The sequence below is a fragment of the Streptomyces sp. NPDC056347 genome (assembly GCF_042262625.1).
GTDB lineage: Bacteria > Actinomycetota > Actinomycetes > Streptomycetales > Streptomycetaceae > Streptomyces.
The window spans coordinates 1-41,715 of the sequence record NZ_JBHJQP010000059.1; the positions used below are offsets into that span (position 1 = coordinate 1).

The window sequence follows — 41,715 nt, forward strand, 5'->3', positions numbered from 1 at the left end:
GGGATCTCCGGACCGGGCCCACAGCCGTTTCCTGCGCGGTTACCTACGGGCGCCCGCGCTCCACATGGGGGCCCCGTACTGGTAGGCCCCCAGACTCGGCGTCGCGTCCGTGGAGCCGTCGTTGATCCCCGGCAGCGGTATCGCCTGGTTGCGCGCGGGGGACTGCGCGCTCAGCCGGAAGTCGTGCTTCGCCGCGTCGACGAACAGCGGATCGGTTCCCGTGGGCAGGTTGTTGGAGAGCACCAGCCCGCCGTCGGTCGCGCCGGCCAGTCCCCGGATCTCGCCGACGTTGTTGTAGATCTTGGTGCCGGTCGACGCGTTCGGCTCCTTCACGTAGAACAACGTCATCCCGCCGGTGTTGTTGTACACACCGTTGTTGTGCGAGCCGGTGCCCAGGCCGTTGAGCATCACCGTGCCCTCGCGGTTGCCCCAGCCCACGTTGTTCGCGATCACCAGGTCGCTCTGGCCGTTGTCCGCGTAGACCCCCGAGATCCCGAAGGTGGTGAGGGTGGTGGCGGGCTTCGGGTCGTGCAGCACGTTGTGGTCGATGGAGGTGCCCATCATCCACGCGCTGCAGCAGGTGTAGATCGCGGCGACGTCGAGGCTGAGGCGGGCGTACCCCGAGATGTCGTTGTACGCGATCACGTCCTTGCCGGGAGTGAGCCCCTCCACCTCGTTCCACTGGAGGTTGATGCCGCTGCGGCCGACGTCGGCGATGGTGTTGTGGGTGACCGTCTGGCTGTTGCCCTGGACGGCGATGCCCGCCGCGTAGGTGCCCATGTAGTCGACGTCACGGATCACGTTGTCCGTCGCGGTGTTGTTCTGCCCGCGCAGCGCGATGCCGTTCCCGGCGCTCAGCGCCAGATCGCTGTTGACGATCTTGTTGAAGGTGCCGTCGAGGACGATGCCGGTGTCGCCGACGCCCCGGGTGACCGTGGAGCCGCAGTCCGTCGCGCCCCGGGTGATGTCCGTGTAGTGCGACAGGTAGCGGCCGGTGATGCCGTCCAGGGTGACGCCGGTGCTGGTGGCGCCGGTGCGCACGGTGGTGGCGAACAGGCCGACGCCCTGGACCGTGGTGTGGCCGACGCTCGCCAGGTCGAAGCCGTACGTGCGGCGCTTGGCCTCGACCGTGTGGCCGTTGGGGTCGTCGGTGGAGTACACGAACAGACGCTTGGCGGCCGGGTCGTAGAACCACTCACCGGGGCGGGCGAGTTCGCCGATCTTGCCGGAGAGTGCGTAGCGGGTCTCCTTGGGCACGACCTTGTGGACGCAGGGCGGTGCCTCGTTCAGCGTCACCGAGCCCACGGCGGAGCTCTTCACCGTGGTGGTGGCCGAGATGTACCAGTAGCCGGTGAGGGCGCGGGCGCCGTTCCAGTATCCCGCCGGGCGGGTCAGGGCCGGGTCGGTGACGGTGGCTTCCGCGCTGCCCGCACCGGCGTACTGGAGAGTGGGGGAGAGCAGGTCGAGACCCGGGTAGGGCCATTGGGCCTCGATGCCCATCTTCTTGTCGGTGAACACCTGCACGGTGGTTACGTCCTGGCCGAGGTCGACGTCGGTGCTGTACACGTTCCCGGCCGCCACCGCCTCGCTGAACGGTGAGTCCGCCGCGAACGGGTCGGACTCGGCGATCTTCGTGACGTCGGCGGCGGTGACCGGCCGGAAGCCGCCGACCTTCGACGCGCCGCTCACCGTCACCTCGGCCCCCGGAGCGGCGCGGTAGGTGATCGGCTGCGCGGCGGTGCCGGAGCGGGCCGGGACGACGGTCTCCTCGTACGTACCGGTCATGATCAGGCAGGTGTCGCCCGGGACCATCACGTCGGCGCACTGCTGGATGTGCTCGAACGCGGAGGTCCGGGTCTTGCCCCCGGCCTGGTCGCGGCCCGAGGGCGAGACGTAGTACGTCTGCCCCGACCGGGCCCGGTCCGGCTGCGCGACGGCCGGGCTGCCGGCCGCCACCACCATCAGGGATGTGAGCAGGGCGGCTGCGGACCAGGCCCCGCTGCGGGGCCGTGGCCTCCAACTCCTCATCACGCTGTGGTCCTTTCTCTTCTCTCGGCTCTTTCTCGGACGGGGAGGTCGAACCCGGTCGTCCCTTCCCGGTTCATCCCTTCACGGCGCCGACGGTGAGACCGCTGATGATGTGGCGCTGCATGTAGATGAAGAAGATGACGACGGGCGCGACGGCGAGCAGAAGGTTGGGAAACACCTTCGTCAGGTCGGTCGAGTACTGACTGATGCCGGCGTAGATCGCCGTCGTGACCGTGTAGTGCCCGGATGACGGGCTGAGCAGGATCTGGGGGGAGACGAAGTCGTTCCAGATCCCGATCGAGTTGAGGATGAGCACCGTGACGACCGCGGGACGCATCAGCGGGAAGATGATGGACCAGAACGTCCGGTACCGGCCCGCTCCGTCGATCGTCGCCGCGTGGTCGATGTCCACGGGGATGGTGCGGATGAAGCCGACGAACAGGAAGATGCTCACCGGCAGCGTGGACGCCACGTCGTGCGCGACCAGACCGGTCACGGTGTTCGCCAGACCGATCTCGCGCAGCACGTAGATCACCGGAATGATCACCGCTGCGCCCGGGATGAACGTACCGGCCAGGAAGTACAGCAGCACCAGCTGCGTACGCCGCTTCAGACTGCGCGCGATCGCGTACGCGGCAGGACCCGCGAGCAGGATGCACAGCACGTCCACGATCACGACGAGGAACAGGGTGAAGCCGTATCCGCCGATCACGTTGAACTGCGGGCTGTTGATCGCGGCCGACATGTGCTCGAAGGTCAGCCCGTCCAGCGGAATCGAGAACGGGTTGTCGAGGATGTCCTGCTGGGACTTGAACGCGTTGACCACCAGCAGGTAGATCGGCACGATCATGACGACGAAGAGCACGCCGAGCAGGACCCGCCGCACCGGTGAGCGCGGCTCCTTGTCCTCCGTGTCCCGGGTGTCGTCACCCTTGGCCGGGCGGGCCTTGGCCCTCTCGCGGACCTCTGCCTCTAGTACCACCACCACCGGCTCCTTACTGACCTGTCGCGGCCTGGTCTTGACGGTTGCGCAGCGCCGTCACGAGGAGGGCGAGCGCGGCGGACACCACCATCAGGAACACCGCCTGCGCGGTCGCGTACCCGACCTTGGTGCCCTCGAAGGAACGGGCGAGAATGAGGTACGTGAACGTCTGCGTCGAGCCGGCCGGCCCACCGCCGGTGAGGCTGACCACGATGTCGTACGCCCGGATGAGGCCCACCAGGTTCAGCACCGTCGCCACGGTGACCACGGGCGCGATCATGGGGATCACGATCCGTGTGTTGATCTGCCGCCTGGACGCCCCGTCGAGCGCGGCGGCCTCCAGCAGTTCGGCGGGGACCGTCTGGAGGGCGGCCACGAACAGCACCACGTTGAAGCCGAACCCGGCCCACACGATCACCGCGATCAGCGAGACCAGGGCGAACGTCTCGTCGAAGAGGAAGCCGACGGGCTCGATCCCGAACTTGGCCAGCGTGTTGTTGATGGCGCCGTTGGTGCCGAGGATCGCCGCCCACAGGTAGCCGAGGATCAGCGCGCTGATGACGTGCGGGAAGTACGCGACGGCCCGGAAGAACGAGTTCGAGCGGGAGCGGCCCTTGAGGGCCAGTGCGTACACCAGCCCCAGGCCGACCATGAGCACGGTGCCCGCCACCGCGATCAGTCCGGTCACGTACCAGGCGTCCGAGGAGCTCGGGTCGTCGAACAGGTGCTTGTAGTTGTCGAACCCGATGAACGCCGCGGTGGAGAAGCCGTCCCAGTCGGTGAGGCTGAGGTAGATCGCGACGCCCACCGGGACCACGGTCATCACGGTGTAGAGCAGGACGGCCGGGCCGATCATCCCGAGGGACACGGCCGACTCGCGCAGCCTCACCCGTCGCTGCTGCGTCCGTCCCTGGTTCAGCCCTGCGAGTTCCACCACTTGTCCAATCCATCGGCGGCGTCCGCGGGGGACGAGCCCGTGTACAGGGACTGGACCTGCTTGTTGAGCTCGTCGCTGAACCCGGCGATCGGCTGGCGGTCACCGGACTTCACGAGCACCGAGGGCGCCTTGTCCAGGATCTGCTGCACGGCGGTGCCGAGGCTGGACGTCTCGTAGGTGAAGCCGCTGCGCAGGTTGCCGTCCGAGGCGAGCTGGCTCTTGATGGCCTCCGGGTCGGTGGTTGCCCACTTCACGAACTTGATCGCCTCGGCCTTGTGCCGGGACTTGTTCACCACGACGTACGGGTTGGAGAGGTTGCCGAACTGTCCGGACGGGTAGGCCCCGTCGGTGGGCATGGTGAACACGCCGACCTCGTCGCTCTTCTTCGCCGCGTCCGCGGCGGGCACGAAGAACGACCCCATCATGTACATCGCGGACTTGCCGTTGAGGAAGTTCGTCTGGCCGTCCGCGTAGGTGAGGCCGAGCGCGCTCTTCTCCAGGTAGCCCTTGTCGATCCAGCTCTTGTAGGCCTGGAAGTAGGACAGGTAGTCGCTCTTGGCGAAGGAGTTCTTGCCGGCCTTGCGCTTGGCGGTCCAGTCCGGGTCGGCGGTGAGCACCCCGGCGTCGGCCATCATGGAGAACTGCCCGCCGGTGACCCACTGGCCGGAGGTCTGGAGCGGCTTGTAGCCCGCCTTCTTCAGATCCCCCATGGCCGTGGTGAACTGGGCCATGGTCCGGATCTTGGTGGCGTCGACGCCCGCCTTCTCGAAGGCGGCCTTGTTGTAGAAGACGAGGGACTGGATCTGCTCGCCCACACCGGCGACGTAGCGCTTGCCGTCCAGGGTGTACTGGTCGGCCAGCGGGGTCTTCGCGGCCCAGTCCTGGTCGGACAGGTCGGCGAAGAGCTGGGCGGTCTCGGCGCTCGGAATGATCTGCTGGGCGACGTCCGGCGGGTCGCCCGCGGCCAGGTCCTGCCGGAGCTTCGCGTCGGCGGATATCGTGCCGGTGAGTTCGAGCTTGATGTTCACACCGGGGTTGGCCTTCTCGTACTTGGCGAAGAGGTCGTTCCAGTACTTCTCCGTCAGGTTCGGCGTGATGTTCACGATGACGCGGAGGGTCGTGCCCTCCGAGGCCTGGTCGGATCCGCCGCCGCAGGCGACGGCGGAGACCATCACCAAAGGAGCCAAGGCGAGTCCGCAGGTACGGCGCCACACTGTTTTCATGGGACACGCTCCGTTGCGTAGTCGTGAATAATCGATAGGTGATGCTCAGCCGCGGAGCCCCTGGTGGAGCGGCGGCGGGGGTCCGCGGGCGTACCTGGAGGAGGAACGCCCGGCGGGGATGGTGCGATGCGATGAGATGGAGACGGGTGAGGTTCTCGCCCCTGTTCCTATCGTCTATCGATTGCTGATGCTAGGGGTGGCACTCCGCATCTTCAAGAGTGCTGCCGCAAACCTCTGCGGTCGGTTTCTGATGCTCCGGTCGGACGGGGCGGTGCGGCAACCACCGCACGGTGAAGAGCCCTTGGGGCGCCGGGGAGTGCACCATGAGCGTCAGTCGGCTCAGATGATCGCCCCAACTCCGCTTCAGTACCGGGTCGTCGAGTTCCCGGCGTACGACATCGACGTCCGCGGCGCGCGGATCCCAGCGCATCATCAGGCCGCTGCCTCCGGGGGCGGTGACCGTGGCCCAGCCGTCCCCGTACGTGACCTGACCGGCCAGCACATGATGGAGCGCCACGCCGGCGCCGGCGCCCTCCCACCGGTCCTCGACGCTCACCCGCGCGTCCGCCTCCCCGTCGGCCCGCAGCAGGCGGACCGTGCGGTGCCAGCGGGTGAGCGTGCCGGACGGGTAGGCCCCGCTGATCTCGGCGGTCATCCCGGCGGCGTCGGGGCCGAGTTCGACGCGTACGTCCCGGGCCCGGTGGTCGGGGCCCGGCCGCTGCGGGGCGCCCGGCTCGGGGACGTTGTGCCAGTCGCTGCGGAACGGCCACTTGTCGTAGCGGTCCGGCCCGAAGGTCCGCGCGGTGTACGTGGGACGGCCGACGTCCACCACCAGGGGCCGCCCGTCCGCCGCCACCCAGTAGGTGCCGACGTCCAGATGGTTGTGGTGCTCGCCGTTGTGCCCGGCCTTCACGGCGACCGCGAGCCCCTGCGTGCTGGACGCCCGCTCGCGGGCCAGCAGGATCTGGAGCCGGGGGAGCCAGGTGTGCGCGGTCAGCCACGGAGCGGAGGGGGCCGGTGGTGTGGCGGGCCCCTCCGCCGCGGGCCCCGGGGGGTCGGCGACGACCGCGCGGCACCAGCGTTCGTCGGCCAGCGCGGTCAGGGCCCGGCCGAGCCCGGCGCGCGGCGGCGCGGGGTCGTGCTGCCGTCGGGCCCCGGCCAGGGCGTGGGCGGCCGTGCCGGGCTGTCCGAGCCGCAGGCCCCAGCGGAAGGGGACCTGCCAGGGCTGTCCGGCGGAGAGCCGGGCCGGGGCGTCGCCCACGTTCACGTACCAGTCGTCGCCGAGATGCATGCGCTGCGGGTACTTCAGCAGCTCGCCCAGGACCGGCAGCCGTCGGGCGTCCAGGGCGGGCCCGCCCACCCCGGCCAGCAGATCGAGGATCTCCAGCAGCCGGCAGGCGCCCACCCACCAGTAGGCGATCCCCTCGTCGATGCCCCCGTCGTCGGGGAGCGTGACGACGTAGTGGTCCAGCCCCGCCACGACCAGGCGCACCAGCCGGGCCCGTCGGGCGTCGTCCTCGCAGAGCAGCAGCGCGGCGGCGAGCACGGCGCCGTGAATCCACGGGTTCCAGTTGTTGGCGCCGCCCTCGGCACCGATCCACCGCCAGTCCCGGCGGCGCTCGAAGGGCCGCAGTACCCGGTGCTCCACCTCCCGGCGCAGCCGGCGGCGCAGTCCCGGCATCCGGCGGTCGAGGCGCGGGCCCAGGGCGTGATCCGCCCAGGCGAAGAGTGAGGCGACCTCGGCGGCCCCCAGGTCGAGAAAGGGGGCGTCCGGATCGGGCACCAGCTCACCGCGTTCTGCCGCGAAGCGGTCGTGCGGCGCCCAGCACCACGTACTGGCCTCGGCGAACGCCACCAGCCCGTCGATCGCGGCGTCCAGGAAGGGGCAGGCCCCGGGAGCCCCGGCGGCGTCGGCCGGCTCGTCGGCCAGCACCGCCGCCAGGGCCAGCAGCGACACCCGCTCCTGCAGTGCCCACGCGGCGTCCTCGTACGCCCCGCGGTCCCCGTCGCGGAAGGCGCGGGCCCAGGCCCCGGCGGAGAGCCGCGGTTCCGGCCGTCCGAGCTCCGCCCCGGCCTCGGCCAGTACCCGCTCCCGTGCCGCCACCGGGATCGCGTCCCACACCTCGCGGCAGTCGATGTCCGGCACCCCGGTCCGGGCGGCCGGGGCGCCGAGCAGCCGTGCCAGTCCGGCATCGTCCGCGGCGCCGAGCACCGCCGCGAGGCAGGTTCCCAGGGGCCCCGTCACGGAGCTCATTCCTCCCCGTCCAGCTCCAGCTCGATCACCGGCAGCAGCACATCGGGGCGCGTGATCGGCAGGGTCAGGGTGAGCGTCCCGGCCGGCTGGTCCGGCGGCGCGAGGTTGTTGTGCTCGTGCCGCGCGCCGTCCAGCTCCTGGAAGCGGATCTCCGAGCCGTCGTGCAGCAGCTGGGCGTACCGCACCCGCCCGGCCAGTCCCGGCAGATGGAGATGCTTGAGCGGCCAGGCCAGCAGGTGCAGGTACAGCCGGTTGCCGGACTGCGTGTACAGGGCGTTCGCGGGCGGGCGGTGCGCGCTCGGCCCCGCGCCGTGCACGGACCGCGCGTGCAGCGCGGTCCACTCGCCGATGGCCCCGAGCGTGGCACGGGCCCGGGGCTCCAGGGCGCCGCGGCCGGTGGGGCCGACGTTCAGGATCAGATTGCCGCCGCAGGCGACGGACTCCACCAGCATCCGGACCAGCAGTGCGGGGTCCTTGTAGTCGTGGTTGTCCCGGTCGTACCCCCAGGAGCCGTTCAGCGTGTGGCAGGCCTCCCACCGCACCCGCTCGCCGCCCCGCTCCAGCGGCCGGTCGGGCTGGTACTGCTCGGGCGTCACATAGTCACCGGGGATACCGAGCCGGTCGTTGACGAGGATGCCGGGCCGCAACTCCTTCGCCAGCGCCATCAGCCGCTCGGCGCCCCACTCCCCAGGGCCCTTCTCCGGATAGCTGAAATCGAAGAAGAGGAGATCGATCTCGCCGTACCCGGTGAGGAGTTCACGGATCTGTCCCTCCATGTAGGCCCGGTAGCGCGCCATGTCACGGGGTTCGTCGTGGGCCCCGGTGCCACGCAGCGGATGGTGCTCGTCCACCGGGAATTCGGGGTGGTGCCAGTCGAGCAGCGAGTAGTACAGGCCGACCCGCAGCCCCTCCGCGCGCATCGCCTCGACGAACTCGCGCACCAGGTCGCGGCCGGTCGCCCGGACCGAGGTGTAGTCGGTGAGCGCCGAGTCGAACAGGCAGAATCCGTCGTGGTGCTTGGCGGTCAGCACCGCGTACCGCATGCCCGACTCCCGTGCCGTACGTGCCAGTTGCCGGGCATCGAAGAGATCGGGGTCGAAGCGGCGCAGATAACGGTCGTACTCCTGCTGGGGCATGGCCTCCCGGCTGCGCACCCATTCGTGCCGGGCGGCGAGGCTGTACAGGCCGAAGTGGACGAACAGCCCGAAGCGTGCCGCCTCGAACCAGTCGCCGCAGTCAGGGATTCGGGGAGAAGCACCGGTCACGGAAGGCTCCTGACGCATTGACATCACTAATCGATTGGCTGTTATCTACCATCGATAGGCGATGATGTCACTGGCGTTGCGTGCGGCGAGCACGCGGAAGGGCACGGGCATGCACCCGATTCGGGACCAGGAAGCGCCGTCGACGGGGGAGTCCCCCAGCAACGGGAAGGAGCGGACCCGCAGTTACGAGTCGATGCGAGCGCCGGTCCACACCTCGGACTACGTACGGCCCACCGCGCAGATGGTGGACGCGCTGAAGAACGTGAGCGCCGCGACGGCCTGCGCGAAGCTGCACCAGGTGGGGATCACCCGGACTTTCATCGACGGCCCGGTGCCACTGCACCGCGACCCGGACGTCAAGGTCACCGGCGGTGCCGTGACCCTGCAGTTCCTGCCACAGCGCGAGGACGTCTTCAACGGTGCGGAGCAGGAGGACATCGAGCGCAAGACCGCGTTGTGGGGCGTCCTGGAATCCATCCGGCCCGGTGACGTGCTGGTCGTCTCCGCCTTCGGCAGCCACTTCACCGGCTGTCTCGGCGACATGCTGGTGCGGTACTTCAAGCTGCGCGGCGGCGCCGGGATCGTGGTGGACGGCAGGGTGCGTGACGCCGCCCGGATCCGCGCCCTGGGCGTGCCCGTCTGGTGCACCGGAGTCACCCCGCACTATGCCTCGCAGACCGACCTGTTCCCGTCCGCCTTCAATGTGCCGGTCGGGGTCGGCGGCTCCCTGGTGACGCCCGGCGACCTGATCGTCGCGGACGAGGACGGTGCCGTGGTCGTCCCGCAGCAGAACGCGATCCCGCTCGCCGAGGACTCCCTGCTGCATCAGGACCGCGAGGAGTTCGCCCGCCGCCGCCTCGACGAGGGCGGCCGCCTGTCCGACTACTACCCGCTCACCGGCGAGGGCCTGACCGAGTACCTGGCGAGCCGCCCCACCACCTGATCCCGGGCCGGAGCGGGCGCGACACTGTCGGGTGAGCCCGGGTCGCGCCGGCTTCCCCGGTGCCCCGTCGTGGTTGATGCCGCTGCTTCACACGCTCGGCCGGTACGCCGTTGCCGCGAGAGCGCCGAGATGTGCCCCGGCCCGATGAGCCGAGGTCCTCGGGCAGCCCTCAGGGATTCCCGCGACTCCCGTCGTGGATCCAGCGCGCCATCTCGGTGAAGGCGTCCAGCGTGCGTGGATGTGCCCGGCCGTACCACTCCGCGCAGTCACGGCCCAGCCGGTCGTACAGGGTGGCGGCCCCGCGGGGATCTCCGCTGTCCCCGGTCAGCTCGGCCAGCTCCATCCGTGCCGCGATGACGAGGTGGTGGTCCCGCCCGTGTTCTCTCGTGAGCCTGCGCACGGCCAGCTCCGCGGCGCTCAGCCGGTCGCCGAACCCGCTGTCGGGAGCCGGCCGGAGGGACGGTTGGGCGTACGAGAGGGGCGTGGGGCCGAACCGATGCGGCCCCGCCTTGCCGGAGCGTCGGTCGAGCAGATCCTCGGTGCTCGTGATGGCGTGGACGACAGTCCGTGCGTTCTCCGGGCGCCGCAGAGGGTCCTTGGCCAGCAGATCCATGATCAGCGCTTCCAGCGGCTCCGGGATGTCAACACCCTGTGCTCCGGGCGGCCGCGGTGTGCGTTCCTCGTGTGCCCGGGCGAGAGCGATCGGGTCGGCGCGTTCATCACCGAACGGCGGCATTCCCGTGACCATTTCGTACATCACACAGCCGAGGGAATACAGGTCGCTGCGCGCGTCACCCGCCTCGGCCCGGCATCGCTCCGGTGACATGTACAGCGGTGTCCCCGTAATGGTGTGTGTCTCCGTGGCATCGACGAATCGGGACAGCCCGAAGTCGACGATGCGCACGTCGCTGTCCGTCTCGCGGATGAGGATGTTGCCGGGTTTGACATCCCGGTGCACGACGTTCTGGTCGTGGGCGGCGGCGAGGCCCTGCGCGATCTGTCTGCTCCACCGACACGTTCGGGCGAGCGTGAGCGGCGTGGGGCGCAGATAGGCGGCCAGGGGTTGGCCGTCGACATACTCCATGACGAGAAATGGAGGGCTCTCGCTCAGATATCTGTCGTGGATCGAGGCGACGTACGAACTGTCCACCTTGGCCGCCGCGAGACTCTCGCGAGCGAACCGCTCACGCACCCGCGCGCTCCGCTCGGCGCTCGAACGAGGTCCGGCCAGCTTGTCCAGCGCCAGGAATTTCAATGCCACGTCACGCGCGAGTTCCTTGTCCTGCGCCTTCCACACATCGCCGAATCCACCGCTGCCGAGATGGCTGATCAATCTGAAGCGCTGGCCGGGTCCGATGAACTCGGTGGCTGGTCCGGGCCATTCGTGTGCGGAATGGGAAGGTCGGCCGGCTCCATGCGTGTCCTTCATGTTCCCTCCGCTTCTGCGCCCTGCCACGTCTTCTGCGGCCATGCTTCGAGGTGGGGCGTCGTGGCGAGATTCTCGTGCCATGCGGCGAAGAAGGTGACACGTTGGTCCAGCATCCGCTCCAGGCCGATGGTGACGGAGCGCAGTTCCTCGCGGCCCTGCTGGCCGAGCTCCTGCTTGAGGGCGGGAACACGACCCCACTCGATGATCAGCCAGATGAGGGCGGCGACCGTGACGGCGAGCACGGACGTCAGGAACGGGCCGCGCGGAGCGGCGAACGCGGTGACGCTGCCCGCCGTGACCAGGCAGATCGAGGCCACCAGCCGGACAGGGCGGTGCCGCACGGCCTCGATCCGTTGCCGTGTGAGCTCCTGGACGATTTCCCGGGCTTCGTCGAGCAGCGGGTCCTCGGGGACCGTGACATCGGGGTCGGAGGGGAGCGTCTGTTCCCATTGCCCCCAAGCGACGTCGAACTCGGCGGGAAGCAGGAGACGGGAGCGCCTCTCGCAGGTCCCGGACGCCTTCATGATCTGCGGCCACAGCGCCTGCAGCGCCAGCTGCCGAGCCTCCTCTCCCAGCCGCACGGAGTCAGGCACGAAGACGGCGTTCACCAGGAGTTTCTGTAGATCGACCGGCTCCTGCGCGGCCAGGGCCGCCGTGTGCTCCGCGTGTGCCGCTTCCGTGTCGCCACCGTGTTCGACGACCGTCCTGAGGTAGCGGATCCGTGACGCGAGCGCGGCCTCCTCGGGGTCGTGGCGGTCGATGAGGGAGTCCAGGGCGCTCGCCGCGTGGCCCACCGACTCGGAACCCGACGCACCGGGAAAAGCCGAGCGCAGGTGGCCGAGGGTGGCTTCGGACACGGAGGCCTCCTCCCAGCCTCGGCGGAGCGCGTCCCAGTCGCCGGTGTACGCCTGACGCAGCTCTCCGTAGTTCTGTTCCGGGAGTTCCGGAGCAAGGTCTCTCATGTGCTGGGCCACCTGCTCGGTGGTCGAGGACACCCGGCCGGCGAGGTCGAGGCGGTCGAGCCACTTGTGCGTGGCCTGGCGGGCGGCGAGATGCGCACGTTCCCCCAATTCGCCGCAGGCGACGGCGTCGAGCACGACCTGGAAGTTCTCGTCCAGGGCGTACGGATCGATCGAGAGCAGGTACTTGTCCATCCAGTAGGCGGCTTCGTCCAGGTCGCCCGTGCGCGTACAGGTCAGAAGGAAGAAGAGATTGGACCGGTTCATGTCGCGGGAGTACGCCAAGGACCGGGCGTGGTGCATCAGTCTCGCCTTGTCGAGATGCCGGGAGGCCAGCGCCACGACTGCGGGGCCCAGCCAGAACGAGGGGTCCATGAGCATGCGGTTCTGCGCGCAGGCGGAGACCAGGTCCTTGTCCAGCACGCCACGTTCCAGGGCATACTTGGTGAGCTCGCTGACGAGTCCGTGGGCGAGCGCGCGCGTCTGCCGACGCTGCTCGAACCGGGCGTGCCATTCAAGGGTCAGCCGGGACAGCTCGGCCTCTGCCGCTATCCGTGCCTGATCCTTGGCGTACTGATCCGTGAACGTGTTGAACTGGCTGACCAATTGAAGAACTGATCCTTCGACACGTTCCACCGTGTGTGAGACATCGGCCAGCTCGGCGGAGACCGACCGCATGTCGCTCCGGAGCTTTGCGACGTCACCGCAGAGACCCCGGACCTCTGATTCCACCGCATCGACTGCGCTGTCCATGCTGTGCAGAGAGTCGTGCATCCTGGCGAACGGATCGCTGCCGGCGTCCGGTTGTTCACTCATTCCGCTCCCGCTCCCGTTCCCGCTCGATCGGAGGCCGCTTGTGTCTTCTCTCCGCATTGTCCGCAGAACCCCGTCGACGTGGTGCGGCAAGGCTAGTCTGATGGAACTGATGCGGGCCGACGGCAGGGTGTGAACATCGTGGACCAGCGGGGCGGGCCCGTACACCATCTGTTCTTCGGGCGTGACGATGCCGAACACGACTACGCCGACGGCCTGCTGAGGCAGGGCTTCCAGCAGACGCTCGCCTACGAAGCGGCTCTCGCCGGGCGCAAGTCCCTGGTCATCGGGCGAAAGGGCTCGGGCAAGAGCGCCATCTGCGCACAGCTCGCCCATGGTCAGGTCTACAGCGGTCCCACGACACAGATCGCGCCGGACAACGCGGCGGGCGATGTGATCCGGCGCTTCGATCTCCAGGGGGTCACCTCGGACACCGCGAAGTCGCTGATCTGGCGCTATCTCTTCGCTGTCCAGGCCGCCCGCCACCTCGTCCGGCACTCGGGCGAAGATCACCGGGGGTGGTTCCGGATCCCGCCCGCCGCGCGGGCCCTGCGTGATTTCCTCCATGCCAACGGAGAGGACGCCGATGCCCGCCTCACGGACCTGATCAGCCGTGGTGCCGGACGGCTGCAGTCGGCGGCCCTCTCAGTGAAGATGTTCGGCGTGGAAGCCAGTGTGCAGACAGGGGAGGCGCCCGCGGAAACCCGGTCCGAGGGAGCCCGCGCCATGCGCCAGCTCGATGCCCTGGAGACGGGTGTCCGGTCGGCACTCACCGCTTTGGAATGCGCCGAAGCCGGGCACCCGCCGTTGTTGGTCCTGGTCGATCAGCTGGAACTGGTCTGGCAGGCCGACCCCGACAGCCACGCCCTGGTCACCGGCCTGCTGATGGCGGCCAAGCACGCCGCGCGGATGTACGGATCGGCGGTGCGTTGCGTGCTGTTCATCCGCTCCGACATCTACGACACACTGAACTTCAGCGACAAGGACAAGTTCCGCAGCGACGAGATGCACATCGCCTGGACGCCGGAGGCCCTGCACGACGTTGCGCTCACCCGCGCCCGGATCTCTCTGGGGCGTCAGCTGAGCGATGCCGCGCTGTGGGGCGAGATCTTCCCTGCCACCGTATGCGGTGTGCTGACCCCCGACTATCTCACCGAACGCTGCCTGCCGCGCCCTCGTGACGCCATCCAGTACCTCACACGCTGCCGGGACGTCGCCTCGGCACGCGGCCACGCAACGATCCACGAGGCCGACGTCCTGACGGCCACCCAGCAATTCTCCTTGCTGAAACTTGACGACCTGGCCCGTGAGTACAACGTGGGATTCCCCTTTCTGCGCCAGGTTTTCGTCCTGTTCGAGTACGGAAGCTTCAGGATGCGCCGGGACACCTTCAACGAGCGCTTTGCCGCGGTGCGCGACTCCCTCCACGACAACTTCGACGACTACACCGAACTCCTCAACGAGCAATCGGTGTTGGAGGTGCTCTTCGCCATCGGCTTTCTCGGGGTGGGACGGGACGACGAGGTCGTGTACGCGGGGACCACCGTGCTGCCGATGCAGCCGGGTGACGACGAGCTTCACGTGCACCCGTGCTTCCGCCCGGCGCTGCACTGCGAGGGAACGGGCCCGGCCTCCGGCCTGCCTGGGCCGGGCCCCTCTCCGGACGCCTTGGTGCCCAGCTACTCCCACACCAGCTTTCTGCGCAGCGTCGCGGCGACGGACGTGGGCTTCATCCCGGACCGTGAGGTCCGCCTGCTCGACGAGGTCCGCTACGCGGCCGACCGTCTCCTGCGCCACCTCGACCGCTCGGGCCTGTCCGCCGACCTCCGGGTACAGGTGCGCCGGGACCTGGAGTCCGGCCTGGAGCGGCGTTCACGCAGCGCGGCCCGGGTCCACGTGCGCACTTTCGCCTCGCTCCTGACGGAGATGTCCGGCCGCCTCGAGGCGGCCGGCTACGGACGCGAGCCGGTCACGCTCCGACTGGCCGACGAGGCCCGCACCCTGGAGCGCGCGCTCGGCGGATCGTCCTCGGGCGGCGGAGGCTCCGACTCCTCGGGATGACCCCGCGCCTCGTGACGGCGGCCCGTCGTCACGGGAGACGCGCGGGCGCTGTGACAGCGGCGGCCTCCTGTGCCTCGGCCTTCACCACCGGCCCGCCTTCCCGGGCGCCGTCGGCCGCTCGGCGCACTCCCGGTCCGCGGCGGCCCGGCCCTCGGGGAGGAGCGGACCGCCGCGCCGGGGGTGCGCCCCGAGGTCAGGGACGCCAGTCGAACGGGAAGTGCTTGCTGGACCCCCCGTGGTACTCGTGGGAGAAGTCGAAGCCTTCCGCGTGGTCGCTCTCGACGACCCCCCAGGTGGCGATCTGGCCGGGGCCGACCTCGGCACCCGGGGCGTTGACCAGTTGGACGCGGCGGGAAGGATCGGCCGTGGGGCCGGTGAGGGCGGTCGCGCCGACGGAGACGGAGTCGGCGACGCTGGCCCGCCAGTAGGAGAGGTCCTCGGCGGCGTCGAACTGGACCGGTGCGTAGCGCACTTCGCGCAATTCGCTGATGAGCGAGCCGAACTGCCCCGGCCAGCCCCCCACATGGCCGGCGAAGATCTGCTCCAGTGCGTCACGCTGGGCCTGGTCGCCCTTGGCGTCGATGTAGAGCATCACCTTCATCGTGGCGTCCGGGTCGCCGACCCACATGTTCCCGGCGAATTCCCCCAGGGCCACCACGCCCAGACCGTCCAGGCGCACATCCCCGAAGTGGCCCTCGTGCACCTGCCAGACGAGCGTGAAGAGGCAGTCCCCGTGGGTCGGTGCCTGGGCGAACGTGCAGGGGCAGGGCAGCGCGCAGCTGCACACGTCGAACCACTCGCCCCGCAGATGCCAGTCGGGCAGTGTGCCGTCACCCGTGCCCGCGCGGACGACGGCGGGGGCGCTCTGCGATACGGCGGAAGTGGTGCACATAGTGGTCTCCTCCTAGATCGCCTATACCCCTAGGGGGTATCGTGCGACTAGGTTAGGGCGCCGGACGCTCATGCGTCAAGTACCCCTCGGGGGTATGGAGTTCAGTCGGGGAGTGAGCCGGTGAGGGCGAGGGTGACGAGTCGCTCGGCGAGTCGCTCGTCGAGCGGGGCGCCGCTGATGAGGGCGCGGGTGAACAGGGCGCCGCTGATCGCCTCGATGACGAGGCCGGGGTCCGTGTCCGGTGCGAGCTCGCCGCGCTCGACGCCCCGGCGGACCATGACGGCGCCGCGTTCGAGGCGCTCGGTCCAGTAGTCGAGGCGGCGGTCCGGCAGGGTGTCGTCGCGCTCGGCGCTCAGTCGCAGCAGGGCCTCGCCCTGCTGCGTGGCGAGCAGCCGTGCCAGTGCGCCGAAGTAGAGGGTGAGGTCGTCCCGGACACGCCCGGTGTCCGGGACGGGCATCGCCGCGTCGAGCTGCTCGCTCAGGGCTTCCAGGATCAGCTTCTCGCGGCTGCCCCATCGCCGGTAGACGGAGGTCTCGTGGACCCCGGCGGCGCGGGCGACGGCGCCGACGGTGGTCCCGGCGAGTCCGTGTTCCGTGAGGACGTCCACCGTGGCGGAGAGGACGGCGGAGCGCATGCGGGCCCCGCGGCGGCGCAGGGGCGGGGTGTTCGGGTCGGACGGGGTCATGCCCCACCCTAACGCAGGTGCACTTGCTTTATGTGGAAGCCGGACGTACGTTTCATTGCAAGGCGACTTGCGTTACGAGGCTCGAAGTCCCGGGGTCGCCGCCATGCCAAGGAGGCCATGTCATGGAGCAGATGCTCGCCGCCCGGCTGCACGTACCCAGCCGTACGCTGCGGATCGAGGAAGTGGCGAAGCCCGCCCCCGGTCCCGGGCAGGTCCTGGTGAAGGTGGAGGCCGCCGGCGTCTGCCTGTCGGACGTCCACCTCATCGACGGCACCCTCACCCCGCTGCTGCTGAGCGGCGACACGGTCACCCTGGGGCACGAGGTGTCCGGCACCATCGCGGAGACCGGACCCGGTGTCACCCGCTGGACCCCCGGACAGCGGGTCGTGCTGTACGCGGGCGAGGTCCGCGGCGGCGTCACGTACACCCGGGGTGTGGACTACGACGGCGGCTGGGCCGAGTACGCGCTCTCCGCCGAGGGCGCCCTCACGGAGCTCCCCGCGGCCATCCCCTTCGACCAGGGCGCGATCATCCCGGACGCGGTCTCCACCCCCTGGGGCGCGATCACCGTCACGGGCGCCGTGAAGCCCGCCGAGGCCGTGGGCGTCTGGGGCGTCGGCGGACTCGGTGTCCATGCCGTCCAGCTGCTGCGTGCCGTGGGCGCGTGCCCCGTCGTCGCCGTCGACCCCAATCCCGTCGCCCGCGAGCGCGCCCTCGCCCAGGGCGCGGACCTCGCGCTCGACCCCGCGGACCCGGAGCTGCGTGAGCGGATCGGCGGGGCCACCGGTGGAGCGGGGCTCGCCGCCGCCTTCGACTTCGCCGGTGTCCCGGCCGTCCGCGAACAGGCGCTGTCGGTCCTCGCGCCCAAGGGGCGACTCGTGCTCGTGGGCCTGACCGACCGGCCGCTGACCGTCACCGACGGCACCCGCTTCAGCTATCTCCAGCAGCAGATCCTCGGCCACTACGGCTCCGACATGCCGGTCGCGCTGCCCCAGCTGCTGACCCTGCTCCAGGGCGGCCGACTGGACTTCTCCGGGTCGATCAGCGGCGAGCTCCCGCTGGCGGAGGCCGCCGAGGCGGTGCGGCGGCTGGAGAACAAGGTCGGCGACCCGATCCGGCTGATCCTGCGCCCCTGACCGGAAATCCCTGACCGGAAGCCCCCGGACCTTTCGTGCGAAAGGGCTCGAACGCGCGTTGCGGCCCGTGGAACCGTTGCGCCGCAACAGTTCCGTGCCGTGCACCGATGCCACCCCTCTGATCAGCCGGAACCTCGACGGCCGGACCGATGACGCGGAGTGGCAACGAGGCAACCGTTGCGTCCGACACCCGATTGCGGAGCGCAACGGCCCCGGCATCCTCCATCCTGTGATTCCCCTTCCGCGATCCACCGGACGGGTGACAGGCTCCCCATCCCCGTGATGGGTCGAACACATGGAGGTCCGGGTGGACCGGCCGCTGCTCTCGTTGAGAGCGACCTTGGTGTTTCTGCTCGCTCTGCTCGTCGGCGCCACGGCCGGCGGCCTGACCGCACTGGCGGGGGAAGGCACCCCGCGCAGCCTGCTCGCGGCGCTCGGCGCCGCGGGACTGGCGGTCCCCTTCTTCGACCGCCTCGTCGGCGGCGAGGCCGGCCAGGGCCGGCGGCGCGACCGCTCGGGCACCGACGCCGGGCGGGGTGACGGACGTGGGTGAGCTGCGACCGCTGGGTGACGAGCTCACCGACACGTCCCGTGCGCTCGCCCAGGCCCTGCGGGAGCTGTTCGAAGGGATGGACGTGTCGGTACGCCGGTACGCGGCCCGGCGCCGGCGCGATCCGGGAACGTTCTCGCGCTACCTGAACGGCACCCGCTTACCTCCGTGGCAGGTGATCACGGACCTTTTCGCCGATCTCGCCGAACACCGCGGAGCGGCGATCACCACCGATGCCATCGAGTTCGTACGCGGGCTGTACGGGGCGGCCGTCGACGCCGGGGCCTCGCCCAGGCACGCGGTGGAGATCCTGGAGCAGCAGCTCGCCGACGCCGACCGGGTCTCCCGCAGGTCGAGCGTCCGCGGCGACGTCCTGGGCGACGCACTGCTGGACCGTACGCACCGCATCGCCGACCTGGAGGTACGCCTCAGCCAGCTGGAGGCCGACCGCATCGCCGAACGGAGACGGGCCGACGAACTGGCGGCGGCCCACCCCGACGTATCGGGCCTCCTCCAGGAACGCAACGCGCTGCGGCTCGACGTGCAGCGGCTGAGCGCGGAACTCCGCGAGGCACAGGAGCTGCGGATCGCGGCCGAGGGCCGCTGCGACCTGCTCGAACGCCAGCTGGAGGCCGTCGAGGAGTCGACGGCCCCGCTGCCCGTCTCGGTACGCCAGGACCTGCCCAAGATCCTCATCGTCGACGACCAGCCGGGCAACCTCCTCGCGATGACCGCGGTGCTGGCCTCCCTCAACCAGGAACTCGTCACCGTCTCCTCCGGGCGCGAAGCGCTCAAGGCCCTGCTCGACCACGACGACTTCGCCGTCATCATCATGGACGTGCAGATGCCGGAGATGGACGGCTACGAAACGTGCGCGCACATCAAGCGCCGCCCCCGCAACCGTGACGTTCCCATCATCTTCCTCACCGCGATGGGCGTGGACTCCGAGCACTCCGCCCGCGGCTACGCGGCGGGCGCGGTCGACTACATCAGCAAACCCTTCGACCCCTGGGCCCTGCGGGCGAAGGTCGCCGTGTTCACCGCGATCCACCTGGAGCGCCGCGCCCAGCAGTGATCCCTCCCCGCGCCGTGGGCGGACCGCGCCCGCCCGGCGGCTCTCATCGGGCGCCGGGCCGGTGCTCGGTGATCCAGCGGGCGGCGAGGAGGCCGGAGGCGGCGGTGAGGACGGCCGCGGCGACGACGGTGGCGTCCAGGCCGACCCGGTCTGCCAGGGCCCCGGCCAGCAGGGCTCCGGCGGCGTAGCCGATGTCCCTCCAGAAGCGGTAGGTGCCGAGTGCGTTGGCGCGCCACGCCGGGTGGGCGTGGTCGGAGACGGAGGCGATGAGGGCCGGGTAGACCATCGCGGTGCCGAGGCCGAGGGCGACGGCGGACAGGATCCCGGCGAGCAGCGGCCGGTCGAGGAGGGCGAGGGCGAGGACGAGACCGCCCGACTGGACGAGCATGCCGGTCACGACGAGGGGTTTGCGGCCGACGCGGTCGGCGAGGTGGCCGGCCGGGATCTGCCCGAGGCCCCACAGGATGGGGTAGATGCCCTTGACGAGGCCGACGGCGGCGAGCCCGAGCCCGTGGTCGGTGAAGAGAAGCGGGAAGACGCCCCAGGTGAGGCCGTCGTTGAGGTTGTTGACCAGCCCTGCCTGGCTGGCGCCGCGCAGCGAGCGGTCGCGCCATGAGGTGCGGGTGAACGTGGCCTTCAGGCCGGTGTTCTCGCCGGTGGGCAGCGGTACGGCGTGCTGGGCGAGTTCGAGGGAGGCGTGCGCGGCGGTGTCCCGGACCACCAGGGTCAGGGCGAGGCCCGCGATCACGAAGACGGCGCCGATGAGCTCGGGGACGGGGCGCAGGCCGTAGCCGGTGGCGAGGTAGCCGGTGAACAGGGCGGTCGCGCCGACGGCGGTGTATCCGGCGGCCTCGTTCAGCCCGGTGGCGAGCCCGCGCCGGGCGGGGCCGACCAGGTCGATCTTCATGTTGACGGTCATCGACCAGGTCAGGCCCTGGTTGAGGCCGAGCAGGACATTGGCCGCGACGATCCATCCCCACGAGGGCGCGTACGCGAGAGCGAAGGGGACCGGGACACCGATCAGCCAGCCCGCCACGAGCAGCTGCTTGCGGCGGAAGCGGGCGGTGAGGGCCCCGGCGGCGAGATTGGTGAACGCCTTGGTGAGGCCGAAGGCGACGATGAAGGAGAAGACCGCCATGTCGCTGGTCAGGCCGAACGTCTCGGAGCCGATCAGCGGGACGGTGGTGCGCTCCAGGCCCACCAGGCCGCCGACGGCCACGTTCATGACGATCAGCAGGGTGAACTGGAGCGCGTTCTCGCGCAGGCCCAGCCGTACGGGTCGGGTGGCGTCGGTGTCCGGTGGAGCTGGCGCGGCGGCGGCATTCACGGGCGGATGTCCTCAAGGGCATGTAGCGGGAGAGCGGGCGCCGGCCCGACGGGGCCGGTGTGCGGGGCGCGACAAGGATCGGCCGGGCGTACGAGCGGTGGCGGCAGGCGGCGGAGTTCCGGGGCGCGGTCCTGTGTACGCACAGGTCAATATACCCCTACCCGTATATTTGGCGGGGTGTGGTGCCCAGCATGCCGCGTGGTGACGAATACCCGTGGGGGTATTTGACTTCTTGTGTGGGTCGGCTTACGGTCGAACACGTAAATACCCCTGGGGGTACCCGAGAGCGAGAGATGCCCCGATGCGTGAAGTAGACCTGGAGAGCTTCGCCGCGGACATGGCCGCCGGCGCGTTCGTCATTGATGTCCGTGAGCCCGACGAGTACGTGGCCGGACATGTGCCGGGCGTCCACAGTGCACCGCTGTCCGCGCTGGAATCCGCCCTGGACGTGCTGCCCGTCGACCGGACGGTGTACGTGATCTGCGCGACCGGCAACCGGAGCCTGCGCGCCGCGGACCGGCTCGCGGCCCATGGCGTGGACGCGCTCTCGGTCGCCGGCGGCACCACGGGCTGGGCCCGCACCGGCCGGCCACTGGCAACCGGCACCGCAGCCTGACCGCCGGGCGCGCCACCGCCCCGGCCCGTACATCCCCCAATTCAGCCTTTCGCACCCACTGCGGGTGAGCGTTTCTCAGGAGGGAATGCGCCGTGTTCTTCACCCAGTACTACCTCGACTGCCTCTCCCAGGCCTCGTACATGATCGCCGACGAGAAGACCGGGCAGGCGGTGGTCGTCGACCCGCGCCGCGATGTCTCCGAGTACCTGGCCGACGCCCGTGCGCACGGCCTCACCGTCGTCGGAGTCATCAACACCCACTTCCACGCGGACTTCGTCGCAGGACACCTGGAGATGGCGGACGCGACCGGCGCCTGGATCGGCTACGGCCGACGTGCCGAGACCGAATACCCCATCCGCAAGCTCGCCGAGGGCGAGCGGATCTCCCTCGGGGACGTCGTCCTGGAGATCATGGAGACCCCCGGGCACACTCCCGAATCGATCAGCGTCCTCGTCCACGAGCACGCCGACGACACCGTCCCGTACGCCGTCCTGACCGGCGACGCGCTCTTCATCGGCGACGTCGGCCGCCCCGACCTGCTCGCTTCCGTCGGTGTGACCGCCGAGGAGCTGGGCGGCATGCTTTACGACAGCGTCCAGAACAAGCTGATGGCCCTGCCCGACGAGGTGCGGGTCTTCCCCGCGCACGGCGCCGGGTCCGCCTGCGGCAAGAACCTCTCGACCGAGAAGCAGTCGACCATCGGCGAGCAGCGCGCCACCAACTACGCCTGCGCCCCCATGAGCCGCGAGGAGTTCATCGCGCTCGTCACCGCCGGCCAGTCCGCCGCGCCCGGCTACTTCGCGTACGACGCCGACCTCAACCGCAAGGACCGGGTCCGCTACGACGCGACGGCCGCGGCCCGCCCGCTGGCGCTCGCCGAGTTCACCGAGCTGCGCGCCAAGGGAGCGGTCGTCGTCGACACCCGCGACCCGCAGGAGTTCGCCGCCGGGCACCTCCGGGGCGCCGTCAACCTGCCCGCCGACGGACGCTTCGCCGAACAGGCCGGAACGGTCCTCGCCCCGACCGACGAGCTGCTCGTGATGGCCCCGCAGAACCGTGAGGAAGAGGTCGTCACCCGCCTCGCCCGCATCGGCTTCGACCGGGCCGTGGGCTACCTCCGCAACCCCGAGGACGCCCTCGAGAAACTGAGTGACGAGGTCACCCCCGCCAGCCGGGTCACCGCCGCGCACCTGAAGGCCGCCCTCGCGGGCGACAACCCGCCCGTCGTCGTGGACGTCCGCGCCTGCGGCGAGCGCCAGGCGGTCGGCTTCATCCCCGAGGCCCTGCACATCCCGCTGAGCGAACTCCCCGCGCGCGCCGGCGAACTCCCCGCGGACCGCCCGCTGGTCCTGCACTGCGCCGGTGGCCACCGCTCGTCCATCGCCGCCAGCCTCCTGCGCCACCGGGGCTTCGAGGACGTCTCCGACATCCTCGGGGGCTACGCCGCCTGGGCCCTCGCAACCACCGACGCCTGACCGCCCGTCGTCCCCGCCCCTCACACCGACATGCCCTCATGGGCACACCCCTTCCGGAGCCATGCATGAGTGCCGAGCGCACCGTCCAGTCCATCACCCCCGCCGTGCTGCGCGGGCTCACCGAGGAAGGCCGCGCACCGCGCCTGCTCGACGTACGCACGGCAGCCGAGTTCCGCACCGCCCACATCCCCGGCGCGTACAACGTTCCGCTCCACATCCTGCGCGAACACCGTGCGGACCTGCGCCCCCACCTCGACGCGGACACCGTGCTCGTCTGCCGCTCGGGAGCCCGCGCCTCCCAGGCCGAACAGCTGCTCGCCAAGGCCGGCCTGCCCGGCCTGCGCGTACTGGAAGGCGGCATGAACGCCTGGGAGATGGCCGACGCACCCGTGCTGCGGGGCCCCGAGCGCTGGGACATGGAACGCCAGGTACGCCTCGTCGCCGGATCGATCGTCCTCACCACCGGCCTCGTCGGCATCTTCGTGCCCGGCGTCCACCTCATCGGAACGGCGGTCGGCGCGGGCCTGACCTACGCGGCGCTCAGCAACACCTGCGCCATGGGCGTCCTGCTGTCCAAGCTCCCCTACAACCGAGGACCCCGCGTCGGCATCGGCACGGTGATCGCGCAGCTGCAGAACGGTTCCTGACACCCGAAGAAGGACCGGGCCGCCGGGGTCAGCTGCTCACATGCAGCCCGAACCCCGTGCGGCCCGCGGGCTCCAGCCCCTCCTTCAGAAGCAGTGAAGGGATCTCGTAGTCGCCGAAGTTCTGCCGCCGGAAGGCGATCGGGTCGGTCGACTCCAGGGTGAGCAGCCGCCGCTTCCAGGCCTCCGCGGCCTTCGCGTAGTCCTCCTCGGCCAGCTGGTCCGCGCTGTGCAGCACGAACGGCGGCAGCACCTCGACGCCCGGGTAGTACAGGATGCCGTGGTGGATCGGGAACAGCAGGTCGTCGATGGGGCCGTTGATCCCGCGAGCGGCGTAGTGCGACTCCGGGCCGCCCACGGTCACCGAGAGCAGCGCCCGCCTGCCCGCGAGGGTGCCCTCGCCGAAGCGCTCGCCGTACCGGGTGGAGCTGTGCTCACCGACGCCGTACGCGAAGCGGTAGGTGAACACCCGGTCCACCCAGCCCTTCAGGATCGCGGGCATCGTGTACCACCACAGCGGGAACTGGAGGATGATCGTGTCGGCCCACAGCAGCTTCTCCTGCTCGGCGAGCACGTCCGGGGTGAGCGCCCCGGCCTCGAAGGCCCTCCCCGAGTCCCGGGCGATCTTCAGCGGGTTCGAGGCCTCGGGGCCGTAGTCCGAGGCGTCCACGACCGCCTTCCAGTCCATCGCGTACAGGTCGCTCACCCGTACCTCGTGTCCGGCGCCCTCCAACGTGGACACCGCGATGTCCTTCAGCGAGCTGTTGAGCGACTTCGGCTCCGGGTGGGCATGGACGATCAGTGTCTTCATCGGAACTCCTCGGAAACGGGCGCCTTCGCAGCGGGCGCCCTTCGATTCTGGGCCGCACCGCGCCCGGTGTTCAGGGGTTCCTCCACCGTCGGACGGGAGTTCCTGGTATCGGCAGGGCCACCCTCGGGGGCGTCGCCGGGACGATACTGAGAGGCATGGACGATCTCGCGGGCTTTCTCCGGACCCGGCGCGCCCGGGTCGATCCGGCGACCGTGGGCATTCCCACCGACAAGCGGCGCAGGGTCGAGGGGCTGCGCCGCGAAGAGGTCGCGCACCTGTCCGGGGTCAGCGTCGACTACTACGTACGCCTGGAGCAGGGCCGCGCCACCCAGCCCTCCGACCAGGTCCTGGACGCGCTGGCCCGCGTCCTCGGCCTCGACGAGACCGAACGCGATCACCTCTGCCGACTCGCGCACCAGCGCCGTCGACGCGTCAAGGCACCGGGCGGGCGGGTCAGGCCGGAGCTGCTGCGTGTCCTCGGCCTGGTCGCCGACGCACCCGCGCTGATCATGGACCACCGCCTGGACGTGCTCGCCGGGAACCGCCTCGCCGGTCTCCTCTACAGGCGGCCGATGCCGGGTCTGAACACCGCCCGGCACATCTTCCTGGAAGAGGCCGAGCGCGGCCTGTACGCGGACTGGGAGAGCTGCACCCTCGACGCGGTCGGGCACCTGCGCCTGGCCGCCGGAAAATACCCCGAGGACCCGCGGCTGGCCTCGCTCATCGGCGAACTGGCGATGGGCAGCGAACGCTTCCGGCGCCTGTGGGCCCGTGCGGACGTACGCGCCCGTACCCACGGACGCAAGGCGTATCGGCACCCGCTCGTGGGACTGCTGGAGCTGCACCAGGAGAACTTCGCGCTGCCGGACGAATCGGCCATGGAGCTGCTGGTGCTGTCCGCGGCCCCGGCAGCCCCGCCGAGGACGGGCTGCGGCTGCTCGCGGGCCTGGGCGCGGACAGCGGCGACGTGCGTCCCGTGACCGGGACCCGGCTCCGCGAGTAGCTCGACCACGCCCGCCGCCCGCCGACTTCCGCGTCACCCTGGACCGCCCCCGGCGTCGGCCGGGACCGGCGGGGGACTGTTCCCGGATTCCGGCCGTGGGCCGGCCGCCGGGACGAAGCTCAGCCGTTCCCCCATTCCCAGGATTCGACGTACGCGGTCACGCCGGTGCGGCGCGCCTCGGCGACCGCGATGAGGCGGTCGTAGTCGCCGGGCGGCATCAGCTCCTTCCAGTCGGTGAGCGGCAGGACGCGTACCTCGTCGTGTTCCGCCGGGTCGAGGGTGATGCCGCGGATCTGACCGGCGGTCAGTCTGCCGCCGTCGAAGACGCAGCCGATGGTGCTGTAGGGCCAGCCGCCGCCCGGCGGGCTGTACACCGTGGCCAGGAGCCGAGGCGGTCCGGCGGGCGAGATCCCGGTCTCCTCCGCACACTCCCGCACGGCCGTCTGCCAGGGGTGCTCGCCGTGGTCCATGGTGCCGCCGACCAACTGCCACGGGTACGCCGGAGAGTAGACGGAGTGCACCTGGAGCGGCCGGTCGTCCTCGTCGGTGAAGTAGAAGCACGCCCAGAGGGTGGCCTTGGGAACGGATTCGGCATAGTGCTCCGGCGACGGCGTGGACGGCTCGCCGCGGCGCACGCCCGGGACGGCCGTCCGCGCGGAGGGAGCCGTCATGCGCATCAGTGCCGGACTGCCCGCGAACCCCAGTTCGCGGTAGAGCGGCGCCGCCTCCGCGCTGGAGTGGAGTTCGAACAGCGTGACCTGCTCGGTGCGCAGGTGGTCGAGGAGCGCGGACACCACGGCCCGGGCGTGGCCGCGGCGCCGGACGTCCGGGCGCGTGGCGACGATGTGCACCCGGGCGGCCAGGCCCTCGGGGTAGGAGGGCCCCGGGAGCACGGGGTGGATCAGGCCGAGGGCGCACGCGTCGATCGCCCCGTCCCCGCCGTCGATGACGAACGCCCGTGCGTCCCCCGCGTCCGAGAGCCGTGGCGCCAGCTCCTCGGTGCACCGCAGGATCCACTCCTCGCTCAGGGGCTCGGACAGGACGTAGTCGGAGCGCAGCCGGACGATGCTCTCGGCGTCCGCGGGCACGGCCACACGCGGGCGGGCGTCCGGCGCCGGGCGGCTGCGGCAGTCGATCGCGGTACGGGAACGGGGCACATGTCCTCCTCGGGGTGCCCGTCCCACCGCGGGTGACGGCGGGACGGATGGGACGAAAACGGTCGGCGGCCCTGGAGAGTCCAAGGAGCGGGGCGGCGACCGGGGTGAATCCTGGCCGCACCGGTGGTCGCCCGGCACGGTCGTGAGGTTCAACGATCGGGCCCGGATATCGAACACCTGTGTTTCGGCCGGTTCTGGAACCCGGGGACGGTGCGGGGCATGGCCCGCGGGCGGCGCTGTCACCGGGATTCAAAGGGGGCTGGAGGGGCGCGTCGGTTGGCGAGATCTGATCGCTCGGAAGTCCCGAGGGGGACGGAAGGGCCGATGACGGCAGCGAACCGATCCTGGTGCGGGCCCCGCGGCTCGGAGCGTCCGTGAGCGTGGATCGGCCCCTGCCGCACAAGAACAAGCGCGGGCGGTGCGGCTCGTGGCAGGCTGCGTCGTATGCCGGATCGCGCGTTGAGCTTCGGAACAGTGGCACAGTCGTACGAGCGGTTCCGGCCGGGGTATCCCGCGGAGCTCTTCGAGCTGGTGATGACGTATGCGGGCCGTCCGGTTCGGACCGCTCTGGAGATCGGCGCGGGGACGGGCAAGGCGACCCGCCTGTTCGCCGGGCGGGGGGTTGCGGTCACCGCCACCGATCCGGATGCGGCCATGCTCACCGAATTGCGGCGGCACCTGCCCGCGGACGTGCGCACCCTGCGGGCGGCCTTCGAGGATCTGCGAGTCGGCAAGGCGTACGAACTGGTGTACGCGGCAGCGTCGTTGCACTGGACCGAACCGGACGGCAGATGGGAGCGCATCGCCGCGCTACTGGAGCCGGGCGGCGTCCTCGCCTCGTTCGGCGGCCCCCTGCGGCCGGCCGACCCGGCCGTCGAGGAAGCGGTGCGCGCGGTGCGGGCGCCCTTCCTGGAGAGCGACGACATCCCGTCCCCGGACGGCACACCGCCGGAGCACACCATGCAGTGGCCGGGCACGGAACTCCAGCGGTCCGGGTGGTTCACCGACGTCCGGCAGGTGACGGTCGCACAGCGCCTGACGATGAGCCCTCGCGACTGCGTCGGCTACCTCTCCACCGTCTCGGCCTACCTCACCCTTCCCGCCCCGGTACGGGAAGAGGTGTTCAGCCGGATCGGGCAGGTGCTGCCCGAGAGGGTCGAGATGGCCGCCGACGTCACCGTCCATCTCGCCCGGCGGCGCTCCGGGCAGTAGCTTCCGGCCGCTCGCCCGCCTCCGGTTCCGCCGGCCGGCCGCGTGGCCGGTGGGTCTCGGCGAGATGGTCCCGCAGCCGTGCGTGGCGGAACTGATAGACCGCGCCGGCGTGGCGCAGTACGCCGCGCCGGCGGGCCTCGTCCAGGAAGGCGACCATCCGCCAGGGAAGACGCCCCGACAGCGGCAGCCAGAAGCGGACCAGCAGGACCCAGCGGCCCCACGCGGACAGCGTGCCGACCCCGACCGCCGTCGAGAGCGCGACCGCGATGGCGGAGGGAAGGCCGATGGTGAAGCCGTTGAAATACGTGACGGCGGCTCCGTATCCGACCCCGAGAACCAGCCCGACCACGGTCGCCCGGACGAGCACGATGGTGCGGTTCGTACGCATCAGAGCCGTCGGGCTGACCGTTTCCTCGGGCTTGGCGTCCGTCTCGAACCAGGCCACCAGAGTGAGGACGACTCCGATCCCCAGCCCGATCAGGAGCCCGGCCACGAACCAGTTCCCGAAGAGCAGGACGGCCGGGAGCAAGAGGGGCGAACAGGGGCAGAGCTGCACGATCGCGTAGAGCGTGACCCCGCTGCCGAAGACCGTTCCGAAGATCAGCCCGCCGGCCAGCCCGCCGCCGATCCTGGGAAGCAGGCATTCCCGGACCCTCCTCGCTCTCGGGCCCCTGGCCACGCCGCGGATCCGGAACTCCATGCGGGACGGCCTGAACGCGCCCGTGGCCTCGAACTTCGACGCGAATCCGTGCATGAGCCCGAACGACAGCCCGCTGCCCAGAGCGTTCAGGACCACGACGACGAGTACCGGGCCTCGTAGCAGGAGCTGGAGAACGGTGGCCGCGACCGCGGCCACGAGCCCGCACAAGGCGCCGGAGACGGCCATGCGCGTGGACAGCCGGACGGTCGTACCCAGCTGCCACCATTCGATGTCCTGCAGGTCGGACTTCTCCGTGCCGGTTCTCCGGTCCTTCAGGTGCGAGGCGAGCCAGCCGAGCCAGTGGCCCGCGCGTTCGGCGTTCCACCGACGGGCTCTGGGAATCGACAGGTTGAGGACGGCGTCGTACATCTGGGGAACGAACGCGTCCAGCAGGTGCTTCTCCAGCGCCTCCTCGGAATCGGTCTCCGCGATTCTCACCAGCTGTGCGGGATCACCGCCGGACGCGCGGAAGGCCTCGGCCATGGTGAGCATCAGAGGCGTGGTGAACACGGCGGCGAGCCGCTCCGCGCCCGGCCGCCCGGAATCGTCGCTCAACCGTTCCAGTACGGGCGCCCACGCGCCTGACGCGCCGAGGCGGGCGGCGCAGTCCTCATGGGTGAGGTCGGTCAGTGCTATGCCGGGAAAGAGTCCTTCGTCCGGTGCGATGACTTCGAGGGCCTCGGGGCGGCTGGTCAGCAGGAGCGGCAGCTCGTGGGCCCTGAGCTGTTTCAGCGCGGGTGCGTGGAAGGCCGCTGCCAGCTCGTCGAACCCGTCCAGGACCGCCAGTACGTGGCCTCCCTCGATCAACTGGGCCGCCCAGGTCGCCTCGTCGGGCGGCCGCCTGGCGAGAAAGGGATGATCCCGTTCCAGGCGCTCGGCCAGCCAGTCCTTCAGGAGAATGGCGGTGGGGTCCCATGAACCCAGGCTGAAAACGACCGGAACCAGCTCTTCGTCCTGCCAGTCACCTTCTTCCAGCCAGCCCTGTGCGAAGCGCCGGACCAGGACGGACTTGCCGGAACCGGCCCGGCCCAGCACCATGAGCCGGCTGCGCCTGTCCTGCCGGTAGACGGCCGCGAAGGCGTCGAGCCGATCGGTCAGGTCCAGGGGCGTGGCGCTCGCCAGTGCCGCCGAGATCTCCCGGGCCCCGTTCCCCGATCCGGTCAGCTCGTCCGGCGCCGCCCGGCAGTGCAGGGGCAGCGGCTTCCCGCTCCGCAGCTGCTGTTGGACCCGGTCCCGTCTCAGCTCGGCGAGGAGCCGCCGGGCGAGGACACGGAGGTTGCCCTCCAAGGTGGCCGGGCGGCGGGCGGATCCGGAGTTGATCGTGACGTCGCCGGTGAAGACGGGCCCCTCGATGTTGCCCCCCGCGGCTACGGCACGAGGACCGTTCGCCTGTACTCCGGGCGGGTGATCCATCTGATTCATCGCTGCGGAGCGCCGTGCGGCGCGGTGGTCTGGAGCACGGGAATTCCTTCGTCGTACCGCCGAATCGGGGCCGCAACGCTAACCGTGCGGGAGCCCTGCGTCGAACGGCCCGGCGGACCGCATCCGAGAAGGCGTCAAAACCGGCCGGATCTTCACGGTCGCCGGCCCGGTGGTTCACGCGAATTGTTCACTTCGTCCTGATGGGTATTCTCCGGGAATGACAGCGCTCTTCGACGAAGCCGTCCGCGCCCGGCTGCGAGCCCCCAACATCTGGTACGTGGGCACCGTGTCCGCCGACGGGGCACCGCAGGTCAGCCCGATGTGGGTGGACCTGGAGGGGGAGGACGAGCTGACGTTCAACACTTCGGTGGGCCGGGTGAAGGAGGAGAACCTGCGCCGCGACCCCCGTGTCCACCTCTCGCACGCGGATGTGACCGACCCCTTCGACCGGGTGCAGATCAGGGGCGTGGTGGCCCGCTTCGTCGAGGGCGTGGAGGCGCACGACCGGATGGACCGGTTGGCCCGCAAGTACCTGGGCGTGGAGCGATTCGAGTGGATCATGCCGGGGGAGCGGCGGGTCGCGGTGATCGTGCGGCCGGTCAAGGTGCGGCACATCGTCGGGGTGGAGCGCTTCCGGCCCGGCGGCCCCGCCCCCGCCCGCTGACCGGCCCACCGGTGCGGTGCATGGGATCCGTCGTGCCGTGCGGGAGACCGGCGGGCGACATCGGGATGGTTACGACGGTGACGTGGCCCAGGGCGCGTCGATCGCCGAGAGCCGGCACGTCACCGCGGAGACCACCGCGAGCAGCAGGGCCGAAAGCGCCAGGGTGAGCACGAGATGGCCGTTCAGGACCAGTGCGGCCCCGACGAGCGCACCCAGGAGCATGGCCAGCACCGACAGGATCCGGCGACCGGGCCGCGGCGCTGCACCGCCCGCGACGGTGGAGTCCGCGGCGAGCCCCGTGAGCGTCAGGGTCAGTACGGTCGTGGTGAGATCGGGGACGCCGAGACGCCGGGCGACGGCGTTCTGCATCCCCATCGCGACCCCCAGGGACACGACCAGTGTGTACTGGACGCCGGTGGTGACCTGCCCGCCGGTGACCGACGCGGCCACCACGGCGACGACGAGCAGGAGAGTCTGCCCGGCCGCAGAGGTCCACAGCAGCCTGCCGCGATGGGCCGCGAACCGGCTGCCCAGCCCGCCGCCCACCAGCGCGCCCGTCAGGAACGCCACGAGCGCGACGACGGAGGCGAGCGCGGACAGTCCCGGTGCGCCGGCGAGCGCGAATCCGAGGAACACCACATTGCCGGTCATGTTGGCGACGAAGACACGCCCGAGCCCCAGATAGCTGACCGCGTCGACCAGTCCGGTGACCACGGTCAGCGTCAGCAGCAGGGGAGGCAGCGGACCGTGGCGGTCACCACGGGGCGGCACGAGCGTGTGGAGCGCATCGCTCAGCAGCTTGCGCAAGGGTCCTCCCTTCCTGCGCCAGGGGCTGACGGTGCAGCACCGGGCGGTCCGGCGGGTCGTCCACGGCTCCGCGAGAGATCGCCCGACGGCGCCCCGCACCGGTCGGCGGTGCCGGACGTGTGGTCGAGGGGCGGCCGGCCGGGCCCGGTGCGCATGAGCGCCGCCGGGACGGCCACGTGGATCAGCGGGTGTGCGCAGCCATCATTCCGCACTCACCGCCGCGAGGCGGACCTCACGTCCAGAGGTGGTCGCCGAGAGTCCCGGCGGATGCCGCGCCGGGCAGCACGTAGGCCACTGCCGAGGCCCGGTGCCGGAGGAACGGGTTGAGCGCGTCGCGGGCGGCCAGGCGGTTCTGGACGCGGGTGAACTGGGCGGGGTCGCGCATGAAGGCACAGAAGAGAAGACCGCGGTCGGACGGGCCGTCGTCGTAGCTGTAGCTGCGGCGGAGCATACGTGCGCCGCCGTCGAAGCGGGGACTGGCGAGCCGCACGTGGGCGGTGGCGGGGATGACGTAGGAGCCGTCGGGGTTCTTGGTGTAGATGTCCGGCTCGTCGTGCTCGGCAGTGCCGCTGAGGGCGACGCCGTCGTGGGTACGGCGGCCGATCGCCCGGTCGCGCCGGCTCTCGGAGAGGGAAGCGAAGCCGGTGACGTCCATGCGGATCCTGCGGTAGACGAGAACGGTGCTGTCCCCGTGGCCTCCGGACGGCCCCCAGACCCACCGTTCGGCCGCCGCGTGATCGGGGTTGGCGGTGCCGTCCTTGGTGCCGAACAGATTGCGCGGGGTGGTACCCGGGGGCGTGTGGGGCAGGAAGCCGGACTGGGTCCAGCGGGGCACGGCACCGGCGGTGCGTGCGGCCCCGCCGACGAGCTCGGCGACGACGGTGAGCGTCCAGCGGTCGGCCGCGCAGAGCTGGACCAGCAGGTCGCCGTTGCTGCGGCGCGGGTCGAGACGGTCGCCCGGGAACGGCGGCAACTCGCCGAACGAGGCCGGGACGTCGAGCGCGAGCCGGGCGGCGAGAGCGGGACCGATGCCGACCAGAGAGGTGAGCCGAGTCGTGCCTCCACCCTGGAGCCGCGGGTCGGCCGGGCCGTCGGAGGCCGCGGCGGCGAGGGTCTCGGTCAGCGCGCCGAGGACCTTGCGGAGGGCTCGGCGACCCGCGGCTGACGACGTCCGGGGAAGGTCGAAGGCGAGCAGGTACGTCGCCGGCTGCTGGGGAGCCGCGACGCCGGCCTGCCGCGCGCCGTGGAAGGGAATCGCCGCCTCGGCCGCCGGCGCGCCGGCGGTGGCGCGGCCGACGGTGCGGTCACCCCTCGCCGCCTCGTCGGCCGCCGCACCGGCTCCGGCAGCGAGCACGGCTCCCGCCGCGAGCAGTGCGCGACGCCGCCCCAAACCGGTCCCCGCGGGCCGGTGCGGATCCTGCGCATTTCCCTGTTCAGTGGGCATAGGCCTATTGGAGACGATAAAACAGCTGCCATGCAAACCCTGTTCACAGAAAGCCTGTTGAACCGCACGGGAGCCCCGAAGAGGAAGTTACGGGCGGCGCTGCGGCTGTCGATTGTGGTCTTCGCGTTCGCCTGGGCGGCCACCGGATGCTCCGGCACGGGGGCGCCGCCCGAGAAGGCGCGGCACCCGGCGGGGAGCGTGCTGCGCGTCCCGCAGGATTTCCCCTCGGTGCAGCAGGCGGTGGACATCGCTCGTGAGGGCGAGACCGTGCTGATCGCTCCGGGCGTGTACCGGGAGAGCGTACGCGTCACGAAGCCTCGCCTGGTGCTGCGCGGAACGGACCGCAACAAGGTGGTCTTCGACGGCGGGCTGCGCCGGTCCAACGGCATCACCGTGACCGGAGCCGGCTCGGTGGTGGAGAACCTCACCGTGCACGGCTACCTCGCCAACGGCGTACTGTTCACCGGAGTCACCGACGAGCGGTTGCAGCAGCGTGGTGCGGGCGGCTCCGCCTACGACCCGCTGGACACCACCCGCTTCCCTCCCGTCCGGGGCTTTCGCGCGACACGGGTCACGGCGTACAACAACGGCCTGTACGGCATCTACGCCTTCGACGCGCGCGACGGCGTGATCGAGGACTCCTATGCCTCCGGGCACGCCGACTCCGGCATCTATGTCGGCCAGTGCAAGCCGTGCGCCACCGTCGTCCGCGGAAACACCGTGGAACACAACGCGGTCGGCATCGAAATGACCAACGCGTCGGACAGCCTGTCGGTGCTGGGCAACCGCGTGGTCCGCAACAGGGTCGGCATCACGGTCAACTCCAACGACCTGGAGGCCCTCGCCCCGCAGCACGGCGCGGTGATCGCGGGCAATGTGGTCGCCGACAACAACGCCGCCGGCACACCCGAGCAGGCGGACGGGGGCTTCGGTATCGGTATCGGCATCGGCGGCGGGACCGCGAACCGCGTCCAGCGCAATCTGGTGCGGGGCAACAGGGCGGCCGGTGTGGTCGTCACCGACCCGCCGGGGCATCCGGCGAGCGGCAACCGCGTCGAAGGCAACCGCATCACCGGCAACGGCATCGACCTCGTGCTGGCCTCGGCCGACCCGGGCAACTGCTTCGCGGGCAACCGGCCCGGCACCCAGAGCCCGAACGGCCTGGAGGGACGCGCCGGCTGCGGCGCCCGTACCCGGGGCACACTGCCCGCCGGCCGGACAGTGGCGGTGCAGGCGCCGCCCGGTGTCCCGTTCAACCGGGTGCCGGCCCCGCCCGCCCAGCCGTCCATGCCGGACCCCACGGTGCCCGGCACCCCGGCGACCGGCCTGCCGGGGGCCGTCGACGCGGCCGCCTACCCGCTCCCGAAGGACGTGGACGCCCTGCCGCGCGCCCACTGACCCCGGCGCCGCTCGCCGTGCCGCCCCGGGGCGCGGGCCGAGGCGGACGGTCGGCCCCCGTGCACGCGGGGGCCGCCCCGGCACCGCCCCGTCAGCCGGTGCCCCACGGCGCCTCGGGGAGCTTCGCACGGCTCTCACGGCCGAGGAACTCCAGGGTGGTTGGAGTGCCCAGGCTCGCCATCCGCATCGTCACACGCCGCAGGTTGCCGTCACCGTCGACCCAGTACGTCAACGGCGACCGCCCGTCGTCGGGCCCCGTACCGGGCGTGGAGCCCTGGGCGCGCGGCCCGGCGAACCGGTCGTAGGCGCGGCCGTCGACGCGGTCGTGACCCAGCAGACGCGCACCGGACTGCGCGAGCAGCAGCGGGTTGTCGGGGCGGTCCGCGCCGAGCCCGATCAGCAACTGCAGCCCGGCGTCCAGGGGATCGGCCGTGTAGGAACGGGGGGACCAGCCCGAGCGCGGGATGCGCTCGGCCTGCCGCCAGGGCGGCCCGTCGCCTCCCTCGGGTGCGGGCGCCAGGCCGAGGCCGCCGGTGTCCCAGACGACCAGCCCGTGGTCGAGCTGTCCGGTGGCGGGGCCGGAAGCGCCGGAGGATCCGGTGATCCGGTAGCTCCCCACCCCCCGGTGGTTGCGGTAGTCCACGACCCCCTCGACCCGCACCGCCACACCACCGCCCTCGGCGGCGGTCAGGGTCACCGCCACGGGACTGGCCTGGAACAGATTCAGCCGCGAGAGCGCCAGCCTGGACGCTTCCTCCATCGTCACCGGCCGCTCGGCGGAGGCGGCGTCGCCGGAGTGGTACCGGTAGGCGGCCAGACCGCCCACCGCCGCGCCGCACGCCGCGACCGCGATCAGTGCTCTCCACCAGAGGGCCCGACGCCGCGCCCGGCCGTCGGTCTTCCTCTTCCGCGCCATGCGTTCGCCTTCTCTCATGGGTCGGTCGCACAGGAGGGCGGGCCCGCGAACCACTGGTCCGCGAACCCGCCCGAACCGGCCCGGACGGTCACCGGTGCCGGTCGCCCCGGTCCGGGGCTAGCGGTGCTGTGTCCTTCGCCTGCGCATCACGACGACCAGTGCCGCTCCGAGGACCGTGAGTGCGGCGCAGCCTGCCAGGGCCAGCGGGACCATCCCGCTCGTGCCGGTGGCCGCCAGACCCGAGCCGGATGTGCGGCCGGGCGCCCCCGGAGCCCCCGGTGAACCCGGCGGTCCCGGTTTGCCGGGGGCCGATGCCGTCGGTGTCGGTGTCGGCTTGGTGCCGGGCAGCCGACGGTTGACCGCTGTCACCGAGACCCCGTCGTCGAGGTTGTCGGAGGTCAGTACGAGCGGCCCGAACACCGCCACGTCCGGTGCGGCGTAGCCGGCGGGCGGGCTGACCTCCTGCCAGTAGTACGTGCCCGGTGCGCCGGTGCCGCGGCAGAGGCCGTCCGTCCCGGTCGTGCACGGCTTGCCGACCTTCGTGTCCGGATCCGCCCCGGAGGTCTGCAGCTCGTCGGAGCCGTTCGTCTCCTTCCACAGCTGGAACTCGGCCCGGGCCAGGGCCTTGCCGTCCTGGTCGTGCTTGACCAGGCGCAGTTCGCCTTCCTGCTGCCGGAAGCCGAAGTCGTAGGTGTGGTCGTTCTCCCCGGGCCCGCCGGTGGTCAACGCCCGTTCCGGGAACTTCGCCCCGCGCGGCACGACGCCCTTGGAGTCGATGAAGTGGTTGTCGCCGACATCCGCCTCGGTCGGCACCCACTGGTGGAGCGGACCGCCCTTGGCGTAGTCGGCCGGTTCGTCGAGGCGGATGGTGTATTTGGTCTTCGGCCGGAGGCCACCGGTGACATTGGAGTCGTCGAAGTAGTACTCGCCGCGCTCCGTCGTCCTGGTCGTGCCCACGAGCTTGCCCGACTCGTCGTACAGGTGGACGGTGGCGCCCACGACCGGGCGCTGGCCCGGCCTCTGGACACCCGTGCGCTCGGGGTCGTACCAGACCCGGTTGCCGATCTGGAGCGGGGCCTGGTCGCAGAGCACCTCCAGGTCACCCATCGAGGCACCCTTGCCGAACGGGGCGACGGTGCCCGGCGGGTTGAGGCGCAGGCCGAACTTAGGGTCCTGCGTGCCGTCGCGCTGGAGGAACGACGTGCCGTACCCGAGCGCGGTGTGGTTGGGGTCGAAGGCGGAGGTCGCGATGGTGTTCTCGGTCCTGGAGAGCGCCATGCCGGCGAACGCCGTGTTGCGGTGACCACCCCAGCTGGTGTCGAAGAAGCGGGTGCCCCGGGGGGAGAGCCCGCAACCGTTGTTGGTGTCCATCACGTACATGCCGTCCGCCAAGCAGGCCTTGTTCAGGTCACCGCCCGACATGACGACGGCGGCGGAGTTCGGCGTGGGGCCGGCCGGCGCGCGGTCGCCGAAGCGGTCGCGGAAGGCCAGCAGCATCGAGCCGTCGGACTCGAAGTCGATCTCGCCCAACTGCGGTTCGGGGTTGGCGATGGTGGAGTTGCCGCACGGACGGCCGTTCTGCGAGTCCGGGTAGGTGTTCGTCCACGCGAACCAGCCCGCACCGTCGCACGGGCCACCGCCGACCGTGGACTGGCGCGGGTAGTCGAGCGGCTGGTCCAGCACCGGCTCGCGGAACGCTCCGGTGTCGAGGTCGAAGGGCAGGACCACGGCGCGCAGGTCCGTGAGCTTCCCGGTGGACTCGCCGGAGCACACCCCGCCGACGTACCCGACGCCGTCGTGCAGGCCGAGACCGAACGGGCGCCAGTCCCCCGCCGCCGGACAGCCGGGGTCCGGGATGGTGACGGAGGCCCTGGGCGCGGCCGCGGTGGCCGATGTGGCGTCGTAGCGGTAGAGCTTGCGGTTGTTGAGGTTGACGACGAACAGGTCCTTGCCGTCATCCGTGATCTTGATGCCGCCCAGGCTCTCCTTGCCGGGCGTGGCGAGGAAGGCGTCGTCCGTACCCGGACCGTGGACTGCCGTCCCCGCGTCCGGGACGACGGTGAACAGGGCGGTCTTCTTCTGCGCGCGGTCGGTCACGTAGATGCCCCCGGCGCCGCCGGGACCGTAGTCCGTGGTGCGTTTGGCCACTGCCGAGGAGAACACCCGCTGGTCGGCCTTGTTCCACGCGATGCCGAACAGTGTGCCGGTCTCGGCGTTGGTGGCGATGTCCGTGACGTCGACATCCACGCCGTCCTGGCCACGTGCGCTGTACGGGAAGGAGACCAGCGTGCGCTGGGCCGCGCCCTCGCGCGTGGTCGGCTGACAGGTCGTCACCAGTGGTGCGTTCTTCTGGCAGTAGTCGGCCGGACTCCACAATCCCGTGGTGTACGACACGTTCTTCTGGTCGGAGAGGTCGACGAACTCCTCGTTGCTGCTCAACTGGTTGGGCGCGCCGTCCAGCCCTTGGCGTGAGGCGAAGGCCGGGAACAGCACACCCGGCTTCGGATTCACCACCTGTACGCGGTACTTGCCGCCGGCGGAGCCGCCCGCCGCGGGGGTCAGCGTCACGGTGCCGTCGGCCGCGGTGGTCCCCTCGACGCCCTTCCCGGCGTCGTCGCTGAGAATTACCTTCACGCCCGCGAGGCCCGGCTCCAGCGCGGGTGTCCACACTCCGCTGTTGTCGACGGCCCGGATCACCCGGACCGTCACCGCTCCTTCCTCCGTCTGGGAGTGCGCCGCGGGCGCCAGGGCTAACGAGCTGCTGCCGATACCGAAGGCGAGCGCGGCCAGGCAGCCGGCGGTGCGGCGACCGGGCATGCCCGGACGTCGCCGACGCGGCTGGGGCGCGGCACCCTTCGCTTGTTCATTCGTGGATGTCATCTCCTGCTCTCATCGTTCGGAAGGGCCTGATGCCCTGCTCGTGAGGGAGTACATAGAGATGCGGAGAAACCGCCTCGTGGGCGATTTTAGTGGACGGTTCGTGAAGTGATGTCCGTTTCCGTATGAGCGTTGTGTCAGGGGTGCTGGTTGTAGCGGTGGCTACTGCTTCCTGGTGAAGCTGCCCGTGTCAGGTTCAGTGAGGACGCCGAGTTTGACCAGGCGTTTCAGCTTGGCTCGGGTGCCCTCGACGTTCTTGGGCAGGAGTTCGTTGCCGAGGGCCTGGCAGACGTCCTTGGCCCGCAGTGGCCCGGTGTCCTCGTTGAACACGGTGAGGATGCGGGCGTAGTCGGGATGCTCGGGCAGTTCCGGCGGGGAGGCGGGAATCCGGTCGGCGAGGCCGGTGTCGGTCGCGCGGGTGATCGCGAGGTGTTCGAGGTGGGTCTCGACCTCCCGCAACTGGGTCTGCAACTCGTCGATCTGCGCGCGGAGGTCGTCGGCCAGGGCCCGGGCCGCTTCTTCCTGGATGTCCAGTGCCTGAAGGAGAGGCCGGATGTTCACGCGGTTGCTGCCGCTTCGCGCCAGGTGGGGGTGTTCGCGCCGGTGAGGCGTCGGACCATCACATGGGTCATGGCCCAGTAGACGCGGGAGGACGAGGAGGAGGGGCGGTGTTCGTAGTCGCGGACCAGACGCCGGTGCAGTATCAAGATCCCGTAGGTCTGCTCAACTCTCCACCGCTTCGGTTGCGGGACGAACCCCTTGTGCTGCGGGTCGCGTTGGACGATCTCCACGTCGATGCCGAGGTCGGCTCCGTGTGTGACGACCTGGGTCTTGAAGCCCTGGTCGACCAGAGCCCTGCTGACGGTGCCGCGCGCGGTGAAGGAGTCCCCGGTGTCCCCAGATCAGCACGCGCCGAAGCCAGGCATACGTTCAACGGATTCCTGTATGCAACCGGCCGCACCGACGGACGAGTAAACTTCCCTACTGACGTTCGGGCGTTACCCGCTACCGCTACGGGCATCTGTCGCCCGCCGGCTCGACATCGCGCAGGATGGTCGTCCCATGGTTCTGTCTCCGTCCCCGGACGGATGAACGGCGATGTCAGGGAGCTGGTTCGCGGGCCCCAAGGTCTGCGGCCCATCCCACTTGACGAGGGGCGTCCGAACAGGCCTGGCCGATCGGGCCTGTTCGGACGCCCTGCACGAGGCAAACGTGCTGCCGTGATCGCCTCCCGTCAAGGCGACCGGGCAGGGCGCGTGTCCTCGGTCCGGTGCGGTGTCAGCTCTTGGGCATGAGGACCGTGTCGACGATGTAGACGTTGGCGTTGGCGGTCTGGACGTTGCCGCAGACCACCTTGGCGGAGTCATTCACCGTGTAGGACTCACCCGAGCCGGAGGTCATCACCTTCGACTTCTCCAGTGTGTCGAAGGAGCCGTTTTCCAAGTCCTTCGGAGCGAGCTTCTGGCCGACGACGTGGTAGGTGAGGATCTTGGCCAGCTGAGCCTTGTCGTTCAGCACCGTGTCCAGGGTGGCCTTCGGGATCTTCTTGAAGGCGTCGTTGGTCGGCGCGAACACGGTGATGTTCTGCGCGTTATTGAGGGTGTCGACCAGTCCGGCCTTCTTCACCGCCGAAACCAGCGTGGACAGGGCCGGATTGTTGGAGGCTGCGGTGGCGACCGGGGCCTTTGCCATGCCGTCGAAGGACCCGGCGCCGTTCTTCGGCACGGCCGAACAGGCGGGGCCGAACGGCTGGGCCATGCTGCTCGCGTCGTTGGAGCCGCTCATGCCGTCGCTGCTCCTGATTGCCGGTGCCGACACCTTGTCCGAGGAGTCGGACTTCCCCGAGTCACTGCTGCCGTTGGAGCAGGCACTCAGGGCCAGCGGCAGGACGGCGGCAGCGGCGAGAAGGCCGGCGGTACGACGGATGCGGGTGTTCATCATGTTCTCCTGTTGGACGGTGCGGCCGCGGTGCGGCTGCACTCGGGGATGTTGCGGAAAGGTGGTTCGGTAAGGCCACCGCCCACTTGTGACGGGGCAGGCGATCAGTCGACGGTCACGACCACGGAGTGCTGTCCGCTGGCGCCGTCCGGGACAGTGCGGGCGCGTCTGTCGGTCTGAACTGTGCCGGTGCGGTCGGTAGCTCGCACGGTGAGGGTGTGGCCGCCCTTGCTGGCCTGCCAGGGAATCGACCACTGGCGCCAGGTGTCCCGGCTGTCCTCGGCGGCCAGGTGGGCTTCCTGCCAGGGCCCGTCGTCGATACGGACCTCGACCCTGTCGATGCCTCGGTGCTGGGCCCAGGCGACGCCGGCGACCATCACTGTTCCGGCCTTGGGCCGGGCGAAGGGCTTGGGCGTGTCGATGCGGGACTCGGTCTTGATCGGGGCCTTGCGGGCCCAGCCCCGCTTGACCCAGTACGCATCGTAGGAATCGAAGGTGGCGAGCTCGATGTCCTTGATCCACTTGCAGGCGGAGACGTATCCGTAGAGGCCGGGGACGACCATCCGCACCGGGAAACCGTGTGCGAAGGGCAGCGGTTCACCGTTCATGCCGAGGGCGAGCATGGCGTCCCGGCCGTCCAACAGGTCCTCGACGGGGCTGCCGATCGTCATGCCGTCCACCGACCGCGCCACCAACTGGTCCGCCGGGCCGCCCCGGGACGGAGCCTTGACCCCGCATTCGGCCAGCAGGTCGGCCAGCCGCACGCCGGTCCAGCGTGCGTTACCGACATAGGGCCCGCCGACCTCGTTCGACACGCAGGTCAGGGTGATGTCCCGCTCGATCAGCTCCCTGCGCAGCAAGTCGTCGAAGGAGTACGTGACCGGGCGGCGCACGCCCGTGCCGTGGATACGCAACCGCCAGCCGGTGGCAGCCACCTTGGGCACCACCAGTGCGGTGTCCACCCGGTAGAAGTCGTCGTTCGGGGTGACGAAGGGGCTGATTCCGGGGACTCGTGGCCCAGCCCTCTTGTGTGCCGGCCTCGCCGGTGACCCAGGAGGGGGCAGCACGACCTTCCTGCGTGAGGCGATCGCTTCCTGACCGCGCGAGGCGTTCAGCGACCGGCCGACCGTGCCCACCACAGCGGAGGCCGCCGCGGCGGACGCGGCCGCGAGAACGAATCCCCTCCGGTCCCACCCCTCGGAGGTGGGCGGACCGGCTCCCACTTCCTCGGCCATGGACTCGGTTGCCGACGCCAGTGGGAACGTCACCGCAGTCAGGCGGCTGACCAGGACGTACAGAAGCAGAGCCCCGGCCACAGCTCCCACCACGGAGGGCAGCGCGTCGGTGAAGCCGGTGGAGTCGGGACGGCCGACGGCGGCAGTTGCCCCGACGGCCCCGAAGAGAAGGACCCCGACGGCTCCAACCCGACGGAACCGCATCGCCAGCACTCCCAGCACCAGAGCCAGTACGGTCAGCACGGCAAGGATGCCGAGCTGCAGCACGAGCTTGTCGTCGGTGCCGAAGCGGCAGATCGCCCAGTCCTTGACCTCGGCGGGCGTCGCGTCGATGGATGCGCCGCCCACCGCGACGACCGGACTGGACTGCGGATGCAACGCCCCCGCAACCAGTTCGGCCACCGCCAGCGCCGCGAAGCCGGCCAACGCCCCGCTCAGCGCACCCAGCGCCAGACGCGGCAGACCTGGCAGTACGCGCTGATCCTTCTCTTCGTCCCTCACGCGGCGAATTCGGTTCTGGCCTGCGGGGCGGATTGGTCCCCGACTTGATCGGGTGAAAAAAGATCCTGGACCAATCCACCACGCATTCCGCAACGGATTAACCCAATTGGACGCCGACGGGCATCGCCTTCACCGTCGCCTACGCAGGCATCAACCCCAGGAGCCCGACTCCGAGTACGGCAAGGAATCCGGCCGGCTCATCCTCGCCATCGACGGAGACGAGACCGACCCCGTCACCCTTAAGAGGTCGTTTTCCTGCAATTCGGTTGGGAAGATGGTGATTCTTTCGGTGCGTGAGTGAGGGTCGGTTGAGGCCACTGAGGTGGGTAGCTCGA

At 70.5% G+C, this 41,715-nt stretch carries 32 protein-coding genes and 2 pseudogenes; 12 read left to right on the top strand and 22 right to left on the bottom strand.

Annotated features, from left to right (window positions below):
• Positions 1-39: 39 nt before the first annotated feature.
• The 6 genes from ACFCV8_RS15975 to ACFCV8_RS16000 form a co-directional block, all read right to left on the bottom strand.
• Positions 40-2,028 (bottom strand): right-handed parallel beta-helix repeat-containing protein, encoded by a 1,989-nt coding sequence (locus tag ACFCV8_RS15975; protein ID WP_376685944.1) that lies wholly within the window; start codon positions 2,026-2,028, stop codon positions 40-42.
• Positions 2,029-2,101: 73 nt separating this feature from the next.
• The gene (locus ACFCV8_RS15980; protein ID WP_376685945.1) at positions 2,102-3,013 is read right to left on the bottom strand and encodes a carbohydrate ABC transporter permease; all 912 of its coding nucleotides are present in this window, start codon (positions 3,011-3,013) and stop codon (positions 2,102-2,104) included.
• 10 nt (positions 3,014-3,023) lie between these two features.
• Positions 3,024-3,947 carry a carbohydrate ABC transporter permease gene (locus tag ACFCV8_RS15985; protein WP_376685946.1) on the bottom strand — a complete coding sequence of 308 codons (924 nt, stop codon included), beginning with the start codon at positions 3,945-3,947 and terminating at the stop codon, positions 3,024-3,026.
• Positions 3,926-5,170 (bottom strand): ABC transporter substrate-binding protein, encoded by a 1,245-nt coding sequence (locus tag ACFCV8_RS15990; protein ID WP_376685947.1) that lies wholly within the window; start codon positions 5,168-5,170, stop codon positions 3,926-3,928. Before ACFCV8_RS15990 ends, ACFCV8_RS15985 begins: the two co-directional genes overlap by 22 nt.
• 190 nt (positions 5,171-5,360) lie before the next feature.
• A complete protein-coding gene (locus ACFCV8_RS15995; protein WP_376685948.1) occupies positions 5,361-7,424 on the bottom strand; it encodes a heparinase II/III family protein in 2,064 nt (687 codons plus the stop codon).
• Entirely contained in the window at positions 7,421-8,707 is a 1,287-nt protein-coding gene (locus tag ACFCV8_RS16000; protein ID WP_376685949.1) for an alpha-L-fucosidase, read from the bottom strand. The genes ACFCV8_RS15995 and ACFCV8_RS16000 overlap by 4 nt, the downstream gene beginning before the upstream one ends.
• Positions 8,708-8,798: 91 nt before the next feature.
• Here ACFCV8_RS16000 and ACFCV8_RS16005 point away from each other — a divergent pair, with 91 nt between their 5' ends.
• Positions 8,799-9,632: a ribonuclease activity regulator RraA gene (locus tag ACFCV8_RS16005; protein ID WP_376685950.1), complete on the top strand. Its 834-nt coding sequence runs from the start codon at positions 8,799-8,801 to the stop codon at positions 9,630-9,632.
• Positions 9,633-9,801: 169 nt separating this feature from the next.
• Here ACFCV8_RS16005 and ACFCV8_RS16010 read toward each other — a convergent pair whose 3' ends face one another.
• Together ACFCV8_RS16010 and ACFCV8_RS16015 are read right to left on the bottom strand one after the other, a co-directional pair.
• Complete coding sequence (locus ACFCV8_RS16010) at positions 9,802-10,965, bottom strand: protein kinase (protein ID WP_376685951.1); 1,164 nt, start codon at positions 10,963-10,965, stop codon at positions 9,802-9,804.
• A gap of 92 nt (positions 10,966-11,057) precedes the next feature.
• Positions 11,058-12,626, bottom strand: coding sequence for a hypothetical protein (locus ACFCV8_RS16015; RefSeq protein WP_376685952.1), 1,569 nt, complete (start codon positions 12,624-12,626; stop codon positions 11,058-11,060).
• A 348-nt stretch (positions 12,627-12,974) separates the two neighbouring features.
• Between ACFCV8_RS16015 and ACFCV8_RS16020 the strand changes: the two genes are divergently transcribed.
• A complete protein-coding gene (locus ACFCV8_RS16020) occupies positions 12,975-14,894 on the top strand; it encodes a P-loop ATPase, Sll1717 family (RefSeq protein WP_376685953.1) in 1,920 nt (639 codons plus the stop codon).
• Between the two features lie 193 nt (positions 14,895-15,087).
• Here ACFCV8_RS16020 and ACFCV8_RS16025 read toward each other — a convergent pair whose 3' ends face one another.
• Together ACFCV8_RS16025 and ACFCV8_RS16030 are read right to left on the bottom strand one after the other, a co-directional pair.
• On the bottom strand, positions 15,088-15,786 hold the full coding sequence (locus tag ACFCV8_RS16025) for a DUF1326 domain-containing protein (RefSeq protein ID WP_376685954.1): 699 nt from the start codon (positions 15,784-15,786) through the stop codon (positions 15,088-15,090).
• Between the two features lie 101 nt (positions 15,787-15,887).
• Positions 15,888-16,472: a TetR/AcrR family transcriptional regulator gene (locus tag ACFCV8_RS16030; RefSeq protein WP_376685955.1), complete on the bottom strand. Its 585-nt coding sequence runs from the start codon at positions 16,470-16,472 to the stop codon at positions 15,888-15,890.
• 122 nt (positions 16,473-16,594) lie between these two features.
• On the opposite strand from ACFCV8_RS16030, the gene ACFCV8_RS16035 reads away from it, so the two are divergent.
• The 3 genes from ACFCV8_RS16035 to ACFCV8_RS16045 all read left to right on the top strand — a co-directional run bounded on the left by ACFCV8_RS16035 (position 16,595) and on the right by ACFCV8_RS16045 (position 19,233).
• Complete coding sequence (locus ACFCV8_RS16035; protein ID WP_376685956.1) at positions 16,595-17,608, top strand: zinc-binding dehydrogenase; 1,014 nt, start codon at positions 16,595-16,597, stop codon at positions 17,606-17,608.
• Positions 17,609-17,903: 295 nt separating this feature from the next.
• On the top strand, positions 17,904-18,161 hold the full coding sequence (locus ACFCV8_RS16040; protein WP_376685957.1) for a hypothetical protein: 258 nt from the start codon (positions 17,904-17,906) through the stop codon (positions 18,159-18,161).
• Entirely contained in the window at positions 18,154-19,233 is a 1,080-nt protein-coding gene (locus ACFCV8_RS16045) for a response regulator (RefSeq protein ID WP_376685958.1), read from the top strand. Before ACFCV8_RS16040 ends, ACFCV8_RS16045 begins: the two co-directional genes overlap by 8 nt.
• A gap of 43 nt (positions 19,234-19,276) precedes the next feature.
• On the opposite strand, the gene ACFCV8_RS16050 is transcribed toward ACFCV8_RS16045, so the two are convergent.
• Entirely contained in the window at positions 19,277-20,560 is a 1,284-nt protein-coding gene (locus tag ACFCV8_RS16050) for an MFS transporter (protein WP_376685959.1), read from the bottom strand.
• A 301-nt stretch (positions 20,561-20,861) separates the two neighbouring features.
• On the opposite strand from ACFCV8_RS16050, the gene ACFCV8_RS16055 reads away from it, so the two are divergent.
• The 3 genes from ACFCV8_RS16055 to ACFCV8_RS16065 all read left to right on the top strand — a co-directional run bounded on the left by ACFCV8_RS16055 (position 20,862) and on the right by ACFCV8_RS16065 (position 23,298).
• Positions 20,862-21,176 carry a rhodanese-like domain-containing protein gene (locus tag ACFCV8_RS16055; RefSeq protein WP_376685960.1) on the top strand — a complete coding sequence of 105 codons (315 nt, stop codon included), beginning with the start codon at positions 20,862-20,864 and terminating at the stop codon, positions 21,174-21,176.
• 92 nt (positions 21,177-21,268) lie between these two features.
• Complete coding sequence (locus ACFCV8_RS16060; RefSeq protein WP_376685961.1) at positions 21,269-22,651, top strand: rhodanese-like domain-containing protein; 1,383 nt, start codon at positions 21,269-21,271, stop codon at positions 22,649-22,651.
• Positions 22,652-22,716: 65 nt separating this feature from the next.
• Positions 22,717-23,298, top strand: a complete 582-nt coding sequence (locus ACFCV8_RS16065; RefSeq protein WP_376685962.1) for a rhodanese-like domain-containing protein — start codon at positions 22,717-22,719, stop codon at positions 23,296-23,298.
• Between the two features lie 28 nt (positions 23,299-23,326).
• Here ACFCV8_RS16065 and ACFCV8_RS16070 read toward each other — a convergent pair whose 3' ends face one another.
• Positions 23,327-24,106, bottom strand: a complete 780-nt coding sequence (locus ACFCV8_RS16070) for an NAD(P)H-dependent oxidoreductase (RefSeq protein WP_376685963.1) — start codon at positions 24,104-24,106, stop codon at positions 23,327-23,329.
• Between the two features lie 155 nt (positions 24,107-24,261).
• On the opposite strand from ACFCV8_RS16070, the pseudogene ACFCV8_RS16075 reads away from it, so the two are divergent.
• A pseudogene (locus ACFCV8_RS16075) lies at positions 24,262-25,109 on the top strand (helix-turn-helix transcriptional regulator).
• A gap of 119 nt (positions 25,110-25,228) precedes the next feature.
• Here ACFCV8_RS16075 and ACFCV8_RS16080 read toward each other — a convergent pair.
• Positions 25,229-26,266 (bottom strand): GNAT family N-acetyltransferase, encoded by a 1,038-nt coding sequence (locus ACFCV8_RS16080; protein ID WP_376685964.1) that lies wholly within the window; start codon positions 26,264-26,266, stop codon positions 25,229-25,231.
• Between the two features lie 459 nt (positions 26,267-26,725).
• Between ACFCV8_RS16080 and ACFCV8_RS16085 the strand changes: the two genes are divergently transcribed.
• Positions 26,726-27,478, top strand: coding sequence for a class I SAM-dependent methyltransferase (locus tag ACFCV8_RS16085; protein ID WP_376685965.1), 753 nt, complete (start codon positions 26,726-26,728; stop codon positions 27,476-27,478).
• Here the strand turns inward: ACFCV8_RS16085 and ACFCV8_RS16090 are convergent.
• Positions 27,441-29,600, bottom strand: a complete 2,160-nt coding sequence (locus tag ACFCV8_RS16090; RefSeq protein ID WP_376685966.1) for an NACHT domain-containing protein — start codon at positions 29,598-29,600, stop codon at positions 27,441-27,443. The genes ACFCV8_RS16085 and ACFCV8_RS16090 overlap by 38 nt on opposite strands.
• 217 nt (positions 29,601-29,817) lie before the next feature.
• On the opposite strand from ACFCV8_RS16090, the gene ACFCV8_RS16095 reads away from it, so the two are divergent.
• Positions 29,818-30,264, top strand: coding sequence for a TIGR03618 family F420-dependent PPOX class oxidoreductase (locus tag ACFCV8_RS16095; RefSeq protein WP_376685967.1), 447 nt, complete (start codon positions 29,818-29,820; stop codon positions 30,262-30,264).
• A gap of 69 nt (positions 30,265-30,333) precedes the next feature.
• Here ACFCV8_RS16095 and ACFCV8_RS16100 read toward each other — a convergent pair whose 3' ends face one another.
• Together ACFCV8_RS16100 and ACFCV8_RS16105 are read right to left on the bottom strand one after the other, a co-directional pair.
• Positions 30,334-31,071, bottom strand: a complete 738-nt coding sequence (locus ACFCV8_RS16100) for a YoaK family protein (RefSeq protein ID WP_376685968.1) — start codon at positions 31,069-31,071, stop codon at positions 30,334-30,336.
• A gap of 232 nt (positions 31,072-31,303) precedes the next feature.
• Positions 31,304-32,515 carry a Dyp-type peroxidase gene (locus ACFCV8_RS16105; RefSeq protein WP_376685969.1) on the bottom strand — a complete coding sequence of 404 codons (1,212 nt, stop codon included), beginning with the start codon at positions 32,513-32,515 and terminating at the stop codon, positions 31,304-31,306.
• Positions 32,516-32,572: 57 nt separating this feature from the next.
• Here ACFCV8_RS16105 and ACFCV8_RS16110 point away from each other — a divergent pair, with 57 nt between their 5' ends.
• Entirely contained in the window at positions 32,573-33,913 is a 1,341-nt protein-coding gene (locus ACFCV8_RS16110) for a right-handed parallel beta-helix repeat-containing protein (RefSeq protein ID WP_376685970.1), read from the top strand.
• Positions 33,914-34,004: 91 nt separating this feature from the next.
• Here ACFCV8_RS16110 and ACFCV8_RS16115 read toward each other — a convergent pair whose 3' ends face one another.
• From ACFCV8_RS16115 to ACFCV8_RS16140, 6 genes and pseudogenes are all read right to left on the bottom strand, one after another.
• The gene (locus ACFCV8_RS16115; protein ID WP_376685971.1) at positions 34,005-34,829 is read right to left on the bottom strand and encodes a hypothetical protein; all 825 of its coding nucleotides are present in this window, start codon (positions 34,827-34,829) and stop codon (positions 34,005-34,007) included.
• Between the two features lie 117 nt (positions 34,830-34,946).
• Positions 34,947-37,646, bottom strand: coding sequence for an SdrD B-like domain-containing protein (locus ACFCV8_RS16120; protein ID WP_376685972.1), 2,700 nt, complete (start codon positions 37,644-37,646; stop codon positions 34,947-34,949).
• Between the two features lie 222 nt (positions 37,647-37,868).
• Complete coding sequence (locus ACFCV8_RS16125) at positions 37,869-38,267, bottom strand: hypothetical protein (protein WP_376685973.1); 399 nt, start codon at positions 38,265-38,267, stop codon at positions 37,869-37,871.
• A pseudogene (locus ACFCV8_RS16130) lies at positions 38,264-38,572 on the bottom strand (IS5/IS1182 family transposase); the annotation flags it as partial. The pseudogene ACFCV8_RS16130 and the gene ACFCV8_RS16125, both read right to left, overlap by 4 nt.
• A gap of 412 nt (positions 38,573-38,984) precedes the next feature.
• On the bottom strand, positions 38,985-39,644 hold the full coding sequence (locus tag ACFCV8_RS16135) for a fasciclin domain-containing protein (protein WP_376685974.1): 660 nt from the start codon (positions 39,642-39,644) through the stop codon (positions 38,985-38,987).
• Between the two features lie 104 nt (positions 39,645-39,748).
• Positions 39,749-41,380 carry a sulfite oxidase gene (locus tag ACFCV8_RS16140; RefSeq protein ID WP_376685975.1) on the bottom strand — a complete coding sequence of 544 codons (1,632 nt, stop codon included), beginning with the start codon at positions 41,378-41,380 and terminating at the stop codon, positions 39,749-39,751.
• Between the last annotated feature and the right edge of the window lie 335 nt (positions 41,381-41,715).

What these genes read in the sequence shown, in the direction of transcription:
- ACFCV8_RS16025 (WP_376685954.1), bottom strand. Translation starts at nt 15,786, where the DNA reads ATGTGCACCACTTCCGCCGTATCGCAGAGCGCCCCCGCCGTCGTCCGC.
- ACFCV8_RS16040 (WP_376685957.1), top strand. Translation starts at nt 17,904, where the DNA reads ATGGAGGTCCGGGTGGACCGGCCGCTGCTCTCGTTGAGAGCGACCTTG.
- ACFCV8_RS16065 (WP_376685962.1), top strand. Translation starts at nt 22,717, where the DNA reads ATGAGTGCCGAGCGCACCGTCCAGTCCATCACCCCCGCCGTGCTGCGC.
- ACFCV8_RS16095 (WP_376685967.1), top strand. Translation starts at nt 29,818, where the DNA reads ATGACAGCGCTCTTCGACGAAGCCGTCCGCGCCCGGCTGCGAGCCCCC.
- ACFCV8_RS16090 (WP_376685966.1), bottom strand. Translation starts at nt 29,600, where the DNA reads ATGAATCAGATGGATCACCCGCCCGGAGTACAGGCGAACGGTCCTCGT.
- ACFCV8_RS16035 (WP_376685956.1), top strand. Translation starts at nt 16,595, where the DNA reads ATGGAGCAGATGCTCGCCGCCCGGCTGCACGTACCCAGCCGTACGCTG.
- ACFCV8_RS15975 (WP_376685944.1), bottom strand. Translation starts at nt 2,028, where the DNA reads ATGAGGAGTTGGAGGCCACGGCCCCGCAGCGGGGCCTGGTCCGCAGCC.
- ACFCV8_RS16070 (WP_376685963.1), bottom strand. Translation starts at nt 24,106, where the DNA reads ATGAAGACACTGATCGTCCATGCCCACCCGGAGCCGAAGTCGCTCAAC.
- ACFCV8_RS16135 (WP_376685974.1), bottom strand. Translation starts at nt 39,644, where the DNA reads ATGAACACCCGCATCCGTCGTACCGCCGGCCTTCTCGCCGCTGCCGCC.
- ACFCV8_RS15990 (WP_376685947.1), bottom strand. Translation starts at nt 5,170, where the DNA reads ATGAAAACAGTGTGGCGCCGTACCTGCGGACTCGCCTTGGCTCCTTTG.
- ACFCV8_RS16000 (WP_376685949.1), bottom strand. Translation starts at nt 8,707, where the DNA reads ATGCGTCAGGAGCCTTCCGTGACCGGTGCTTCTCCCCGAATCCCTGAC.
- ACFCV8_RS16115 (WP_376685971.1), bottom strand. Translation starts at nt 34,829, where the DNA reads ATGGCGCGGAAGAGGAAGACCGACGGCCGGGCGCGGCGTCGGGCCCTC.
- ACFCV8_RS16030 (WP_376685955.1), bottom strand. Translation starts at nt 16,472, where the DNA reads ATGACCCCGTCCGACCCGAACACCCCGCCCCTGCGCCGCCGCGGGGCC.
- ACFCV8_RS16120 (WP_376685972.1), bottom strand. Translation starts at nt 37,646, where the DNA reads ATGCCCGGTCGCCGCACCGCCGGCTGCCTGGCCGCGCTCGCCTTCGGT.
- ACFCV8_RS16005 (WP_376685950.1), top strand. Translation starts at nt 8,799, where the DNA reads ATGCACCCGATTCGGGACCAGGAAGCGCCGTCGACGGGGGAGTCCCCC.
- ACFCV8_RS16055 (WP_376685960.1), top strand. Translation starts at nt 20,862, where the DNA reads ATGCGTGAAGTAGACCTGGAGAGCTTCGCCGCGGACATGGCCGCCGGC.
- ACFCV8_RS15995 (WP_376685948.1), bottom strand. Translation starts at nt 7,424, where the DNA reads ATGAGCTCCGTGACGGGGCCCCTGGGAACCTGCCTCGCGGCGGTGCTC.
- ACFCV8_RS16105 (WP_376685969.1), bottom strand. Translation starts at nt 32,515, where the DNA reads ATGCCCACTGAACAGGGAAATGCGCAGGATCCGCACCGGCCCGCGGGG.